Source organism: Mesorhizobium sp. M0437 (assembly GCF_040321335.1).
Classification (GTDB): Bacteria; Pseudomonadota; Alphaproteobacteria; order Rhizobiales; family Rhizobiaceae; genus Mesorhizobium.
Genome location: NZ_JAMYRK010000048.1, coordinates 1 through 45321 on the forward strand (window position 1 = coordinate 1; position 45321 = coordinate 45321).

The following is a 45321-nucleotide window of genomic DNA, read 5'->3' on the forward strand; positions in this document are numbered from 1 at the left end:
CGCGCCTTCTCTTCCGGCGCCGCATCGATCTGGTCGTAGCGCTTGTATTCGCCAAAATACTTGGTGATCGCCGCCGTCAGCGACGTCTTGCCATGATCGACGTGACCAATCGTGCCAATGTTCACATGAGGCTTAGTGCGCTCGAATTTACCTTTTGCCATAGTCTCTTTCCTTGGACGGCCTGGGGACGGCCTGGACCTTCAGTTCAGTCGAATGCGGGGCGATTAGCGACTAAGGCCGAAAAACACAAGTGCCTTGTCGCCGAGCGCGCTCGCCCGCCCGAACGCGTGATCCGGTTTCGGAGAATGTGGCGCGGATATAGGAACGAACAAGGGCAAATGGAATGGTTGCGGCTGCGGCTGACGGCTTTGACGGATTTACAGCCGGATCTGGCCCATTGCCGCCCTGGCGCCGGTCTGATTTCGTAGGCCGATGCATTTCATCCCGACTGCCATACGAGGCCCGCTGTTCATGGTCGTTTCGACCGGGTCCTACATCGTCAACGACACGATGATGAAACTCGCAACCGCGGGACTGCCGCCCTATGAGGTGCTGTTCCTGCGCGGCGCTGCGGCAACATTGTGGGGCTTTCCGCTGCTGTTCATGCTGGGCTATGGCAAGCAGATCCCGCTGATCCTCGACGCCAAGGTTTTGCGCAGGAACATGCTCGAACTGGGTGCGATCCTTTGCTACGTGGTGGCGCTCGCCAACATGCAGATCGCCGATTCGACCGCGCTCGGACAGATCACGCCCTTGCTGATGCTGGTCGGCTCCTCGATGCTGTTTGGCGAACGGATCGGCGGGGTGCGCCTGGCGCTGATCGGGCTCGGCTTTATCGGCGCGGTGATGGTTGCACAACCGACGATGCAGGGGATTTCGGTCTACGCGCTGCTGGCGCTAGGCAACGCAGCTCTGTCCGCCGCGCGCGATCTGGCCGGACGCAAGGTCGCCGCCGACGTGCCGGGGATGATCGTCGCTATTTCCGCGGTGATTGTGGTGCTCGCTGGCGCCGGCGTTGCGCATCTGGTTTCCGAGCAGTGGGTGGTGCCTGAAATCCGTCACCTGCTGCTGATGGGCGGCGCCGGACTGTTCCTGATCTTCGGCCACTTCTTTATCTTCATGGCCTATCGCGTCGGGCCGACCAGCGTGGTGGCGCCGTTCTACTATTGCTTTACCGTCTGGGCGGTGATTTCAGGCTTGGTGGTTTTCCGGCAGCTCCCGAATGCGCTGGCCATCGGCGGCATCCTGCTGGTGGTGGCCAGCGGGTTGACCATCGTCTCGCTCGACGAGCGCAAGCGCCGGTTGACCGTCGTCGCTTGAAACTGAAATCAGCCTGCATAATGGGAGGAGCGCGTGGCAAGCCCGGATGACAACCAGAATTCACGCAACCGCAGGCTTATCGGAAAGTGCCTGTGCGGCGCCGTTCAGTACGCGGTGGCGGACGCGTTCGTCTATGCCGCGAACTGCCACTGCTCGAACTGCCGGCGCACCACCGGCTCGGCCTTCAAGCCATTCGCCGGCATCGAGCGCGACAGGCTGAGCCTGACCAAGGGCGAGGATAATCTCATGATCTTCGGCGACGAAACCGGCCATGACGCGCACTGCCGGACTTGCGGCTCGTTGCTCTATTCGGTGGTCCGCGACGGTGCCTTCGTGCATGTCGCCATGGGAAGCCTCGTCGACGAGCCGACCATCCGCCCGACGCAGCACATTTTCGTCGGCTCGAAGGCGAAGTGGTTCACGATCACCGACGATCTGCCGCAATACAGAGAACACGCGGTCGCCGGAGATGCCGGCGAATAGCTGACCGTTAGAAAACGCTCAACCAAATTATCGTTTCGTTTTCGCGTCCGCCGCCAAGGAAACTATACTGTGCTCCGTCACTGAACTTATGTCGCGGGGATTTCTGTGGCATTGCCGCCCGACTGGTTGCCCAATGTTGCGATGAAGCGCGTCATTTGCCACTGGACGGCCGGCTCGCATTCGGCCGGCGATACCGACAGGGATGCGTATCACATACTGGTCGAGGGGAATGGCCGCCTGGTCAGGGGCCGGCCTTCGATCGCGCTCAATTCAGGCCGGGTAAAACCGGGATATGCCGCGCACACGCTCAACTGCAACGGCGGCTCGATCGGGGTTTCGCTCTGCTGCATGGCCGGGGCGGAGGAAAGGCCGTTCGATGCCGGCGGCTATCCGATGACCAGGGCGCAGTGGGACGCGATGACCGCCGTTGTCGCCGAACTCTGCAAATACTACCGCATCAAGGTCACGCCCAAAACGGTGCTGTCGCATGCCGAAGTCGAGAGCAATCTCGGCATCGAGCAGCGCGGAAAATGGGATTTCACCCGGCTGCCCTTCGATCCGACGATCAGCGGCGCAAGCGCCTGTGGCGAGCGGCTGCGCCGCGACGTGACGGCGGCAATGGGCGCGATGCCAAATCTGCCGGTGAGGATTGGGCGCGATGCCGCATGGCAGCGACTGCTCGAGGAATTATGGCCGATCATGGTGAGAGGGCTGGAAGCCGGCCTCAACACGCTGATCCGCGAAATCCTCAAAAGGATCAGATAGGCGGTCGGCATTCGGGTGAATGCCGACGCAACTGCCGGACGACTTCTAGAGTGCCCTCTTGCCGCTGAACTGATGATAGGCCCACAGGACCACCACGGCACCGACCACGGCGACGATCAGGCTATAGATGTTGAGCCCGGTAACGCCCGACGCGCCAAAGGCGCTGAAGATGAGCCCGCCGACGATGGCACCGACAATCCCGAGCACGATGTCGAGCACAAGGCCTTGCCCGCTTTTATTGACGATCTTGCTGCCTATGAAGCCGGCGATGACGCCGAGAATAATCCAGCTTAATATTGACATTTTTCCTCTCCGTTCCCCGCACCCGATTACTTCCACATTATTAAGCAAAGCTCAAGCCAACTTGAAAATCATGATTACGGAAAGCTCAAACCGGCTTGAAATTCGCCATGGATGCGTCATTGTTGGAAACGGACGGGCAATTTGACATGGAGATCCACAATGGGACTGTTTGACAATGCCGTTCCCGGCGGCAACGTCGCCAAGCCGCTGATGATCGCGCTCGGCGCACTTTTGGTGGGAAAAATGCTGAGCGGTGGAAGTTCCGCCCAGACGGAGGCAGCGCAAAGCCCTGCCCCCATCCCGCCCGATACAACCACATCCGCCGATGGCGGCCTGCTCGGCGGTCTGGGCGGCCTGCTCGACAAACTGAAGGACGCCGGCCACGGCAACGTTGCCAATTCGTGGGTCGGTACCGGTCAGAACCAGCCGATCAACCCCAGCGATCTGGGCAGTGCTCTCGGGCCACAAATCATCCAGGAGATCGCGCAAAGGACGGGCCTGAACCAGCAGGACCTGCTCAAGCAGCTATCCGCAGCCTTGCCAGGGCTTGTCGACCAGTTGACGCCGAACGGGCAAGTGCCGCAGCAGAACCAGCTCGCGTCCATATTCAGCAAATTCGCGAGCTGACGCCTGTCGCCCAACGCCGCCTGCGGTTCGGGACAACGATAACACAGATTAAGATGCGCGTCCGTCTGGACGCGCAACGAATACTTTGAATTATCGGCAAAGCGCTTCGCTTGGGGCTGCCTTCGGCATCGTGCGCGAGGTGCGCCGCGGCTGGGGGGAAATCTGGAGCGGGTAGCGGGAATCGAACCCGCATATTCAGCTTGGAAGGCTGCTGCTCTACCACTGAGCTATACCCGCGCCTTTCAGTCAAGCATCGGATCCGCTCCGACGCTCGCTCTGCGTTTCAGGGCTTCCGGGCCGGCAGTGGTGGAGAGGGTTGGATTTGAACCAACGTAGGCATAGCCAACGGATTTACAGTCCGTCCCCTTTAACCACTCGGGCACCTCTCCAGTCTGCCGCCGGAGCCATGCAACGAGGCATCGACGCGTCGCGGCTGCCTGAGCAGCCCTTCCGCGAAGCGCCTTATGGCGGCAGCGCCCAAAACTGTCAACCGCAACAGTCCGGCAAAAAGCGCTGAATTTCGCACCTCGCCCGACAAGCAGCTTCTGCGGCTGTATCCATGGCCGGACGACACGGCTATAGAAGCCGGCCATGAGCAACGATAACAAATCGAAGACCCCTAAAGACACCCACTACGCCAAGCTGCGCCGCGCGCATCGCGACGAGAAGAGCGGTGGCGCGCCTGCATTCAGGCCACGCCAGCCGGTGCCGCCCGGCGAGAACCCGGCGGATGGGCTGGTGCGGCTCTACGGGCTGCACACGGTGCGGGCCGCACTCGACAATCCGCGCCGAAAAATCAAGAAGATGCTGGTGACGCGCAACGCTGCCGAGCGGCTGGCAATCGCCGACCTTGGCGCTTTGCCCTTCAAGGCGGAGTTGGTCGAACCCAGGGACATCGACAAGGTCACCGGCTCGGATGCCGTTCACCAGGGCGTGCTGATCGAGGCCGAGCCGCTGAAACCGAAGCGGCTCGATGCGCTTGGCGACGCCAGGCTGGTGCTGGTGCTCGACCAGATCACCGATCCGCACAATGTCGGCGCGATCCTGCGCTCGGCGGCCGCCTTCGGTGCCGGCGCACTGATCACCACGGCGCGCCACAGCCCGCAGGAATCCGGCGTACTGGCGAAGTCGGCCTCCGGCGCGCTCGAACACATCGATCAGATCGAGGTGAAGAACCTCGCCGATGCGCTGGAGCAGTTGCACGAGGCCGGTTTCCAGACGATCGGCCTGGATTCGGACGGGCCGGCGGAACTTGAAACCAGCTTTGCCGGCGACAAGATCGCTCTGGTGCTCGGCGCCGAGGGAAAAGGCCTGCGCCAGAAAACGCGCGAAACGGTGACGACGCTCGCCCGCCTCGACATGCCCGGTGCCATCCGCTCGCTCAACGTGTCGAATGCCGCGGCGGTGGCGCTTTATGCGGCGCGAAAATTTTTGAAAGAGTGAATGGTGAATGGTGAATGGTGAATGGTGAATGGTGAATGGTGAGACTGTGCGTAAGTCGTGACCAATTTACTACCAACTACTCACCTATCTGCAACTGACTACCTATTCACTATTCACTATTCACTATTCACTATTCACCCACTTCACATCCCGCCATCCGCTCCAGCGCCCGAACCAGCGCCGAATGATCTTCCTTAGCGCCGCCATTCGCCGCGCAAGAGTTGAACAATTGCTGCGTCGTTGAAGTGTTGGGCAGGGCGACGCCGAGCGCTTTCGCGCCTTCCAGCGCCAGATTGAGATCCTTCTGGTGGAGTTCGATGCGGAAGCCGGGCGCGAAAGTGCGCTTGATCATGCGCTCGCCATGCACTTCCAGGATGCGCGAGTTTGCGAGCCCGCCCATCAGCGCCTGCCGGACCTTGGCCGGGTCGGCGCCGGCTTTTGAAGCAAAAACAAGCGCTTCGGCGACGGCCTCAATGGTCAGCGCGACGACGATCTGGTTGGCGACCTTGGTGGTCTGTCCGACGCCGTTCGGTCCGACCAGAGTGATGTTCTTGCCTATCTTCTCGAAGATAGGCCTGGCGCGTTCGAAGGCTTTTTCCTCACCGCCGACCATGATGGTCAGCGAAGCCGCCTTGGCGCCGACCTCGCCGCCCGACACCGGCGCATCGAGATAGTCGCAGCCGACATCGTTGATCTTTCTTGCGAATTCCTTGGTTTCGATCGGCGAGATCGAGCTCATGTCGATGACCAGCTTGCCTTTAGTGAGGCCTGACGCGACGCCATTCTCAGCGAACAGCACGTCGGCGACCTGCGGCGTATCCGGAACCATGGTGATGACGATGTCGGCGGCACGCGCGACGGCATCATGGCCGGTGACGACCTTCAGGCCCTTGGCGACGAGGTCGGCCGGCGGTTTCGAGCGGTGGTCGCTGGCGACGACCTGATAACCGGCGTCTAGCAGATGCCCCGCCATCGGCGCGCCCATAATGCCGAGGCCGATGAAGCCGATGGTGTCCATGTTTTTCTCCGTTTCTTGTTAAGGGGGCGTTTCCTGCGCGCCCCCTCTGGCCTGCCGGCCATCTCCCCCACGAGTGGGGAGATCGGCAGTTCCCGCGCCGGCCCTTAAACGTTCCCGACCTCGAAAATTGGCGAAAGCGGCGGTGATATCCAATCTCCCTCCTTGTGGGGGAGATGCCAGGTTTTGGCAAAGAGGGCAGGCCAGAGGGGCGCGCGCAGGAACGCGACGTGCGATACGTAGCGTCTACGCCGCCGCGCTCCCCTTCCCGGCCAGGTCCCTGAACCACCCAAGCCCGGTTTCCGTTCCGCCCTTAGGCTTGTACTCCGCACCGACCCAGCCGGAATAGCCGATGCGGTCGATGTGGTTGTACAGGAAGGGAAAATTGATCTCGCCCGTCCCCGGCTCATGACGGCCGGGATTGTCCGCAAGCTGGATATGAGCGATGCGGCTGAGGTTTGCCTCAATGGTACGGGCGAGATCCCCCTCCATGATCTGCATGTGGTAGATGTCGTATTGCAGGAACAGGTTCTTCGAGCCGACGCGGTCGATCAGGGCCAGAGCCTGGTCCGAGTAATTCAGGAAGAAGCCCGGAATGTCGCGGGTGTTGATCGGCTCGATCAGCAGCCTGATGCCGGCCTGCTCCAGCTTTTCGGCCGCGAAAGCCAGATTTTCGGCGAAGACGTCTTCCAGCACGGAGCGATCGACGCCTTGCGGCGCGATGCCGGCGAGGCAGTTGACCTGCTCGCAGGCGAGCGCATGGGCATAGGTGACGACCTTGGCAATGCCCTGCCGGAACTCCGGGATGCGGTCGGGCAGGATCGCGATGCCGCGCTCGCCCTTGGCCCAGTCGCCGGCAGGCAGGTTGAACAGGACCTGCGTCAGCCCGTTCTTCTTCAACCTGGCCGCGACGACATCCGGCGCATGGTCGTAGGGGCCGATATACTCGACGCCCTTGAAGCCGGCGCGGGCGGCGGCATCGAAGCGGTCGAGGAAGTCATGCTCGCCAAAGAGCATCGAAAGATTGGCTGAGAACCGTGGCATGGCAGTAGTTCCTCATATGCGGCTTAATCGAGCATGACGATCGCCGTGGGGGCATCTTCATGGCGTTCGGCAAGCTCCTCGAATTCGGTGATCTTGTCGATTTCGGTACCCATCGAAACGTTGGTGACGCGCTCGAGGATGAATTCGAGCACCACCGGAACCTGGTGCTCGTCCATCAGGCGCTTTGCCTCTTCGAAGGCACCGGCGAATTCCTCCGGCCGGCGCACCCTGACGGCCTTGCAGCCCATCGCCTCGGCAACGGCGACGTGGTCGACGCCGTAGCCCGCCTCTGGATCGCCCTGTCGATTGACGTTCTCGAAGGCGAGGCTGACTTCGAAATCCATCGAAAAGCCGCGCTGCGCCTGGCGGATCAGGCCGAGATAGGCATTGTTCACGACGACATGGATGTAGGGCAATTTGTGCTGTGCGCCGGCCGCCAGTTCCTCGATCATGAACTGGAAATCATAGTCGCCGGACAATGCCACAATTGTGCGGTCCGGATCGGCGGCGCGAACACCGAGGGCTGCCGGCAATGTCCAGCCGAGCGGGCCGGCCTGGCCGCAATTGATCCAGTTGCGTGGCTTGTAGACGTGCAGGAATTGCGCCCCGGCGATCTGGGACAGGCCGATCGTGGTGACATAGGTGGTGTCGCGGCCGAACGCCTTGTTCATCTCCTCGTAGACGCGCTGCGGCTTCAGCGGCACCTGGTCGAAATGGGTCTTGCGCTTCATCGTCTTCTTGCGCTGCCGGCATTCGCCGGCCCAGCCCGACCAGTCGCGCAATTTTCCGGCCGTCCTCCACTCGGTGGCGACGTCGAGCAGCATCTTAAGCGCCGCACCGGCGTCCGAGACGACGCCGAGGTCCGGCGCGAAGACCCGGCCGATCTGCGTCGGCTCGATATCGACGTGGATGAATTTCTTGCCCTTGGTATAGACGTCGATCGAACCGGTGTGGCGGTTGGCCCAGCGGTTGCCGATGCCGAAAACGAAATCGGCTTCGAGCATCGTGGCATTGCCATAGCGGTGCGAGGTCTGCAGCCCGCACATGCCGGCCATCAGGCGGTGGTCGTCGGGGATCGCGCCCCAGCCCATCAGCATCGGAATGACAGGCACGCCGGCGACCTCGGCGAACTCGATCAGCAGATCGGACGCATCGGCGTTGATGATGCCGCCGCCGGCGACGATGACAGGCTTTTCCGCCGCATTCAGCATCGTCAACGCCTTCTCGGCCTGGGCGCGCGACATTGCCGGCTTGAACGGCACCAGCGGCTCGTAGGCATCGATGTCGAACTCGATCTCGGTCAGTTGCACATCGACAGGCAAATCGATCAGCACCGGCCCCGGCCGCGACGAGCGCATCAGATGGAACGCTTTCTGCAGCGCCATCGGCACCAGATAGGGTTCCATGACGGTGACCGCCCATTTGGCGACGGGTGCAGCGATCGCCGCAATGTCGACGGCCTGAAAATCCTCCTTGTTGAGACGCGCGCGCGGCGCCTGCCCGGTGATGCAGAGGATGGGAATTGAATCGGCAGCGGCCGAATAGAGGCCGGTGATCATGTCGGTGCCGGCAGGACCCGAGGTGCCGATGCACAGACCGATATTGCCCGATCTGGCGCGGGTAAACCCTTCGGCCATATGCGAGGCCGCCTCGACGTGACGCGCAAGGATGTGGCGGATACTGCCCCTCGCCTTCAGTGCCGAATAGAGCGGGTTGATCGCAGCACCCGGCACGCCGAAGGCACAGGAGATGCCTTCCTTTTCGAGAACGAGAACCGCTGCGTCGACTGCGCGCATCCTGGCCATGTCAGCCTCCACGGAATTGTTGATAGCCGATGATGCCAGCGCACCAATGATTTTTCAATTTTTTCAGAATATTTTTCCATTTCTAGAAAACAGCTCTTGTTGGTTGAATTGATTGGCCTTTTTGTTTTCCATGAATTCGCTTCGTAAATCACTGGAAAACTTTTTCATTGCCTGTTTGGGCGAACAGGGCGAAGAATGGCCCGATGGAAACCACCGAAAAACGCCAGCGCGGCCGGCCGCGCGCCTTCAACGGGCCGTCCGAGGCCGCCTCGGTGCAGTCGCTGGACCGGGCGCTGCGGATCCTGGCAATCGTCGCCGATGGCAGTGGCCTGTCGCTGAGCGAGATCGCCGCCAGTTCCGGTCTGCCGGCATCCACCGCCTACCGCATGCTGACGACGCTGGAAAACCACGGCATGGTCGAGTTCGACGGCCCTGACCAACTGTGGTCGATCGGCGTCGAGACCTATCGCATGGGGGCGGCGTTCCTGCGCCGCCGCAAGCTGGTCGACCGCGCCCGTATCGTCATGCAGGAATTGATGGAGAAGACCGGCGAGACCGCCAATCTCGGCGTCGCCGAGGACGATTGCGTCGTCTTCGTCAGTCAGGTCGAGACGCACCAGGCGATCCGCGCCTTTTTCCGGCCGGGCACGCGCAGCTCTTTCCATGCATCGGGCATCGGCAAGGCGGTGCTGGCGTATCTCGAGCCGGAGCGCGTCGCCACCATCCTGCGCCGGGCCGGGCTGGAGCGCTTCACCGAAAACACGCTGTCCGATATCTCGGCTCTCGCCCGCGACCTGGTGACGATCAAGCTGCGCGGCTGGTCGGTTGACGACGAGGAGCGGCATCCGGGCATGCGCTGCGTTGCCGCCGCCATCTTCAATGAATTCGGCGAGCCGATCGGCGGCGTTTCGGTCTCCGGGCCGACAGTACGGGTCACGCCGGAACGGCTGGCCGAGATCGGGCCGCTGGTGCACGATGCGGCGGCGGAGGTGACGAGGATGATCGGCGGACTGCCGACCCCTCCCGGCCTTGGCAGCGAGCCGAGCGCATAGCAGCGCTGACCAGCGCGGAATGGTGCGACATCTGCCAGGATGGCCAGAGCTAGGCCCCGGGCACCGCGCTCTTGGTCGATAGGTCGTAGAAATCAAGCAGCATCGCCAGCCCAACTCCGCAGGCGGTGAAGATGAGGCCGGCAATGAAGATACGATTGGCGCGTTCATAAACGCGCCGTTGTAGAGACGTTATGTCGAGCAGCAACCGCAGCGCTCGTATCTGCAGGGCAATGCCGATCAAAATCGGCACGACGGCGGCCAGGTGATAGATTTCCCATGGTATCGGGTTGGCGGCCCAATGCGTGATGAAGCCCAGCGAGAACGCCAGCAGGATGCCGACTGTGGTGATTGTGCCGTTGCGGAAAACCGTCTCGATCGGCTCTTCGTTCGGATCGTGCTCGCCCAAGCGCCCTCTCCCTGTTTCGCTATCGGTGCAGACTAGGCTGTTGGGAAATCGCTGTATACTGCCGGGTTCCTGGTGAAATCGGAGACAAATGATAGCTAAATTGCTTGGAGACTGAAGCTGGCGCTGCCCCTCATTGCCCTGCCGGGCATTTCTCCCCGTATAGTGACGGGGAGAAAGAAGCTGACCGCGACCTTGGCGCCCTCTTGCAGCGCTGGAGACTGCCGAAGTCATCGCCGAGAGCGTCCCTTCTCCCCATCACTATACGGGGAGAAGATGCCGGCAGGCAGATGAGGGGCAGCGCCGACACTGATAGTCAGTCGATTTCGACAGGAAGCCTATCGCCGAACAACAGAAAAAGGGCCAGTGGGGCGCCCTTCCGGTTGCATGAAACGGTCACGTCCTCCCAAGCTGGCATCGTGGCCCTCAAAGCCAGCAGCGATGGCGATAGCCGTCGTAGCCGACATAGGTGTCCGAGTACGGGTCGTAGCTCTGGTAGCGATTGAGGCAGCGCCGGACGTGCCACGAGCCGCCGTCTTCCTCGATATAGACGGTGCGCGGCTGGGCCAGCGCGCTGCCGAGCAGGAAGCCGCCGACACCTGCGGCAATGCCGATGCCGAGGTGCTTGTGCTTGTGATGGGCGGCCGACGGCTGAACGGTGCCGACCAGCATGGCGGCGGCGACAGTGGTGGCGACGAGGCCGGAAATGATGGTGCGCTTGAACATGACGATCTCCTTGTTGTGGGAGGCGATCCAACCGCCTCTTGACCATCAGTCGTTGCGGCGGAGAAAAAGGTTCAAACATTTTTCGGGTCTCTTCGGCCGACGGCAACGATCCTGGCTCATGACGCAAAAAGGGCGGCCGAAGCCACCCTTTCGCCAAGTGGATCATCTAATCAAAGGAAGATGATCACCTTCCATGGTGATGATGATGGTGGTGCCACCACCACCAGTGATGCCAATGGTGATGATGATGATGCGTGCCGTGGGCCGACGACGACAGGCGGTGCCGGCTAGGGCGCCAGTGGCGATGGAGACGGTCGCGCGTCGCGGCCAAGTCCCCACTCGGCGAGGCTTTGGCCTACATCGCCAAATACCGGGATGGCCTGAAGCTCTTCCTGATCGCCGGCCGCGTCGAAATCGATAATAACAGCGTCGAGCGAACCATCGGACCGATAGCCCTCAATCGCAAGAACGCACTCTTCGCAGGGCACGACGCTGGGGCCGAGAACTGGGCGACCATCGCCTCGCTCATTGAAACTTGCAAACTCAATACTTTTGATCCGCTGTCCTATCTGACGAGCACACTCACCGCCATCGTCAGCGGCCATAAACAATGCCGGATCGATGAGCTGCTTCCTTGGAAATATCCCGCCTTACAAAGGAATTCCTACCCATGACAGTCGGCCCGAACCAGTCATTGCACAAATGCCTTGCCTCGGATCGGGTTTACTGGCCCATTTGATTTGACGGCCCAAAGTTGCCTCCTCTCCGGTGCTCGCGAAGCGGGTTATGAGGTCGGACGTCGATCCTGCGATCACCGTGGTAAGCCTTGCCGAGATCAGACACGATTTCAACCTCGCAAAGAGCATTCGTCGGACCCACCATGGAAAATCTGATGTAGGCATCCGCAAACCAGCTATGCGGCATCTCATTCGCATCCATAAGCCGCAACACCGCTCCTTGATAGTAGGTAGCCGAGGCGCTGAATTTGGAGCACTCAGACAACGTTGATCCCCTCTGCAGCCGTAGCCGCAACTCCCGTTGACCGGATTCCGTCAGAAAGGTTGCGTATTGCCCCAAAGCCCAGTAGCCATCCAGGTCGTTGTATCTACTGACAAAGCTTTCAAGAATATCGTGGCAAATTCCCTTAAATTGCTTTCTTCTCGGCATTGAAAATCCAACACAGGCGCTGCGCGACAATCTTATGGCTTGAAGGGAAGCATATCGAAATGTTTCGCAGTATCAACGGCCTCAAATCGTCGCCACTGACTGGTAGTGACGCAGGTTGCCATAAGGTTCAGCGGCCAATGGCATCTGACACCGAGCGGCCGAATTATCCGAGCAATGTGTGAGGAGCACATCGCTTACAGTAAAACTGCGCTTGGACATGATGATCTCCTCGATCTTTGAATGAGGCGATCATTCGCCTCTGGAGATCGGTCGCGGCGCGGCAGCGAAAGGTTCGGAGGTTCTGAGAATTCTTAGTGAGCGGTTCTTAGTGATTTCGTTTTGATTGGTGAGTAGTGAGAATTCGCGGTTTCACTACTCACTCTCTCGCTCACCCCATGCCGGTGATATGGCGAAGCCAGAAGGCGAGCGCGATGAAGCCGATGATGGTGGTGACGCCGGTCCAGTCGATATTGGCGTGCTTCAGGTCCTTGATGAGCTTCACCAGGAGAACCCAAGCCACGACGACGAGCGGGAGAATGATGACAAACCTGATCATGCGACTGCCTCGCTGATGCGATTGCACCTTCGATCAATATAGGAAGCGAATTGGCCGTTTTCAGGACGCCCTGGCGGCAGAACCGGCGCGTTCGCCGGGAACCGAAAAACGGAGTTTTGTCTTTACTGGCGCATCAAATATGGTAACCGAAGCGCCGTGCCCTTGTAGCTCAGCCGGTAGAGCAGCGGTTTTGTAAACCGAAGGTCGGCGGTTCGATCCCGTCCGGGGGCACCAGCAAGCAAGGATTGCTTGCGAGGACTTCCCAACGCGCATCGATATCTACTCATCCCCGATTTCCACAGGGTCGGGCCGTCAAGAGCGGTGGCACATCAATTCAAACGCATATAACTGCATCGGAAACCATGGGAGTTTCCGTTGGAGCAGAAACGCACGACCGCCCCCTTCATCAACGGGATGTTTGGCGGCCTTATCGTCTTCGCCTTCGCGTTCGGTTTTCGTTTGCTGACAAGTCCCGACCCCGATCCAACATCAAGAGCAACGACAAGCCTTTCGGTACTGGCCTTCGCCATTTGTTTCGGCGCAGCCTTCCTGCGCGAGCACCGGCGCCAGATTGCCGCCGCCAGAGAATATCTTAGCCGCCCAAGAACGTTTTAGGGCCACGCGTTCCGTCCCCGTCGGGGAACCACAAACGTCGCGTGAACTTGCCGGCTTAATCTGAGGCCAGATTGCGCTTTGGCATCTCATACCAAGAGACGGAGACGCCCATTAGTGCCTGGCCCTTACAGCCATCATTTCGGCCCCTCTCCGGCTCAGGGCCATTTAACAGCATTCGATTAAATTGCCCCTGTGTATATTAGCACTCGCTCAATTAAGCGCGCCGACAATGCCCCGTGTGGCGGGCCAAACCAACGGGTGTTGTCATGCGAAGCGATTTCGCCGCGGCGCGCGAGCTTTTGGAGTGCGCACAAAACCGCCTCTGCGGCGCAGATGAAACGAGCCGACGCGTCAACGAGGTCCTCGACGCGCTGATTGAAGAAATAGCCATCGCGGAATTCCGCAAGGCGCCACTGACGGTCGTGCCGTTTCCGCGTGCGCGGCCGCCCAAGCATGTTCGGTAGAGCGCTGGTCGCCCGCGTTGACGAAGAGCCGGCAACTGGTGTTTCCGCAATCGCCCGTTGGAGCGTCGTTGAACGACCAAGCCTTTGACGATAGAGTTGCCGGGCAGTGGTGCTCTGAAACTCCGGAGCCGATCCATGTCACGCTGTGGAGATGTCTACGAGAACAAGGTGACCGGCGAATATGCGGTCATCCTGCGCGGCACCGAAGACCGCGGCCAGGGACCTGGCATCGCTCATCTGACCGCCCGGCCGGGAGCCGCAGTGGTGGGCGAGCACTTCCACCCGAATCTGACGGAACGGTTTACCGTCCTCCGTGGCCGTCTCGACGCTTGCATCGCCGGGAAGACTTTGGCCCTGGGGCCTGGCCAATCCGCCACGGTCGAAGCAGGCGTCGCACATGATTGGTGGAACAGCAGCAAAACCGAAGAAGCGCATGTCCTGGTCGAAGTCGACCGGGCGCCAGCTGCGGACAATGTCGACCCGAACCGTTTCGAGCTGCTGATCGGCATGCTCTTCGGCCTGGCCAATGCCGGCAAGGTGGACAGAAAAGGTAGACCTTCGCCGCTTCAGGCAGCAGTCATCGCCAGAGAATTTGCCGACGTGATCGTCTTCACGCACCCGCCACCTGCGATTCAGCGAGTGGCGCTGGCGATCCTGGCGCCACTCGGCCATCTGCTCGGCTATCGCGCGATCGACCCGGACTACTGCAAGCCGCACGGGCATGTCATGCCGGCTCCTGAAATCCTCGCTCGAGCAGGCCTAGTAGCCGGATGATCCGGGTCCATATTGGGCGCCCGGCATTTTTGTCGGCAGCCATACGCAGGACTCGCGGCAAGCTCTATGAAGCACTCGCGACCTGACCGGATATGGCGGCCCTGTCGAACGTGTTTCTCACCCTGACCGACTTGTAGACGTAGGCGACCCAGATCCCGGTCAGTACAAAAGAAACTGCGGGCATTACCAGCCCATCCGCTGTAAGCACGAAGCTCACAGGAGCGCTCATAACCGCTGAGATCCACACCGTGTCCAGAATAAATACGGTTGGTATTGCAAACCACTGATACAGGAATAGCTGCTTGAAGCGGTAACTCCGCAGCAGCATCGCAAAGAGCACAACCACCTGGAACACCACAAACGCCAGCAAGAGGGCAATCTCTCCGTAGATCGCCAAAGTGCCATTCGGGAGCGTCATGAGCTGTCGGTAGCCTTCACTCGATGAGCCTAATGAGACGAGCGTGCGTAGCGGGGAGAAAGCCTGAAGGATCGCCAGCAGCATAAGCCAGCCTCCGAAACCTACGAGAGCCGAAGTATCCTGCAATGGCTTTGCGGCTGACCGAATGGCAAAGAAAACAGGCACGCCGATCAGCAGCGGCACTATAGCCCAATGCCAGATGGAAATCTGCATCCAATCCCTCCCCTGATACCCTTTTAGGTTGTATCAGATTTCAACCTCAACTCAAGAGGCAACATCGAAAGGAAGCGCTGCTTGCAAGACCCGTCAACACTATATTTCTGGCACGATGCTATTTCCGGCAGGATGCTGCCATGTCGCGAACTCTGATCGTCGTTGGTCTCAGCATAGTTGCCGTAGGCCTGCTGTGGCCTTGGTTGGCCCGGACCGGCCTTGGCAGGCTGCCCGGCGATATCGTGATCGAGCGTGAGAACTTCAGGCTTTATGTCCCTATCACCACGGGGATACTGGTCAGCATCGTGCTCTCGGCCATTCTATGGCTGATCAGCCGGTAGGCGATGCTCCGGCTGCGGCGATTTGTGTTGCAGGCCCAACTCGCCCTTGATCTTCTTACACTCCGATCGCCGCCACCAATATCCTGTTCTGCCTGCGTATCGCCGTGCGCAGTTCGGCAATCCTCGCCTCCTCGCGCTTCACGAATTCGATGAACATCATGTTCATGTTGTTGAAGATGAGTTCGCCGAGTGCCGGCCCGTCGATGTCGCGACGCACCAGGCCGAGCGCCTGCAGGCGGACGATCAGTGCGCGGATCTGCTCGGTCAGCGCGCGGTCCAGCCCGGTATAGGCCTGGCCGAACGGGCTGTCGGGCAGCTGCGTCGAGATTGCCATCGCCTGCCGCCACATCTCCTTGCTGAGATAATGCAGCGAGTGCTCGATATAGATGCCGAGCAGCGTATCGAGAGCGTCGCCGACGTTGGCCGGCGGGTTGGCGACGACGCCGCGCCCGGCATTGAGCACCTCGTTGACCTCCATCGAGACGATGGCGCCGAGGATATCACCCTTGTTCTGGTAGTAATTGTAGATGGTACCGACCGAGACTTCGGCCTGCGCGGCGATGGTCTCGATCTTGGCGCCTTCATAACCCGCATCGCGGAAAAGCGCCGCCGCCGCCTCGATGATGCGGCGGTGCCGATCCGCCTTCTGCCTTGCCCGCAATCCGCTCATAGCGGCTGTTTGCCACAAAAACAGAATTGACTCAATTTTAGAATTGGTTCAATTTTTTCCTACAAGCCAAAAAGGCATGGGAGAACACTCGATGTCCATCAATCCAAAGACCCCCAATCCAACCGTCAGGAATCCGCTTTCCGTTCTGAAGAGCCATCTCCAAGGCGCCTGTGCCGCGGCAGCACTGCTGCTGGCGGCGGGCAGCCTCGCTCAGGCGCAGGATCTCAACGCGCTGATCTGGTGCGATCACGCCGATCCGGCGCTGCTGCAGCCGTTCGAGGAAGCGAACGGCGTCAAGGTCAATGTCAAGGAGTTTGAAGGCACGGGCGCCGGCCTGGCCATCGTCGAACAATCGCAGCCCGGCGACTGGGACGTGATGGTGATCGACAGCATCGACGTACCGCGCGGCGTCGAAAAAGGCCTGTTCGAGCCGCTGCCGGAAGACAAGCTGCCGCTGGCCGACCTGTTTCCGCAGGTGAAGATGGACAGCTCCACCGTCGTTGACGGCAAGCGTTACGGCATCACCGAAAAGTTCGGCTACAACACGATCGGCTACAACAAGACCAAGGTCGACCCGGCCGACATGCAGTCGCTTGCCGCGCTGACCGGCGACAAATACAAGGGCAAGATCGCCATCTACGATTATTACCTGCCGGTCATCGGCATGGCCGCACTGGCGATCGGCAAGAAGACGGCGGACCTGACCGAAGCCGACCTTCCCGCCATCAAGGAAGAGCTGCTCAAAATGAAGGCCAACGCCAAGCTGGTCGGCGAAGTGACCGCCAGCCAGACGGCGCTGGCGACCGGCGAGGTCGACATTCTGGTCGGCGGCGGCGAATGGGTGACGGCGGGGCTGGCCAAGGAAAACCCTGCCCTGGACTTCTCTATCCCGAACGAAGGCGCCGTGCTGTGGTCGCAGTCGCTGGCAATGTTCAAGGATTCCAAGAACAAGGAGCTGGCGCTTAAATTCATCCAGTACATTATGAGCCCCGAAGGCCAGGCGCGGCTCGCCACCTCGTCCTGCTATTGGGGCATGCCGGCCAACAGCAAGGCGGCGTTGAGCGACGAGCAGAAGAAGATCCTGCGCTTTGACGAGCAGCCGGAATTCCTCGCCCGCGCCCAGTCCTATCCTGCGCCGAACGCCGACCTCGACAAGAAGATGCAGGACGTCTGGACCGAAATGCTGCAGGCGCAATGACCGGCAGCCGGTCGTGAACGCCGTCAACAGCGGGCGTGCCCTGCCCTGGGCGCTGGTCACGCCGGCGCTCGGCTGGACGTTGCTGTTCTTCGTGCTGCCCTTCGTCGCCATGGCGGTATCCAGCCTGACGGCACATGAAGGCGGCGGCTTCACGCTGTCCAACTACAGCCAGTTCTTTGCCAATCCGTCCTACTGGCAGGCGATGGTGAACTCGCTGCAGGTCACAGCGATCGTCACCGTGATCTCCGTGCTGCTCGCCTATCCTTTTGCCTGGATCCTGGCCGAGCAGGTGCCGGAGCGCTGGCAGCGGCTGGCGCTGATGCTGGCAGTGCTGCCGTTCTGGACCTCCTATGTCGTGCGCTCCTATTCGTGGCTGCTGGTGCTGGCGCAGAACGGCGTCGTCAACCATGCGTTGACCGGCTCCGGCCTGTTCAGCGAGCCGCTGCAGCTCGCCAATACGCGGCTGGCCACCGTCATCGGCTTCGTGCATTTCTTCGTCATGCTGTTGACGCTGACGATCTTCGCCAATCTGAAGCAGCTCAGCCCCAGCTATCGCAAGGCCGCCGCCGACCTCGGCGCCGGGCCGGTTCGGACTTTCCTGCATGTCGTTCTGCCGCTGACGCTCCCCGGTATCATGGTCGGCGCCTTCCTCACCTTCGTGCTGTGCATCGGCGACTACATCACGCCGCAGATCCTCGGCGGCAACAACGAGCTGTTGATGCCGCAACTCGTCATGATGCAGATCGGCCGGCGCGGCGACTTTCCGCTCGCCTCGGCGCTGTCGATCATCCTGATGGCGGTGGTCACCGTTGCCTATCTCGCCTGCTCCCGCTGGCTGAAGATCGAGCGGGCCTGACCATGCGCGCGCTCATCCGCCTCGTCTCCGGCCTTTACGCCATCGCAATCTACGGCTTCATCTTTCTACCGGTCATCGTTCTGGTGCTGTTTTCGCTGCAGGCAACCTCGTTTCCGATCCCGCCCTTCACCGGGCCTTCGCTGCGCTGGTACGAGGCCGTGCTCGCCGACACGCGGCTGACTTCGGCTCTGGTCAATTCGCTGCTGGTGGCGGTCGTCTCCTCGGCTGCCGCCGTCACGTTGGGCTTTCTCTCCGCCTGGGGTTTTGCGCGCTTCGCTTTGCCGGGCTCGGGCCTGATGCGCGGGCTGATCACCTTGCCCTTGACCGTCAGCTATCTCATCATCGGCATGGGGCTGCTGGTGCTGTTCAACTGGGCCGGCGTGCCGAAGTCGCTCACTGCCGCCGGCATCGGCCACGTCGTGATCAACCTGCCGCTCTGCTTTGCCATCGTCTACAGCCAGATGGGCGACCACCAGATCAACATCGAGCGCGCCGCGCGCGACCTCGGCGCGCCCGAATGGACGGTGCTGCTGCTGATCACCGTGCCTGTCATGGCACCGGCGATCTTCGCCGGTTTCTTTCTGTCGATGACCTTCTCCTGGGACGAATTCGTCATCTCGTTCCTATTGACGCGCTTCGATACGACGCTGCCGGTCGAGATCTGGAACCTGCTGCGCTCCGGCCTCAATCCCAAGACCAACGCCGTCGGCTCGCTGGTCTTCGCCGTCTCCATCGTGCTGGTGGTATTGTTCGAGCTGATGCTGTTGCGGAGGAAGCCGGCATGAGTGCGCCACTGGTCGATATAAGCTCCGTCTCGCATCGCTTCGGCCAGCATACCGTGCTGAAGAACGTCTCGCTGACGATCGAGCCTGGCAGCTACACGATCCTGCTCGGGCCGTCCGGGTCCGGCAAGACGACGCTTCTGTCCATCCTCGGCGGCTTCGTCACGCCGAGCGAAGGCAAGGTGCTGATCCGCGGCGAGGACTGCACTGCCGTGCCACCGGCGAAGCGGCCGACGACGACCGTGTTCCAGGACTACGCGCTGTTTCCGCATATGAGCGTCGGCAGCAATGTCGGCTTCGGCCTGCGCATGCGGGGTGTCGATGCCGCAACCCGGGCAGCAAGGGCGCGCGAGGCGCTGGCGCTGGTTGGGCTGGCCACTGCCTTCGACAAGAAGCCGCACCAGCTTTCCGGCGGTCAGCGGCAGCGCGTGGCACTGGCGCGCGCCCTGGTGGTCGAGCCGGCGGTGCTGCTGCTCGACGAGCCGCTCGGCGCGCTCGACCTGAAATTGCGCCGGCAGATGCAGGACGAGTTGAAGGCGATCCAGAAACGCGTCGGCACCGCCTTCATCCACGTCACTCACGATCAGGAAGAGGCGATGGCGCTGGCCGATCATTGCGTGGTGATGAATGACGGGCGCATCGAGGACGAAGGACCGCCCGAGCGCGTCTATGCCCGGCCAGCGACGCGCTTTTCCGCGACTTTCATGGGCGAAAGCACGCTGATATCGGGAACGGTGACCGAGGCGAAGAGCGGCAAAATCGCCGTCACCACGAAGCTTGGGTCGCTCTCGCTGCCCGGCACATTGCCGCCCGGCTTGGCCGTTGCGCTGGCCATCCGCCCGGAGCATCTTGTTCTCGGCGCTGCAGGCGGTGCTGTGGCGCTTGGCATGGTCAAGGTCAGCGACGTCGTCTTCCAGGGCAGCTTCAAGCGTGTGCTGGGGACCTCCACGACCGACCCGGCGCTGCACTTCATCGCCAAGGTCGCGGCCGCATCGGCCGTCCAGCCGGGCGACGTTGTCGCGGTATCGTGCGATGCTGGCGACATCATCCTGCTTGCGGACCAAACATGAGCACGCTTCCAATCATCGACGCTCCTGACTGGTACGAAACTATCCGCATGGGCGATGGCGTGACGCTGATCCACGAGCCGTGGATCAAGCCGTTCTTCCGCTGCAACATCTGGCATGTGCGCGGCCGCGACCGCGATCTTCTGTTCGATACCGGCCTCGGCCATTTCAGCCTGCGCCGCCACGTGCCGCTGGTCACGGAGCGCAAGCTCACCTGCGTGGCCAGTCACACCCATTTCGATCATATCGGCTGCCATCACGAATTTCCCGACCGCTGCGTGCACCCGGCCGAGGCCGAAATCCTCGCCGATCCACGCAACGAATGGACGGTTGCCGACCGCTATGCCACCGACGAGATGTTCGACGGCATGCCGCAAGGCTGGGACACGAAGCGCTACCGGATCCTGCCCGCACCAGCCGGCCGGTTGCTCGAGCAAGGCGACATCGTCGATCTCGGCGACCGTGCCTTCGAGGTCATCCACACGCCCGGCCATTCACCCGGCGGCATTGCGCTCTACGAAAACAGGACGGGCATCCTGTTTTCCGGCGACATCATCTATGACGGCCCGCTGATCGACGACGTCTATCACTCCGATATCGACGATTATGTCGAAACGCTGCTGCGCATGCGCGATCTCGATGTCTCGGTCGTGCACGGCGGCCATTTCCCGAGTTTCGGCAAAGTTCGCTATCGCCAGCTTATCGACGAGTATCTGGCGCAAAAGCGCCAGGCTGGCTGCCATCTGTTGCAAGCCCCATAATCACTGGCGCTGTGGCGTCAAAGCGCCCTTTGCGGACAGGGTGTCCCCGCCGCGTCGCCGCAGCGCGAGGCCGTGGGCTCGGGTCTAAAGCTCTTTTCCTCCGCCTGGCGCACCAGTTCCGCGAAAGCCAGGGCAAAACTTGCCAGCATCAGGAAGACAATAATCAAGCGTGCCAGCGGCAATAGATCGGCCTCGACTGGTTAGCCCCCCACGCCGCCCGTCCGCTGCCGGCTAACATGATCGATATGGCTTTACGAGAGTTTAAGGCGAGTCTTAACCATCACATCATTTTGTCCTCCGACATGATGCGCGAGTGCGGCTTGTTTGGTCGCCATCTCCAGGCACCTCCCTCCCTTTGCAGAAATGCCCACCCATGCTAACCCGGCGCTGGCGCGGCCCAGCAACCGGTCGCCGCCAATCGGTCGCCAGACGGTCATCGCCAATCGGTTGTCGTTGAGAGCCATGAGCAAAACCGCCAGCCGTTTCGCCTTCGTCTCATCCGGTACAGCCGACGCCAATGCGGCGCTTGAAAGCCTTTCTGCGCGTTACGGCCAGGCATCCGTCGAAGAAGCCGGGATCGTCGTGGCGCTCGGCGGCGACGGCTTTTTGCTGCAGACCCTGCGTGAGACGATGAGCACGGGAAAGAAGGTCTACGGCATGAACCGTGGCACCATCGGTTTCCTGATGAACGAATACCGCGCCAGCGGCTTGACCGGGCGCATCGCGGCGGCCGTTGCCGAAACGATCCGTCCGCTGGAGATGCAGGCGGTGACGGCCGAAGGCGAGACGATTTCGGCGCTCGCGATCAACGAGGTTGCGCTTTGGCGCCAGTCGTACCAGACGGCCAAGATCCGCATCACCGTGGATGGGCAAGAGCGGCTGGAGGAATTGCACTGCGACGGCGTGATGATTGCGACGCCGGCCGGCTCGACCGCATATAATCTGTCGGCGCACGGGCCGATCCTGCCGCTCGACGCTCCGCTGTTGGCGCTGACCCCGGTCAGCCCGTTGCGTCCGCGCCGCGGGCGCGGCGCGCTGCTCTCCAACAAGGCGATCGTGCGTTTCGACATTCTGGAGCCGGAAAAGCGGCCGGTGAACGCCGCCGCCGACCACACCGAGGTCAAGGCGGTGACGACGGTCACGGTGAGGGAATCGCCGACGGCAACGGCGACGCTGCTGTTCGATCCCAACCATTCGTGGAACGAGCGCATTCTCGCCGAACAGTTCCGCTACTGAGCCGGCGCGGCGGCCGCTGCGCAAATTAAGCATCGCGATTAAGCTTACGGCTTCACAATCGCACCAATGCCGCCCGTTTGTGTTGACAAATCGTGGGCTTGCGCCTACCTGCAATACCAATCTTGCAGGCGCGCGGCGCTTGCCGCGACTGCATATGTTGCGCCCCCGAACCAGCCAAAGACAGCCAAACTTGTCCTCAGACACCCAGATCGCTCAAGAAGCGTTGACCTTCGCAGACCTCGGCCTGTCGCCGAAGGTCCTTTCCGCAGTTACCGATGCCGGCTACACCGAGCCGACGCCGATCCAGGCTGGTGCTATCCCGCACGCCTTGCTCGGCAAGGACGTGCTGGGCATTGCCCAGACCGGCACCGGCAAGACGGCGTCCTTCGTCCTGCCGATGCTTACCCGGCTGGAAAAGGGCCGCGCCCGCGCGCGCATGCCGCGCACGCTGATCCTCGAGCCGACGCGCGAGCTCGCCGCGCAGGTCGAGGAAAACTTCGTCAAATACGGCAAGAACCACAAGCTCAATATCGCACTGCTGATCGGCGGCGTGTCCTTCGACGAGCAGGACAAGAAGCTCGAGCGCGGCGCCGATGTGCTGATCGCGACCCCCGGCCGCCTGCTCGACCATCGCGAGCGCGGCAAGCTCCTGCTCAACGGCGTCGAGATCCTCGTCATCGACGAGGCCGACCGCATGCTCGACATGGGCTTTATCCCCGACATCGAGCGTATCTGCGAGATGATCCCGTTCACCAGGCAGACGCTGTTCTTCTCGGCGACGATGCCGCCGGAAATCACCAAGCTCACCGAGAAATTCCTGCACGCACCGGTGCGCGTCGAAGTGTCGAAGGCAGCATCGGCCGCCACCAACATCACCCAGCGGCTGGTGAAATCCGGCCCGAAACCCTGGGACAAGCGCGAGACGCTGCGCAATCTGATGAAAGCCGAGGATGCCGAGCTGAAGAACGCCATCATCTTCTGCAACCGCAAGATCGAGGTATCGGAGCTGTTCCGCTCGCTGCTGAAATATGATTTCGACGCCGGCGCCCTGCACGGCGACATGGACCAGCGCGCGCGCATGCAGATGCTGGCCAATTTCCGTGACGGCAAGCTGCGCTACCTCGTTGCTTCGGATGTCGCGGCGCGCGGCCTCGACATTCCCGATGTCAGCCATGTCTTCAATTACGACGTGCCGATCCACGCGGAGGATTACGTCCACCGCATCGGCCGTACCGGCCGCGCCGGGCGCTCGGGCAAATCCTTCACCATCGCGACCAAGTCGGACACCAAATACATCGACGCCATCGAGCGGCTGATCGGCACGAAGATCGAGTGGCATGACGGCGATTTGTCGACGGTCGTTGCCAGCGAAGGCGGCGAGGATGAGGCCCCGCGCCGTGGCCGCGGTGCGCCACGCCGTGCCGGCCGCAAGGACGACGCCAAGGACAGGGGCGAGCGCAAACCGCGTGAACGCCACGCCAGGCGCAGCGAAGAAGCAGCGCCGGAAGCAGTTAGCGAGGAACAGCCGGTCGTGGCCGAAGCCACCATCGCCGACATCGACGAGCGGCGTACCCGCAAAGAGGCGATCCGCTCGGAAAACAGCGAGCGCCAGGCTTCACCTGAACGCAAGGCTTCGCCCGATCGCAACGAACGGCGCGCGCCGGAACGGGGCGACACCAGGCCGCAGCGCGAGCGCCCTGCCCGCCAGCGCCAGGAAGACAATGACGCGACCGTCGGCTTCGGCGACGACATGCCGGCCTTCATGCGGATCGTCGCCAAGGTCTGACACGGCTCGCGCGCGGCCCCGCCGACGCGCGAAGCACCCTCTTTTGAGAAGTACTGCTCTCGGTAATCTTGTGGCGTTGCTGCGAGGCGGTCGATTTTGGTGCTGCCGGCGATCCGTATGCCGCTAGGCTCGCTATATAGCTAAAGATCCCTGAGCTCCAGGCGGGATGCCAGCAGGTCCAGAAAAGCGCGAACTTTGGCTGAGGACGACCTGCCTTCCGGCCACACGGCGTGTATCGGCACCGGCACCGGCTCGAATTCGGTTAGAACCAGTTCCAGGCGGCCATCGTCCACCAGGTGCTTTACCTGCCAAAGCGGCGAGTAGCCCAGACCCAATCCGTGAACCGCGGCCGCATAGATCGATATCATCAAATTCGACCGGAAGGTACCCGCGACCTTCACCGGCCGGGGCTTGCCTTCAATCTGAAACATCCATTCGCCTGGGCGGCCGTCGACGGTTCGTACGATGCATTGATGCTCACGCAATTCGAGCGGATGGGCCGGTCGGCCGTGTTGCTGGAAGTAGGCAGGTGCGCCGAACACCACGCGCCGCAGCGCGCCCAGGCGCTTCGCACGTAAATTGGAATCCGGCAAATTGCCGATTCGGACAGCCAAATCGAGGCGCTCGGCATCGAGATCGACAAATTCATCGGAAAGCTGGAGGTCAACCTCGACCCGGGGATATGTCCGCATATAATCGGCGATGACCGGCACGAGGAAGTCCGGGCCGAACAGAACCGGGGCACTGACACGCAGGATGCCCCATGGCTCCGACCGTCGATTGGCCGCCTGAAGCCTGGCTTCGTTAATTTCCTCGACGGCGGGTTTGATGCGCTGGAAAAAGGCCGCTCCGGCTTCGCTCGGCGTCGAGCGGCGTGTCGTCCTGTGCAGAAGCTCGACCCCGATTGATTCCTCCAATGTCGCCAGGGACCGGCTGACCGACTGCAGTGAGCGGTTCAGCCGGCGTGCGGCAGCCGTCAGACTGCCATGCTCGACAATGGCAATGAAGGCTTCGAAATCATCTATCCGGCTCATCGCTCATCGCTCCTTTCTACCGAAAATCGGGAGAACCTATCGCAAAATCGATCAATTGTAACGAAGTTCGCTAGATTTTATCTTCCCTGCACAGGCCGAAAGGCAGACTCAAAGGAAGGAGATCGTCATGCGAACACCCAGTCCAACGGTCCTGGTCGTAGGCGCCGCAGGCCGCGTTGCCGGTTTGGTGGTGCCTGAACTCGTCCGCCGCAATGCCAGGGTTCGAGCGCTTGTTCGTGACGCCGCGAGTGCCGAAAAAGCCCGGAAAGGCGGCGCATCCGAGATCGCGATCGGAGATCTGCGCAACCATCGGAGCCTTGAGCAGGCCGTGAAAGGTGTCGACGGTGTCTTTCACATCGGACCGGCCTTTGCTCCCGACGAAGCCGCCATGGGGGTTGCCATGGTTGAGGCGGCGGCGCGAGCAGGCGTTCGAAAGTTCGTCTTTTCGTCGGTGATCCAGCCGACCAATACGAGGCTGGAAAACCATGCAAGCAAGGTACCCGTTGAAGCTGCCCTCTATTCGACGAACATGGAGTACACCATTCTGCACCCGGCCAATTTCATGCAAAATATCGCGCCGGCCTGGCCGTCCGTCGTCGAGCACGGCGTTTTCGCCGAGCCGTTTCCAAGGACGGCGAAGCTCGCCCGCGTCGACTATCGCGATGTGGCTGAAGTGGCGGCAATCGCACTGACCGAAGCGCGCTTGTCCTATGCGACCCTCGAGCTGTGCGCCGACGGTATGCACAGCCGCGAAGAGGTCGTCGCCATGATGAGCGAAGCGCTTGGCCGGCCGGTTTCGGCGGGCGAGCCGACATTTCAGGACTGGGCGGCGAAGGCCCGCCTTCCCTATACCGACCGGCAGTTGCAGATGCTGGCCAAAGTACACAGCCACTACGCCAAATACGGCCTCGGCGGAAACAGCCTGACGTTGCGTGCCGTGCTTGGCCGCGAGCCGCGTTCGCTGCGAAGCTTCATTCAGGAATTGGCGCTGCAGACGGCATATGCCGCCTGATCGTCCTCACAATAACGCCTACGCAAATTTTTTTGATTAGGAAGATTTCGATGCAAGCATCACCGGACCGAGCCTTCAAATTGAGAAAGCTGCCGCCCTCCTACGGCGCGGTGGTGATGCCGTTGGTTCTTTCGATTCTGATGTCCTCGATTGTCTCGGCGGTTTCGACGGCAATCGGCGCAGGCTGGACGAACGGGTTCATAGCGGCCTGGAGCTATGCATGGGGCGCTTCATGGCTTGTCGCGTTTCCCAGTCTGCTGATTGTGCTTCCGATCGTGCGCCGGATCGTTGCCGCGACTGTCGATCAGCCGGCCCGGTCCTGACATCACGAACGAAGGATGCCGGCGGACGGAGGGCCGACATAGCCATTAGAGCGGCCCCTTGCGGGGCCGCGGCCGGTTCGTGCGCTTGCCTCAGGTAAGCGGCGACAGCTGGATCTCGACGCGGCGGTTCTGAGCCCGGCCGGCAGCGGTCGCGTTGGAGGCGATCGGACGTGTCTTGCCGAAGCCGGTGACGGCGAAGCGGCGGGAATCGACGCCCTGTCCGGACAGATAGTTGGCGACCGCCAAAGCACGGCGCTGCGACAGGTCGAAATTGTGCTCGTCGCTGCCGGTCGAGTCGGTGTGGCCGAACACGTCGACGGTGGTCTGGCGGAACTTTTTCAGCACAAGGGCCACCGAATTCAGCACCGGATAGAAACCGGCCTTCACCGCGTCCTGGTCGACGTTGAAGGTGATGTCGGACGGCATATTGAGGATGATCTGATCGCCGGTGCGGGTGACGCTGACGCCTGTGCCCTGAAGCTGTCGGCGCAGTTCGGCCTCGTTCTGGTCCATGGTGGCACCGATGGCACCGCCGGCAAGCGCGCCGATGCCCGCGCCGATCAGCGCGTTGCGGCGGTCGTTACCGCCGGCAAGCATGCCGAGCCCGGCACCCGCCAAAGCACCGAGACCGGCGCCGGCAGCGGTGTTGGAAACCTTCTGTTCCCCGGTGTAGGGATCGGTGGTGCATGCGCTCACGAGCACAGCCGTCGCCACGACGGCGAGCACAATCTTGTTCATATGGTGGTCCCTCTCCATTCCACGGCCGCGCAACGGCGCACCGCATCAGCCCTTCCAGCGACTTGTAACATGAAATGCGGCGAAAAGCGGACCAGCAAAAGCCGCTGCCGCGGCTTTCCCCGGCTCAATTCCACACGCCTGCAGCGGCTCGCGCGACCACCGCAATTCGACCGGCTACCAGAGATTCTTGCCGTCGATGACCACCACTTCGACCTTGTCGAGATCGAAATCGTCGAACAGCCGCGAGTTCACGCTGATCTTCGGATTGTCGAAATTCGGCTCGCCTGTCGACCAGTCCGGCGTCTCGGTGAAGGTGCCACAGCCGCAGGTGGCGCAAAAGCCGTGTTTTATGGTTTTCGATCCCCACTGGTAGAACGAAACATTCTCCGGCGGGCTGGTGAGCCTGAATTGCGATGGGGTGTAATAGGCCCACAACGAACCGCGTTTCGAACAGAAGGAACAGGTGCATCGCGTCACTGTCTGCGGCGCTTGCGAGACCTCGAACGTCGTCGCCTTGCAGTGGCAGCTTGCCTTGATGGTCATGAATTGGTCCCTCACAATGCCGCCGCCCCGTACGGCAAAGGCAGCATAAAGAAACGCTCCTGACAACTGCCGGTCAGCAGGCTTGTGAGCCTGCGATGCACAGATCGAAGGCCCATCGATCCAAAACCGCTGCACACGCTCGGGTCAGCCCGTGGGCAAGCTTTTGGGCGTCATGCGCTAGTAGGACGATGGCGGCACGAACAGGCAGATGGTCTTTCCGTCATTGGCACCGGCAACGGAGCACCAATGATATTCGCCGTCGGGCGAATTCTTGATCCGCTTGTCGCTATAGGCCACGACTTCCCCGGTTCCTTTGATGACATAGCCCTCGGGACGTTCGCTGATCGATGTCTGAGAGACCTCGCGGCAATCATAGCCCGAGCAGCAGGAGAAGGGATAGCTCCAGCCTTGCGGCATGGCCGCGGTCGGCTTGGCATCATGCGCCAGAGCAGGCGCCGCAAATGGAATGGCGGCAGCTATCAAAACCACTGCCGCGACAAGTGAATTCAGGAGTCGGCGCGCCGTGCGGGCGACTGGGGCCGGTCTGGTTGTGAGAGCAGGCATGAGCGCAGTTCCTATCAACGGTTGTCAAGCATTTCGCTTGCCCGTTCCCGGAACGTGTCTTCCCAGTGGCCGGATCGTCAGGTCGCAGATACGCCGCGTCCGGCCATAAATGCTTTTTTCCTCCCCAGCGCATGAATGCTGGGCTGATTCCTTGGTCGGCGCAAGCAATTGCTGTCGCAACCGAACGCCGACCTCTGCAGCCGGAACCAACCTGCCGTCCTGATTGACGAAACCTGGTCAACCCCGGCAGCGGGATCGCCAATAACGGGATTTGGCTCGCGCTGGTTCCAGGCTTGGCACCGGCGGCCCGCGGCATCCGAGTCAAAAGCGGAAATCGATTTTTGAAAAATCCGATGAAAAACAAAGTTGTAGAACGACAGGTAAGTGCAAATTGAGAGCTCGTCACTCTCGCGCGATGGCCGTAACTCTCGCGTGATGAACCCACATTCCTGCCGGATTGGTGCCCGGCGGCCTCAGTCGATATCGGCCACCGTTTCGCCGGCGCCACCTTCGATCCGCTGCGACAGCGAGGCTTCCATGAAATCGTCGAGGTCGCCGTCGAGCACGCTCGACGGGCTGGTGCTCTCGACACCGGTGCGCAGATCTTTCACCAGCTGATAGGGCTGCAGCACGTAGGACCGTATCTGGTGGCCCCAGCCAATATCGCTCTTCGACGCTTCGGTGGCGTTCGCCACCGCTTCGCGCTTCTTCAGCTCTTCCTCGTAAAGCCGCGAGCGCAGCATTTCCCAGGCCTTGGCCTTGTTCTTGTGCTGGGAGCGCTCGGCCTGGCAGGCAACCGCGATGCCGGTGGCGAGATGGGTTATGCGCACCGCCGAATCGGTGGTGTTGACGTGCTGGCCGCCCGATCCCGACGACCGATAGGTGTCGATACGGACGTCGGATTCGGAAACGTCGATGTCGATCGTATCGTCGATGACGGGATAGACCCAGACGCTGGCGAAGGAGGTGTGGCGGCGCGCATTGCTGTCATAGGGCGAAATCCGCACGAGACGATGCACGCCCGATTCCGTCTTCAGCCAGCCATAGGCGTTGTGGCCCTTGATCAGCAGCGTGGCGGACTTGATGCCGGCTTCTTCGCCGTCATGCACTTCAAGCACCTCGACCTTGAAGCGCCGGCGCTCGGCCCAGCGCGTATACATGCGCAGAAGCATCGAGGCCCAGTCCTGGCTTTCGGTGCCGCCGGCGCCGGCATGGACTTCCAGATAGCTATCGTTGGCGTCAGCCTCGCCCGACAGCAGCGTTTCGATCTGGCGCGCCTTGGCCTCGCCGCGCATCGAGCGGATCGCCGCTTCGGCCTCCGCGATGACGCCCTCGTCGCCCTCTTCCTCGCCAAGTTCGATCAGGCCGATATTGTCTTCCAGGGCCTGGGTGAGGCCTTTGACCGCGGCAATGCCTTCCTCGAGGCCCTGACGCTCGCGCATCAGCTTTTGTGCTTCCAGCGGCTCGTTCCAGAGGCTCGAATCCTCGGCACGGACGTTCAGGTACTCAAGCCGCTTTATGGCTTGGTCCCAGTCAAAGATGCCTCCTCAGCAGGGTGATTGCCTGCCTGATCTCGTCGACAATGTTTTGCGTTTCCGCGCGCATGGCTGGCTGTTCTGTCCTGTTGCTGGATGGCGGTTTGGTGGCGCGATACATAGGGACGGCACGGTCTCCTGTAAAGCGCCGGCCCCTGTAATGTACCGGCCCCTGTAAAGCGGAATGGACCGGCTCGACCATCATCGTCAAGCCGGCCCGACCCGATGTAGCGATTGTCAGTAGAGCCCGCCGCCGCCCGACTGGATGGCCTGGTTGGCCTGCGGCGACAGCGCCCCGCCGGTGGCGTTGGAGCCGTCCGCACCCATGCCGATCACCCAGTAGCTGTCGGCGGGACCGGTACCCGGCTTGAAGGCTTCGATGATGGTTCCGGCGTCACCCGCGTTGGCTCGCATGCCGGTCTTGCGATTGATCGCAATCAGCTTCATGCCGTCCGGAACCTTGAAGTCGACATTGGGCGTGCCGTCCAGTGCCACGCGCATGAAATCCTTGAAGATCGGCGCGGCAAGGCCGCCGCCGGTCGCGCCCTTGCCAAGGCCTTTCGGCTGATCGTAGCCCATATAAAGGCCGACAACGAGGTTCGGCGTATAGCCGATGAACCAGGCATCCTTTTCGTCGTTGGTCGTTCCGGTCTTGCCGGCGATGTGACGGCCGAGCTCGTTGATGGTGGCGCCGGTGCCGCGTTGCACGACGCCCTCCATCATCGATGTGATCTGGTAGGCGGTCATCGGATCGAGCACCTGCTCGGAGTTGTCGACCAGCTCCGGCTCTGGCTGGTTCTGCCACTCGGCGGCGTTGCAGTTCGAGCAGCCGCGTTCGTCCTGCCTGAAGACGGTCTTGCCGTAGCGGTCCTGGATGCGGTCGATCAGCGACGGCTTGATCGACTTGCCGCCATTGGCCATGATCGAATAGGCCGACACCATGCGCATCACCGTCGTCTCGCCGGATCCCAGTGCCATCGGCAGATACGGCGCCAGGTGGTCGTAGACACCGAAACGCTCGGCATATTCCACGACCAGCTTCATGCCCATGTCGTTGGCAAGCCGCACCGTCATCAGGTTGCGCGATTTCTCGATGCCGGACCGCAAGGTCGCCGGGCCGGCCACCGTTCCGTCGTAGTTCTTGGGCGTCCAGGTCGTGTTACCGCTCTGGATGGTGATCGGCCCGTCCATGATCACGGAGGCGGGCGTATAGCCATTGTCGAGGGCGGCCGAATAGACGATCGGCTTGAACGACGACCCCGGCTGGCGCATGGCCTGCGTCGCCCGGTTGAACTCCGACTGCGCGTAGGAGAAACCGCCGACCATGGCCAGGACGCGTCCGGTATGCGGGTCCATGGCGATCAGGCCGCCTTCCACTTCGGGAACCTGGCGCAAGCTGTAGCTGTTGTCCGAGCCGTCGTTCTTCTGCACGAAAATCACGTCGCCCGGCTTCAGCACGTCGGCGGGCGACTTCGCCTTGACGGTCCTGCCGTCGACGACGTGGCGCATGGCGAAGCTCATGTCTTCCTTGCTGACGGTGCCTTCGACGCGGTCCTTGACGATTTCGCCGGAGATCTGGCGCGTCGGCTGCAGGCCGATGGACAGGCCGGTGGCCGAGCTGTCGAGCACGACGGCGAGCGACCATTCCGGCACGTCCTCCAACCGCTTGACGTTGCCCAGCGGCACACCCCAGTCGCCGGCAACGTCGATGCTCGTGACCGGCCCGCGGTAGCCGCGCAGCGTGTCGAACTTCATAAGTCCGTTCTGCATGGCCTTGCGGGCAATCAGCTGCATCTTCGGATCGAGCGTCGTGCGGACGGAAAGGCCGCCTTCGTAGAGCGCATTCTCGCCGTAGCGCGCGATGATCTGGCGACGCACTTCCTCGGTGAAATACTCCCCGGCGAAGAGATAGTTGCCGGTGCGGCGCGGCGTGACGCCGAGCGGCTCGGCCTTGGCCTTCTCGCCTTCTTCATGCGTGACGTAGCCGTTCTCGACCATCTGGTCGATCACCCAGTTGCGGCGCTCCAAGGCGCGATCGGCATGCTTGAAGGGATGGTAGTTGTTCGGCCCCTTCGGCAGGGAGGCGAGATAGGCGGCTTCGGCCACGGTGAGCTCGTTCACCGATTTGTCGAAATAGGTGAGTGCAGCACCGGCGACGCCATAGGCGCCGAAGCCGAAGAAAATCTCGTTGAGATAGAGTTCGAGAATGCGATCCTTCGAGTAGGCCTGCTCGATGCGGAAGGCGAGGATCATCTCCTTGATCTTGCGCTCGTAGGTCTGGTCTGAAGACAACAGGAAGTTCTTCGCCACCTGCTGGGTAATCGTCGAGGCGCCGACCTGGCGCTTTCCCGAACCAACATTCTGCAGGTTGACGACAATGGCCCGGCCAAGGCCGGTCACGTCGATGCCGGGGTGATTGTAAAAATTCTTGTCCTCGGCCGACAGGAAGGCCGCCTTGACACGATCCGGGATCGCCTGAATCGGCAGATAAAGCCGCCGCTCACGCGCATATTCGGCCATCAGCGCGCCATCCGACGCGTGGATGCGGGTCGTCACCGGCGGCTCGTATTTGGCCAGCACCTCGTAATCGGGCAGGTCCTTCGACAAATGGCCGATATAGATCGCCACGCCCGCCGCGACCAAAAGGGCCAGCGTCGTGCCGATGCCGAAGAAATAGCCAATGAGACGAATCATACCCGCTCCAGTCCTTGGTTCGGGAATTTCCTAAACGAAGCCGCCCTTCACGCAAGCTTTCGGGACGATCCCAAACCGTAATCGCAAAATCCATGTCGCGACCATGTGGGCAAAATACGGCAGCGCGGGATTTCGGTTTCGAATGCCGGAAATAAAAGCACAGGGTGTTGTCGCCGTGCAACGCTGCTTCAGGTTGTGGGCGCCGGCGGACATTTCAGCCTCCGGCCCCCGTTCCGCTCTTGGCCGAAGCAAACAGGGCAACGGCGTTGGTTATGCTCTGGGTCGCCTTGTTGCGCCAATCGGCGCTGAGCAACTGCGCTTCGTCCTTGGCGTTCGACAGATAGCCGAGTTCGACCAGCACGGATGGAACGTCCGGCGCCTTCAGCACCTTGAAGCCGGCAGAACGCTGCGGGTTGTTGATCAGACCGACGCTGGTGGAAAGCTGGCCGACGAGAGTATGGGCGAAGCTCATCGAAAAATTATGCGTCTCGCGGCGGATCAGGTCGATCAGGATATCGGTCACTTCCTTGCTGTCGTCCTTGATCTCCATGCCGGCGAACTGGTCGGAAAGATTTTCACGGTCGGCAAGCGCCTGCGCCTCGGGATCGGAAGCCTTGTCGGACACGGTGTAGACGGTTGCGCCGCGAATGCCCTTGAGGCTGATCGTGTCCGCATGGATCGAGATGAGCAGGTCGGCCTCATGCTGTCGGGCAATGCGCACGCGGTCGTCGAGCCGCAGGAACTCGTCCGTTTCGCGCGTCAGGAACACGTCGTATTTGCCGCTGGCGGCGAGCTTGTCGCGCAGTTCCATGGCAAAGGCGAGCGTCACGTTCTTTTCGACCGTACCGTTCAGGCCCTCGGCACCGCCGTCGATGCCGCCATGGCCGGGATCGACGACGACGGTGAAACGATGGCCCGGATTGGAGACCGGCCCGGTACCGACCCTGCCGGCCTTGTCGGCGGAGACCGTCGAACCGGTGGTCAGCGCCTGATTGGCGAGCGCTGCGTCGAATTCCCGCTGCGAGGCCGCCGACATGTCGATGGCGATCCGGTAGCCGTTGCCGTCACCGTTCTTGAGCACGTCGAGATTGTCGACGGCGAACGGTCCCTTGCCGGTGAGAATCAGCCGCGATTTCCCCTCGCCGAGCTCGCCGTAACGCACCGTGCGGACAAGGCCGCGCGGCTTTACATCCCTGGCATTGAGGGCAAATCTGGTGGCCGGCAGATCGATGACCAGGCGATTGGGGCCGCGCAGCAGGAACCATTTGATGTCGGGTTCGCGGTCGAAATTGATGACGATGCGCATCTTGGTGGCATCGCCGGCCATCTTGTAGCTTGTGGCGCCGAGCGGTACGTCGGCAGCACGCGAAAGCGGCGAAAAGACCAGGCAAGCCAGGATCAGCGACAGCAGGCAGGCGGTGCGGAACAACCAGCCTCCATGATGACGGCCCTTGTCTGCGAAGCCTGCCAGTCCCATCTTTCTACCAATCGCTCCCGTTGGCGTCATGCCCGATCGCTTGTCGAAGTGCCCTATTGCTTGTCAAAGTGCTGGCAGGCCGCGAACTCGATTAACGATTGGTATCCAGAGAAGGTTAACCAAGCCTTTTCATGGAAGGCTTGGAACCTGGGCTTCCGCTGCGGAACGGCTTTTTGCCGGCATCGGGAATCGGGGTTGCCTTCCAACCCGCCAAATCATAAAAGCGATGGTGGATCACTGCAATCCTGGAACCGTCCTCCTCCGCAGCTTCCTGCTACAGGTCAGACGCAAGACGGCTCCTTTCGCTTCAGGCGAAGAAGGCATCGGTGATCGCGACGATTTTCGCAGGCGTGCTCCCGTGGCGGGGGAATCGCCTGCGTGAGCAAAACGGCCGGGATTGTCCCGTGCCGGCTCTGTATGAGCAAACAAGCTGGTCCGGTTTTTTCCGGGCTTTGGTTCAAAAGGTTCTGCTGGTGACGATGGCTTCAAGCGCAATCATGGAAAGGTCCGCAACAAACCGCGCCACTACGGCTGCGGGCGGCACCGCCATGGCGCTCAGGCAGCGGCCGGCGGACGTTCAATTGTCCGGCACCCATGTTCCAGGTCCACGGCAGCGGGCATTGCCTCGCAAGCTGCGGCCGACGGCTGCCGGGAGGAAACGAAATAATGCCCAACAAAATGCTGATAGACGCCTCCCACCCGGAGGAAACACGCGTTGTCGTCGTTCGCGGTAACCGTATTGAAGAATTCGACTTTGAATCCCAGGACAAGAAGCAGCTCAAAGGAAACATCTATCTCGCCCGCGTAACGCGCGTCGAACCTTCTCTTCAGGCAGCCTTTGTCGAATATGGCGGCAACCGTCACGGTTTCCTCGCCTTCAGTGAAATACACCCCGACTACTACCAGATTCCGGTCGCCGACCGTCAGGCGCTGCTGCGTGCGGAAGCACAGGAAGCCCAGGACGAAGAGGACGAGGAAGCCGCCGAAGGCGAGGACCGCCAGAGCCGCGACCGTGGCAAGCGCGGACGCCGGCGCGGCGGCAAAAGCCGCGACCGCGGCGAGCACAGGCGCGAGGCAGGCGCGGCTGACGGCGAGAATGGCGAGAACGGCGAAGATGCCGTCGCAGAAAAGCTGGATGCCGTTGACGACAACACCATGTCCGACATTGCCGGACAGAGCGAGGGTGCCGCCGGGCAGAGCGATGAAGCCGCCGATCGCGGTGAGACCGAGCCGTCCGAAGGCGGTTCGAGTTCCATCGCTGCCAACGTCGATGCCGACGTAATCTCGGAAGCCGTCCCACAAGTCGAGGTAAGCGGGCCCGAGACAAGCGGGGCCGAGACAAGCGGCGAAGCAACCTCCGAAGACAACGATCGCGGCATGCTGGAAGAGGTGCAATCCTCGCATCCGGACGATCACGAGGTCGAATCGGTCGGCGCCGAGGACGCGCTGGAAGAAGTGCGCAACCGCCGCAAGCCGGTCCGTCGCCAGTACAAGATCCAGGAGGTGATCAAGCGCCGGCAGATCCTGCTGGTGCAGGTCGTCAAGGAAGAGCGCGGCAACAAGGGTGCAGCGCTGACCACCTACCTGTCGTTGGCCGGCCGCTATTCGGTGCTGATGCCGAACACGGCCCGCGGCGGCGGTATTTCGCGCAAGATCACCAATGCGCAGGACCGCAAGCGGCTGAAGGAAGTGGTCGCCGATCTCGAAGTGCCGCAAGGCATGGGTGTCATCCTGCGTACGGCAGGCGAAAGCCGCACCAAGGCAGAGATCAAGCGCGACTACGAATATTTGATGCGGCTTTGGGAAAACGTCCGCAATCTGACGCTGCAATCCACGGCCCCTGCCCTGGTTTACGAGGAAGGCAGCCTGATCAAGCGCTCGGTGCGCGACCTTTACAACAAGGATATCGACGAGATCCTGGTTTCCGGCGAAGAAGGCTACCGCGAGGCCAAGGACTTCATGCGCATGCTGATGCCGAGCCACGCCAAGGTGGTTCAGCCGTTCCGCGACACGACGCCGATCTTTGTGCGCAACGGCATCGAAGCGCAGCTCGACCGCATGCTGCAGCCGCAGGTGACGCTGAAGAGCGGCGGCTACATCATCATCAACCAGACGGAAGCGCTGGTCGCCATCGACGTCAATTCGGGCCGTTCCACCAAGGAGCACTCGATCGAGGACACCGCACTTCACACCAATCTGGAAGCCGCCGAGGAAGTCGCCCGGCAATTGAGGCTGCGCGATCTCGCCGGCCTCATCGTCATCGACTTCATCGATATGGAGGAGAACCGCAACAACCGCTCCGTCGAGAAGCGGCTGAAGGATCACCTCAAGAACGATCGTGCCCGCATCCAGGTCGGCCGCATCTCGCATTTCGGCCTGATGGAGATGTCGCGCCAGCGCATCCGCGCCAGCGTGCTGGAATCGACCATGAAGCCTTGCCCGCATTGCGGCGGCACCGGCCATGTGCGCTCCGATTCGTCGGTCGCGCTGATGGTGGTGCGGGCAATCGAGGAATTCCTGCTCAAGGATTCGCGCAGCCACATCACGGTGCGGACGCCGGCGGCGACCGCGCTCTATGTGCTCAATCACAAGCGCGGCACGCTGGTGGAATTCGAGCATCGCTTCGGCGTGACCATCACCATCGAAGCCGATGACGCGGTCGGTGCACAACACTATGCCATCTTCCGCGGCGCGCTGGCCGAAAAGCCGGAAGGCTTTGTCGAGGCGCGCACGTTCCCGGCCTATGTCGAGCCGGAAGAACCCGAGGACGAGATCGTCATCGAAGAGGAAGACGAGGAACCGGTGCAGGCCGAGCAGCCACGCCCTGCCCAGCAGCCGCAGCAGCCAAGGTCCGGCGAGGACGGCGAAGGCCGCGATCGCAAGCGCCGCAAGCGCCGCAGACGGCGCGGCGGCAAGGATCGTGAACACGGGGATCGTGAACACGGGGATCGTGAACACGCGGACCGCGAACATGGCGCTGCTGTGGAAGGTGCTTCCGTTTCGGCGCCGACGGACGACGCCTTCGTAGCCGCGGGCGACCAAGGCGCCGAAGCGGAACGTGAAGCGCCGGCCGGTGTTGCCGAAACGGCGGAAGCGGCGGACGACGGTCACGGCAAGAAGCGCCGGCGCGGCAAGCGCGGCGGCAAGCGCAATCGCCGCGAAGAGGGCGAAGGCGAGATCGAAGCCAGCGCCGGCGAGCCGGCCGCCATGACGGAAGGTGCGGTGTCGGAAGCAGAGCCCGTGACCGGCGAGCCGGAAGGCGCGCCGCCGGCCGAAGAGCTTGCGGTGCGTGCTCCGGCGAACGACGACATGCCGAGCGCCGAAAAGCCGAAGAAGCCGCGCCGCGCCGCCAAGCCGAAGAAGGTTGCGGCGGAAGCAGTTGCCGAGATTGCGGGCGCCGAGACATCGGCTGCCGAGGCCGCCTCCGTGGCTTCCGGCGAGACCCCCGCGCCGGTGCCGCAGGAGACCGAAGTGGCGGCTGCCGAGGAAACGCCGAAGGTCCGGCCGTCGCGGCGCAAGCCCGTACCGGTGGATGCTCCGGTCGTGCCGGTCGTCTCCTCGATCGTCCCGGACGAGGCAAAGGCCGACGAGGCAAAGACCGAGGAAGCAAAGACCGAGGACAAGCCGAAGCGTGCCGGCTGGTGGCAACGGAAGGGCTTTTTCTAAGCTTTTCCGCGCATTAGCCAGACTTTCTGAAAAAAAATCCCGCGCTGCCGATCGGCTGCGCGGGATTTTTTGCTCCAATTCAGGCGACGACACTATGGCGCGAAGATCGACCAGTTCATCATCTTCGCCAGTTTTTCCAGCGCGATCGAACCCAGCCTGGAATTGCCGTTGGCGTTGAGGCCTGGCGACCATACGGCAAGCGAGGCGACCCCCGGCACGATCCCCAATATGCCGCCGCCAACGCCGCTCTTGCCGGGAATGCCGACGCGGAAAGCGAAGTCGCCGGAGCCGTCATAGTGGCCGCAGGTCAGCATCATCGCGCCGATGCGGCGGGCGCGCTCGGCCGACACGACGGAATGCCCGGTCGCCGGGTTCTTGCCGGCATTGGCAAGGAAGCGGCCGGCCAGGGCCAGTTGCCGGCAGCTCATGGCGATAGCGCAATGGTGGAAATAGACGCCCAGCGCCAGTTCCGGCGCATGGTGGAGATTGCCGAACGATTTCATGTAATTGGCAAGCGCGAAATTGCGAAAGCCGGTGGCGCGTTCGGACGCCGCGACCTCGCGGTCGATGACGATTGTGTCGTCATCGGCCAGGAACTGGATGAAGCGCAGGATCTCGCCGATCGCCTCGCGCGGCTGATGGCCGGCAAGCAGGATGTCCGAGACGACGATGGCGCCGGCATTGATGAATGGATTGCGCGGAATGCCGTTCTCGTGCTCGAGCTGGACGATCGAGTTGAACGGATTGCCCGAAGGTTCGCGCCCAACCCGCTGCCACAGCGCGTCGCCGACATTGCCGAGCGCCAGCGTCAGCGTGAACACCTTTGAGATGCTCTGGATCGAAAACGCCTCGTCGGCATCGCCCGCGGTCAGCACGCGGCCGTCATTGGTCACCGCGGCAATGCCGAATTTTTTCGAATCGATCTTGCCGAGCTGGGGAATATAGCTGGCGACGTCGCCGCGATCGGTACGCTCCGCCATTTCGGCGGCGACCTCGCGCAACGCCTGTTCAAGTTGAGGCGCCTGTTCGAGCTCCGGCATCGTCGCCCCCGCTACTTCAGCCAGCGTTCGATACGCGCCATCGCCTCGACCATGTCGTCGTGGCTGCCGGCATAGGAAAAGCGCATCGTGCGATGGCCTTGCAGCGGGTCGAAATCGCGGCCCGGCGTCGCCGCCACATGCGCCTCGGCAAGCATCCGGCGCGCAAACGTCATGCTTTCATTGGTGTGCCTGGTGACGTCGCAGAAGGCGTAGAACGCGCCGTCCATAGGCGCGGCCAAAGCAAAGCCGAGCTCCGGCAGGCGTTGCATCAGGAGCTCGCGGTTCCAGGCATAGCGCGCCTTCACCGCTTCCAGCTCTGGCGTCGCCTTGAACGCCTCGATCGCGGCAATCTGGGACAGTTCGGGCGGCGAGATGTAGAGGCTCTGGGCGATGCGCTCGACCGGCCGCACCAGTTCCTGCGGCAGCACCATCCAGCCGATGCGCCAGCCGGTCATGCAATAATATTTCGAGAAGGAATTGATCACCGTCACATCCGCGCCGAAAGCAAGCGCCGTCGTGTCGGGCGCCGCATAGGCCAGCCGGTGATAGATTTCGTCCGAGATGACGGCGATGCCGAGCTCTTGCGCCGTTTTGACCAGCGCCTCGAGATCGCCGGCGGGAATGACCGCGCCGGTCGGGTTGGCCGGGCTGGCGAACAGCACGCCCTTCAGCGGTTTTTCGCGGTGCGCGGCTTGCAGGTGCTCGGCATGCAGATAGGCGGCGCCGTCCAACTCGATCTCGGCGATGTCGATGCCGAGCGCGGCCATGATGTTGCGATAGGCAGGATAGCCGGGCGCAGCGATGGCGACGCGGTCGCCTGGATCGAACATTGCCAGGAAAGCGAGGTTGAAGGCAGCCGACGATCCGGTGGTGACGGCTATCCGCTCGGGCGAAACGTCAAGCCCGTAATGCTCGCCATAATGCGCCGCGATCGCCTTGCGCAGGCCGGCGAGGCCCAGCGCGTCGGTATAGCCGATGCGGCCTGTCTTCAAGGCATTGGCCGCCGCTTCGCGAACCCCGGCCGGCGCCGGATCGGAAGGCTGGCCGACGGCCATAGAAACGACCGGCAGGCCCTTGGCTTTCAGCCGATTCGCCTCGGCCAGGATGTCCATGGCATGGAACGGTTCGACCGCGCCGCGGCGCGAAAGCGAAACAACCATTTTTCAATCCACCACACTTGTCCACACGTGCCGGCCATGCTGGCCGCGCCGCACAAATGCCCGATTGGTGTGGGGATCACAAGTTCGGTAAGTTTAGGCTGCCGACTTTTCATCCTTCGCCCACTCGTCTACCAGTGGACCTGCCATGTTGAGCCGACCCAAATCGACGATCGCCAGGACAGCGCGCGCCCTCGCGATGCTTTCGCTTGCCGTGGTGGTCGCCATAGCCGGCTCGGTCAATGCCTTTGCGCAGAATGTGCCGGTTGTGCGCGATGCCGAGATCGAGGCGCTGGTGCGCGATTACGCGCGGCCGATCTTCAAGGCGGCGGGCTTGTCGGGCGACGCCATCAACATCGTGCTGGTCAACGACCAGAGCTTCAACGCCTTTGTTGCCGGCCGCCGGCTGTTCATCAACACCGGCGCGCTGATGACGGCCGAAACGCCCAACGAGATCATTGGCGTCATTGCCCACGAGGCCGGCCATATCGCCGGCGGACACCAGCAGAAATTGCGAGAACAGCTCGAGCGCGCCAAGACGATGGCGATCCTGGCGACGCTGCTTGGCGCCGGCGCCATGGTGGCCGGCGCCACCAGCAACAGCCGCGGTCTCGCCGGCGCCGGCAGGGGCGTGGTGGCCGGCGGCGGCGAGATGGCGCAACGCAGTATCCTCGCTTATCAGCGCACCGAAGAGATGACCGCCGACCGTTCGGCGATCACCTATCTCAATGCAACCGGCCAGTCCGGCATGGGCATGCTGAAGACGTTTGGCCGCTTCCAGAACGCATTGTCGCTCTCGGGCGCGCAAGTCGATCCCTACAGGATCAGCCATCCGATGCCGCAGGAGCGTATCGCCAATCTCGAAGTGCTGGTGAAGCAGAGCCCTTACGTCGACAAGGTCGACCCTCCGGCACTGCAGCAGCGCCACGACATGATGCGCATCAAGATCGCCGCCTACATGCAGGGCCAGGCGGCGGCGTCGCGATTGATGCGCAAGAACCCCGGCAGCCTCGCCTCACGCTATGGCGACGCGCAGATGACCTATCTGTTCGGCAATCTGGCGTCGGCGCTCACCAAGACCAACGCGTTGATCAAGGAACAGCCGAAAAATCCCTATTTCCAGGAATTGCGCGGCGACATCCTGATGAAGGCGAACCGGCCGAAGGATGCGGCGGACGCCTATGCCAAGTCGGTCAGCCTCGATCCGGCGCGATCGGGGCTGCTGCCGGTCTCGTACGGCCAGGCGCTGATGGCGATCGGCACGCAGGATTCGCTGAAGAAGGCGGTGGCGCAGATCAACACCGGCCTCGGACGGGATCGCGAAAACGCCGCCGGATACCGCTATCTGGCACAGGCTTACGGGGAACTCGGCAACATCCCGGCCGCCGAGCTTGCAACCGCCGAAGGGCATTTCTATTCCGGCGACTACAAGAATGCGAAAATCTTCGCCATGCGGGCGCAGCAGAGCATGAAGCGGGGCGAGCCGGGCTGGCTTCGCGCGCAGGACATTATAAACTACGCACCATCAGGTAAGAAGAAGTGAACCTTTCGGACGCAGGCTGCGACACAGCCAAACCGGGCGGACCCGAACACAGGCAAGAGGATCGAGGATCATGACAAAGGCAATTCTGCTGGGCACTACCGGAGTGGCAGCGGCTCTCGCCATGCTGGCGTTCGGCTTCGTCGCCGGCAATCCGCAGACGGCGAAGGCCGGCATGGCACAGCTTGCCCAGACGACGTCCTCAGGTACCAAGCTCGACCGTGCCGAAGTCGAAGGCATCGTCCGCGACTATCTCCTGAAGAACCCGGAAGTGCTTCTGGAGGCCCAGCAGGCACTCGAGGCCAAGCAGAAGGAAGAACAGCGCGTCGCCAGTCTCGGTGTCATCAAAGACGCCAAGGACCAGATCTTCAATTCCTCATTCGACGGTGTTGTCGGCAATCCGAACGGCAAGGTCACCATCGTCGAATTCTATGATTATAATTGCGGCTACTGCAAACGCGCCATCGACGACATGCGCGCGCTGACCAAGGCCGATCCGGACCTGCGCTTCGTGCTCAAGGAGTTCCCCATCCTCGGCCCGGATTCGCAGAAGGCGAGCGTCGTCTCGATGGCCTTCCATTTGATGAAGCCGGAGAAATACGGCGAATTCCACAATGCCCTGCTCGGCGGCCAGGGGCGCGCCACCGAGGCGGCGGCGATCAAGGTGGCGCTGTCGCTCGGCGCCGACGAGGCGGCGCTGCGCGAAAAGATGAAGGACCCGAGCATCACCGAGGCCTTCTCCAAGACCTATGACCTCGCCACCAAGCTCGCCATCACCGGAACGCCGTCCTATGTCGTCGGCAACGAGGTGGTGTTCGGCGCGCTTGGCCAGGAAGTGCTGGCCGAAAAGATCGAGGCGGCGAAGGCCGCGCTCTGATCAGCATTCGGGTTTCGATTAGGCTGCGGGTTTCTGGCACGGGCCGTTTTCCGGCTGTTGTGGACGGCGAAAGAACGCACTTGCGCTCTTTTCGCCAGCGTCTATGCCCATTATAGAGGGTCCGGCGCGCCGGCTTAGCCGCGCCGGGAAAGGTCGGCATTTTTTGAAAACGGTTTTCGTCCTGAACGGCCCCAATCTCAACGCGCTCGGCAAGCGCGAGCCGGGCATCTATGGCGGCAAGACGCTTGCCGCGATCGCCGACGACTGCCAGCAGGCAGGTGCCGCACTTGGGCTGGAGATCGATTTCCGCCAGTCGAACCATGAGGGCGACCTCGTCGACTGGATCCACGAGGCCGCCGACAAGGCCGCCGCAATCGTCATCAATCCGGGCGCCTACGGCCATACCTCGATCGCCATTCACGATGCCATCCGCGCCGTCGCGCCGCTGCCGGTCGCTGAGGTGCATCTCTCCAACATCCACGCGCGGGAACCATTCCGCCACGTCTCCATGGTCGCGCCGGTCGCCGTCGGCATGATCTGCGGGTTCGGGCCGCTCGGCTACACGCTGGCGCTGCAGGCGCTGGCTGCACGCCTATGACCGGCCAACAAACAGAAGGCTCGAAAATGTCGATAAAGAAGAACGGTGTTGACCAGCAGCTGATCCGCGATCTGGCGGGCATACTGAACGACACCAACCTGACCGAGATCGAGGTCGAGCTGGGCGATCTGAAGGTGCGCGTCTCGCGGCAGGCCCCGGCCGTCCATGCCGTCGCCGCAGCTCAGCCGGCCTATGCCCCGGCAGCCGCGCAGCCTGCGGCAGCGGCCGCGCCGGCGACGCCCGACGTGTCGAAGAACGCCGTTGCCTCGCCGATGGTCGGCACCGCCTATCTGGCACCGTCGCCCGACGCCAGGCCGTTCATCGAAATCGGCCAGAAGGTCAAGGAAGGCCAGACGCTGCTGATCATCGAAGCAATGAAGACGATGAACCAGATCCCCTCGCCGCGCGCCGGCACGGTGACGGCGATCCTGTTTGAAGATGCGCAGCCGGTCGAATATGGCATGCCGCTCGTCGTGATCGAGTAGAGCCGGGAACAGGCGAAAGATGTTCCAGAAAATCCTCATCGCCAATCGCGGCGAAATCGCCCTCAGGGTGCTGCGCGCCTGCAAGGAGCTCGGCATCCAGACGGTGGTGGTGCATTCGACCGCCGACGCCGACGCCATGCATGTGCGTCTCGCCGACGAGAGCGTCTGCATCGGCCCGCCGCCGTCGCGCGACAGCTATCTCAACATCCACCAGATCGTCGCCGCCTGCGAGATCACCGGCGCCGACGCGGTGCATCCCGGCTACGGTTTTCTGTCGGAGAACGCCAAGTTCGCCGACATCCTCGCCGCGCACAACATCACCTTCATCGGCCCGACCGGCGACCATATCCGCATCATGGGTGACAAGATCGAGGCCAAGCGTACCGCAAAACGCCTCGGCATTCCCGTGGTGCCCGGCTCCGACGGCGCGGTCACCGAGGACAAGGAAGCCAAGCGCATTGCCGCCGCGATCGGCTACCCCGTGATCATCAAGGCATCGGCCGGCGGCGGCGGGCGCGGCATGAAAGTGGCGCGTAGCGAGGCCGATCTCGAGGTGGCGCTGCAGACGGCACGCTCGGAGGCGGGTGCGGCCTTCGGCGACGACGCAGTCTATATCGAGAAATATCTGCAGAAGCCGCGCCATATCGAAGTGCAGGTGTTCGGCGACGGCGCCGGGCGCGGCGTGCATTTCGGCGAGCGCGACTGCTCGCTGCAGCGCCGCCACCAGAAGGTCTGGGAAGAAGCGCCCTCGCCGGCGCTCAATGCCGAGGAGCGCGCGCATATTGGCGGCGTCTGCGCCAGGGCGATCGCCGATCTCGGCTATTCCGGCGCCGGCACCATCGAATTCCTCTATGAGGACGGCGAGTTCTATTTCATCGAGATGAATACGCGCCTGCAGGTCGAACATCCGGTGACCGAGGCGATCACCGGCATCGACCTCGTGCACGAGCAGATCCGCGTCGCCTCGGGCGGCGGGCTTTCGGTGCGCCAGGAGGATATCCGCTTCCACGGCCATGCCATCGAATGCCGCATCAATGCCGAGGATCCGCGCACCTTCACCCCCTCGCCGGGCACCATCACCCATTTCCACACGCCGGGCGGCCTCGGCATCCGCGTCGATTCCGGCGTCTATTCGGGCTACAAGATCCCGCCCTACTACGACAGCCTGATCGGCAAGCTGATCGTGCATGGCCGCAACCGCGTCGAATGCATGATGCGGCTGCGGCGCGCGCTCGACGAATTCGTCGTCGACGGCATCAAGACGACGCTGCCACTGTTTCGCGACCTCGTTGGCAACGCCGACATCGCCAATGGCGACTACGACATCCATTGGCTGGAAAAATACCTGGCCGAAGGCGAGTGATACAGGGGCGAAGCGATGACCCGTCCCTACGCACCCGGTTATCGCATCCCGACCGACCTTTTGCTCAAAGCCTATGCCTCCGGCGTCTTCCCGATGGCCGAAAGCGCCAATGACCCCGAAGTATTCTGGGTGCGGCCGGAGACGCGCGGCATCATTCCGCTCGACGGGTTCCACATACCGAAAAGCCTGAGAAAGACGATCCGCAAGAACCTGTTCGAGTTCCGCATCGATTTCGACTTCGAGGCAACGATCGAGGCCTGCGCTGAAAAGCGCGAGGAACGTCGGTCGACCTGGATCAACGCGCCGATCCGCGAAGCCTATATCGAGCTGCATCGGATGGGCCATTGCCATTCGGTCGAGGCCTGGCACAACGACCGACTGGTCGGGGGGCTCTACGGCGTATCGCTCGGCCGCGTGTTCTTCGGCGAGAGCATGTTCGCCAGGGAGACCGACGCGTCAAAGGCCTGCCTGGTTCACCTCGTCGAACGCCTGAAGGCGCGTGGCTTTGCACTGCTCGATACGCAGTTCACCACCGAGCATCTCAAACGCTTCGGTGCAATCGACGTGCCGCGCGGCAAGTACGAGAAGATGCTGGCCGAGGCGCTGAAGGGCGAGGCCGTGTTTTTTCCATAACCTGGAATGGCTCATCGTTTCACAGGAACGCAATTCCGGACGGAAAGCCGTTCACACTTCCTGGAATTGCTTGTCTTATGACTTTCGCTGCCGAATGGGTCAGAAAGGAACGCTGAGAGAGGGTAGCCGCCCTCCCTCAGCGGCGAGGGTCG

The 45321-nt window shown here is 62.1% G+C and carries 48 protein-coding genes, 3 tRNA genes and 1 pseudogene; 28 read left to right on the forward strand and 24 right to left on the reverse strand.

Annotated elements, in window-relative coordinates; translation table 11 throughout:
• On the reverse strand, positions 1-161 hold a 161-nt coding region (locus tag NKI72_RS24485), incomplete at its 3' end, for a GTP-binding protein (protein WP_352851071.1).
• A gap of 271 nt (positions 162-432) precedes the next feature.
• Between NKI72_RS24485 and NKI72_RS24490 the strand changes: the two genes are divergently transcribed.
• From NKI72_RS24490 to NKI72_RS24500, 3 genes are all read left to right on the forward strand, one after another.
• On the forward strand, positions 433-1320 hold the full coding sequence (locus tag NKI72_RS24490; protein WP_352851062.1) for a DMT family transporter: 888 nt from the start codon (positions 433-435) through the stop codon (positions 1318-1320).
• Between the two features lie 33 nt (positions 1321-1353).
• Entirely contained in the window at positions 1354-1803 is a 450-nt protein-coding gene (locus NKI72_RS24495; RefSeq protein WP_352835897.1) for a GFA family protein, read from the forward strand.
• 105 nt (positions 1804-1908) lie between these two features.
• Entirely contained in the window at positions 1909-2568 is a 660-nt protein-coding gene (locus NKI72_RS24500) for a peptidoglycan recognition protein family protein (RefSeq protein ID WP_352509813.1), read from the forward strand.
• Between the two features lie 45 nt (positions 2569-2613).
• On the opposite strand, the gene NKI72_RS24505 is transcribed toward NKI72_RS24500, so the two are convergent.
• The gene (locus NKI72_RS24505) at positions 2614-2871 is read right to left on the reverse strand and encodes a GlsB/YeaQ/YmgE family stress response membrane protein (protein ID WP_023717513.1); all 258 of its coding nucleotides are present in this window, start codon (positions 2869-2871) and stop codon (positions 2614-2616) included.
• A gap of 159 nt (positions 2872-3030) precedes the next feature.
• Between NKI72_RS24505 and NKI72_RS24510 the strand changes: the two genes are divergently transcribed.
• Complete coding sequence (locus tag NKI72_RS24510; protein ID WP_352746804.1) at positions 3031-3498, forward strand: YidB family protein; 468 nt, start codon at positions 3031-3033, stop codon at positions 3496-3498.
• Between the two features lie 163 nt (positions 3499-3661).
• Here NKI72_RS24510 and NKI72_RS24515 read toward each other — a convergent pair.
• Positions 3662-3735: transfer RNA gene (locus NKI72_RS24515), tRNA-Gly, on the reverse strand.
• Between the two features lie 67 nt (positions 3736-3802).
• A tRNA-Tyr gene (locus NKI72_RS24520) sits at positions 3803-3887 on the reverse strand.
• Positions 3888-4089: 202 nt separating this feature from the next.
• On the opposite strand from NKI72_RS24520, the gene NKI72_RS24525 reads away from it, so the two are divergent.
• Positions 4090-4941: a TrmH family RNA methyltransferase gene (locus tag NKI72_RS24525; protein ID WP_352835901.1), complete on the forward strand. Its 852-nt coding sequence runs from the start codon at positions 4090-4092 to the stop codon at positions 4939-4941.
• A gap of 130 nt (positions 4942-5071) precedes the next feature.
• On the opposite strand, the gene NKI72_RS24530 is transcribed toward NKI72_RS24525, so the two are convergent.
• The 3 genes from NKI72_RS24530 to gcl all read right to left on the reverse strand — a co-directional run bounded on the left by NKI72_RS24530 (position 5072) and on the right by gcl (position 8805).
• The gene (locus NKI72_RS24530) at positions 5072-5959 is read right to left on the reverse strand and encodes a 2-hydroxy-3-oxopropionate reductase (RefSeq protein ID WP_352851063.1); all 888 of its coding nucleotides are present in this window, start codon (positions 5957-5959) and stop codon (positions 5072-5074) included.
• Between the two features lie 243 nt (positions 5960-6202).
• Positions 6203-7000 (reverse strand): hydroxypyruvate isomerase, encoded by a 798-nt coding sequence (gene hyi, locus NKI72_RS24535; protein ID WP_352835907.1) that lies wholly within the window; start codon positions 6998-7000, stop codon positions 6203-6205.
• A gap of 23 nt (positions 7001-7023) precedes the next feature.
• A complete protein-coding gene (gcl, locus tag NKI72_RS24540) occupies positions 7024-8805 on the reverse strand; it encodes a glyoxylate carboligase (RefSeq protein WP_352851065.1) in 1782 nt (593 codons plus the stop codon).
• A 203-nt stretch (positions 8806-9008) separates the two neighbouring features.
• Between gcl and bhcR the strand changes: the two genes are divergently transcribed.
• A complete protein-coding gene (bhcR, locus tag NKI72_RS24545; RefSeq protein WP_352702330.1) occupies positions 9009-9857 on the forward strand; it encodes an HTH-type transcriptional regulator BhcR in 849 nt (282 codons plus the stop codon).
• A 49-nt stretch (positions 9858-9906) separates the two neighbouring features.
• On the opposite strand, the gene NKI72_RS24550 is transcribed toward bhcR, so the two are convergent.
• Both NKI72_RS24550 and NKI72_RS24555 read right to left on the reverse strand, forming a co-directional pair.
• Positions 9907-10263 carry a hypothetical protein gene (locus NKI72_RS24550; protein ID WP_352451067.1) on the reverse strand — a complete coding sequence of 119 codons (357 nt, stop codon included), beginning with the start codon at positions 10261-10263 and terminating at the stop codon, positions 9907-9909.
• Positions 10264-10686: 423 nt separating this feature from the next.
• Positions 10687-10986 carry a BA14K family protein gene (locus NKI72_RS24555; RefSeq protein WP_352766692.1) on the reverse strand — a complete coding sequence of 100 codons (300 nt, stop codon included), beginning with the start codon at positions 10984-10986 and terminating at the stop codon, positions 10687-10689.
• 311 nt (positions 10987-11297) lie between these two features.
• Here NKI72_RS24555 and NKI72_RS24560 point away from each other — a divergent pair.
• Positions 11298-11660, forward strand: a pseudogene (locus NKI72_RS24560) (IS66 family transposase); the annotation flags it as partial.
• A 49-nt stretch (positions 11661-11709) separates the two neighbouring features.
• On the opposite strand, the gene NKI72_RS24565 reads toward NKI72_RS24560, so the two are convergent.
• Together NKI72_RS24565 and NKI72_RS24570 are read right to left on the reverse strand one after the other, a co-directional pair.
• Complete coding sequence (locus NKI72_RS24565; RefSeq protein ID WP_352684810.1) at positions 11710-12153, reverse strand: hypothetical protein; 444 nt, start codon at positions 12151-12153, stop codon at positions 11710-11712.
• Between the two features lie 388 nt (positions 12154-12541).
• Positions 12542-12709: a hypothetical protein gene (locus NKI72_RS24570; RefSeq protein WP_352451069.1), complete on the reverse strand. Its 168-nt coding sequence runs from the start codon at positions 12707-12709 to the stop codon at positions 12542-12544.
• Positions 12710-12867: 158 nt separating this feature from the next.
• On the opposite strand from NKI72_RS24570, the gene NKI72_RS24575 reads away from it, so the two are divergent.
• The 4 genes from NKI72_RS24575 (at position 12868) to NKI72_RS24590 (ending at position 14562) form a co-directional block, all read left to right on the forward strand.
• A tRNA-Thr gene (locus tag NKI72_RS24575) sits at positions 12868-12943 on the forward strand.
• 141 nt (positions 12944-13084) lie between these two features.
• On the forward strand, positions 13085-13324 hold the full coding sequence (locus tag NKI72_RS24580; protein ID WP_352541361.1) for a hypothetical protein: 240 nt from the start codon (positions 13085-13087) through the stop codon (positions 13322-13324).
• 266 nt (positions 13325-13590) lie between these two features.
• Positions 13591-13788, forward strand: coding sequence for a hypothetical protein (locus NKI72_RS24585; RefSeq protein ID WP_352541362.1), 198 nt, complete (start codon positions 13591-13593; stop codon positions 13786-13788).
• Positions 13789-13923: 135 nt separating this feature from the next.
• Positions 13924-14562 carry a cupin domain-containing protein gene (locus NKI72_RS24590; RefSeq protein WP_352835913.1) on the forward strand — a complete coding sequence of 213 codons (639 nt, stop codon included), beginning with the start codon at positions 13924-13926 and terminating at the stop codon, positions 14560-14562.
• A gap of 64 nt (positions 14563-14626) precedes the next feature.
• Here the strand turns inward: NKI72_RS24590 and NKI72_RS24595 are convergent, their stop codons facing one another.
• A complete protein-coding gene (locus NKI72_RS24595) occupies positions 14627-15193 on the reverse strand; it encodes a DUF2569 family protein (RefSeq protein ID WP_352835916.1) in 567 nt (188 codons plus the stop codon).
• A gap of 140 nt (positions 15194-15333) precedes the next feature.
• On the opposite strand from NKI72_RS24595, the gene NKI72_RS24600 reads away from it, so the two are divergent.
• On the forward strand, positions 15334-15534 hold the full coding sequence (locus NKI72_RS24600; protein ID WP_352835919.1) for a DUF2905 domain-containing protein: 201 nt from the start codon (positions 15334-15336) through the stop codon (positions 15532-15534).
• Between the two features lie 55 nt (positions 15535-15589).
• Here NKI72_RS24600 and NKI72_RS24605 read toward each other — a convergent pair whose 3' ends face one another.
• The gene (locus NKI72_RS24605) at positions 15590-16204 is read right to left on the reverse strand and encodes a TetR/AcrR family transcriptional regulator (RefSeq protein ID WP_352472778.1); all 615 of its coding nucleotides are present in this window, start codon (positions 16202-16204) and stop codon (positions 15590-15592) included.
• Positions 16205-16295: 91 nt separating this feature from the next.
• Between NKI72_RS24605 and NKI72_RS24610 the strand changes: the two genes are divergently transcribed.
• From NKI72_RS24610 to NKI72_RS24630, 5 genes are read left to right on the forward strand one after another with little or no spacing between them, the layout of a single operon-like run.
• The gene (locus tag NKI72_RS24610) at positions 16296-17402 is read left to right on the forward strand and encodes a polyamine ABC transporter substrate-binding protein (RefSeq protein ID WP_352851066.1); all 1107 of its coding nucleotides are present in this window, start codon (positions 16296-16298) and stop codon (positions 17400-17402) included.
• 13 nt (positions 17403-17415) lie between these two features.
• Positions 17416-18258, forward strand: coding sequence for an ABC transporter permease (locus tag NKI72_RS24615; RefSeq protein WP_352835925.1), 843 nt, complete (start codon positions 17416-17418; stop codon positions 18256-18258).
• Positions 18259-18260: 2 nt separating this feature from the next.
• Positions 18261-19043, forward strand: a complete 783-nt coding sequence (locus tag NKI72_RS24620) for an ABC transporter permease (protein WP_352835927.1) — start codon at positions 18261-18263, stop codon at positions 19041-19043.
• A complete protein-coding gene (locus tag NKI72_RS24625) occupies positions 19040-20110 on the forward strand; it encodes an ABC transporter ATP-binding protein (RefSeq protein WP_352835930.1) in 1071 nt (356 codons plus the stop codon). The genes NKI72_RS24620 and NKI72_RS24625 overlap by 4 nt, the downstream gene beginning before the upstream one ends.
• Entirely contained in the window at positions 20107-20868 is a 762-nt protein-coding gene (locus tag NKI72_RS24630) for an MBL fold metallo-hydrolase (protein ID WP_352851067.1), read from the forward strand. Before NKI72_RS24625 ends, NKI72_RS24630 begins: the two co-directional genes overlap by 4 nt.
• Before the next feature lie 17 nt (positions 20869-20885).
• Here NKI72_RS24630 and NKI72_RS24635 read toward each other — a convergent pair whose 3' ends face one another.
• A complete protein-coding gene (locus NKI72_RS24635) occupies positions 20886-21050 on the reverse strand; it encodes a hypothetical protein (RefSeq protein ID WP_352835934.1) in 165 nt (54 codons plus the stop codon).
• A 280-nt stretch (positions 21051-21330) separates the two neighbouring features.
• Between NKI72_RS24635 and NKI72_RS24640 the strand changes: the two genes are divergently transcribed.
• Both NKI72_RS24640 and NKI72_RS24645 read left to right on the forward strand, forming a co-directional pair.
• Positions 21331-22104 (forward strand): NAD kinase, encoded by a 774-nt coding sequence (locus NKI72_RS24640; protein ID WP_352851068.1) that lies wholly within the window; start codon positions 21331-21333, stop codon positions 22102-22104.
• A gap of 190 nt (positions 22105-22294) precedes the next feature.
• Positions 22295-23890, forward strand: a complete 1596-nt coding sequence (locus NKI72_RS24645) for a DEAD/DEAH box helicase (protein ID WP_352766704.1) — start codon at positions 22295-22297, stop codon at positions 23888-23890.
• Positions 23891-24030: 140 nt separating this feature from the next.
• On the opposite strand, the gene NKI72_RS24650 is transcribed toward NKI72_RS24645, so the two are convergent.
• A complete protein-coding gene (locus NKI72_RS24650) occupies positions 24031-24924 on the reverse strand; it encodes a LysR family transcriptional regulator (RefSeq protein ID WP_352472770.1) in 894 nt (297 codons plus the stop codon).
• A 127-nt stretch (positions 24925-25051) separates the two neighbouring features.
• Here NKI72_RS24650 and NKI72_RS24655 point away from each other — a divergent pair, with 127 nt between their 5' ends.
• Both NKI72_RS24655 and NKI72_RS24660 read left to right on the forward strand, forming a co-directional pair.
• Positions 25052-25936 carry an NmrA/HSCARG family protein gene (locus NKI72_RS24655; protein WP_352835937.1) on the forward strand — a complete coding sequence of 295 codons (885 nt, stop codon included), beginning with the start codon at positions 25052-25054 and terminating at the stop codon, positions 25934-25936.
• 50 nt (positions 25937-25986) lie between these two features.
• A complete protein-coding gene (locus NKI72_RS24660) occupies positions 25987-26259 on the forward strand; it encodes a DUF2798 domain-containing protein (RefSeq protein WP_352835940.1) in 273 nt (90 codons plus the stop codon).
• A gap of 90 nt (positions 26260-26349) precedes the next feature.
• Here the strand turns inward: NKI72_RS24660 and NKI72_RS24665 are convergent, their stop codons facing one another.
• The 7 genes from NKI72_RS24665 to NKI72_RS24695 all read right to left on the reverse strand — a co-directional run bounded on the left by NKI72_RS24665 (position 26350) and on the right by NKI72_RS24695 (position 33810).
• Positions 26350-26997, reverse strand: a complete 648-nt coding sequence (locus NKI72_RS24665; RefSeq protein WP_352835943.1) for a YiaD family glycine zipper/OmpA-like lipoprotein — start codon at positions 26995-26997, stop codon at positions 26350-26352.
• Between the two features lie 174 nt (positions 26998-27171).
• Positions 27172-27540: a GFA family protein gene (locus NKI72_RS24670; RefSeq protein WP_023679923.1), complete on the reverse strand. Its 369-nt coding sequence runs from the start codon at positions 27538-27540 to the stop codon at positions 27172-27174.
• A gap of 177 nt (positions 27541-27717) precedes the next feature.
• The gene (locus NKI72_RS24675; RefSeq protein WP_031212810.1) at positions 27718-28104 is read right to left on the reverse strand and encodes a hypothetical protein; all 387 of its coding nucleotides are present in this window, start codon (positions 28102-28104) and stop codon (positions 27718-27720) included.
• Between the two features lie 473 nt (positions 28105-28577).
• Positions 28578-29709, reverse strand: a protein-coding gene (prfB, locus tag NKI72_RS24680) for a peptide chain release factor 2 (RefSeq protein ID WP_352451084.1) whose coding sequence is annotated in 2 segments (ribosomal slippage) — positions 28578-29642 and positions 29644-29709 — 1131 coding nt in all. Because the reading frame shifts where the segments join, the coding sequence is not laid out codon by codon here.
• Between the two features lie 167 nt (positions 29710-29876).
• Complete coding sequence (locus NKI72_RS24685) at positions 29877-32333, reverse strand: penicillin-binding protein 1A (protein WP_352835946.1); 2457 nt, start codon at positions 32331-32333, stop codon at positions 29877-29879.
• Between the two features lie 30 nt (positions 32334-32363).
• On the reverse strand, positions 32364-32546 hold the full coding sequence (locus NKI72_RS24690) for a hypothetical protein (RefSeq protein WP_352457449.1): 183 nt from the start codon (positions 32544-32546) through the stop codon (positions 32364-32366).
• A 1-nt stretch (position 32547) separates the two neighbouring features.
• Entirely contained in the window at positions 32548-33810 is a 1263-nt protein-coding gene (locus NKI72_RS24695) for an N-acetylmuramoyl-L-alanine amidase (protein ID WP_352835949.1), read from the reverse strand.
• 666 nt (positions 33811-34476) lie between these two features.
• On the opposite strand from NKI72_RS24695, the gene NKI72_RS24700 reads away from it, so the two are divergent.
• Entirely contained in the window at positions 34477-37476 is a 3000-nt protein-coding gene (locus tag NKI72_RS24700; RefSeq protein ID WP_352835951.1) for an Rne/Rng family ribonuclease, read from the forward strand.
• A gap of 92 nt (positions 37477-37568) precedes the next feature.
• Here the strand turns inward: NKI72_RS24700 and NKI72_RS24705 are convergent, their stop codons facing one another.
• Both NKI72_RS24705 and NKI72_RS24710 read right to left on the reverse strand, forming a co-directional pair.
• A complete protein-coding gene (locus NKI72_RS24705) occupies positions 37569-38516 on the reverse strand; it encodes a glutaminase (protein ID WP_352835954.1) in 948 nt (315 codons plus the stop codon).
• 11 nt (positions 38517-38527) lie between these two features.
• Positions 38528-39676 carry a pyridoxal phosphate-dependent aminotransferase gene (locus NKI72_RS24710; RefSeq protein WP_352835957.1) on the reverse strand — a complete coding sequence of 383 codons (1149 nt, stop codon included), beginning with the start codon at positions 39674-39676 and terminating at the stop codon, positions 38528-38530.
• 145 nt (positions 39677-39821) lie between these two features.
• On the opposite strand from NKI72_RS24710, the gene NKI72_RS24715 reads away from it, so the two are divergent.
• The 6 genes from NKI72_RS24715 (at position 39822) to aat (ending at position 45169) form a co-directional block, all read left to right on the forward strand.
• Entirely contained in the window at positions 39822-41216 is a 1395-nt protein-coding gene (locus NKI72_RS24715) for a M48 family metalloprotease (RefSeq protein ID WP_352851069.1), read from the forward strand.
• A gap of 70 nt (positions 41217-41286) precedes the next feature.
• Entirely contained in the window at positions 41287-42090 is an 804-nt protein-coding gene (locus tag NKI72_RS24720; protein ID WP_352835962.1) for a DsbA family protein, read from the forward strand.
• A gap of 163 nt (positions 42091-42253) precedes the next feature.
• Positions 42254-42688, forward strand: coding sequence for a type II 3-dehydroquinate dehydratase (gene aroQ / locus NKI72_RS24725; RefSeq protein ID WP_352835964.1), 435 nt, complete (start codon positions 42254-42256; stop codon positions 42686-42688).
• A gap of 26 nt (positions 42689-42714) precedes the next feature.
• Positions 42715-43173 carry an acetyl-CoA carboxylase biotin carboxyl carrier protein gene (accB, locus tag NKI72_RS24730; RefSeq protein WP_292662508.1) on the forward strand — a complete coding sequence of 153 codons (459 nt, stop codon included), beginning with the start codon at positions 42715-42717 and terminating at the stop codon, positions 43171-43173.
• A 19-nt stretch (positions 43174-43192) separates the two neighbouring features.
• A complete protein-coding gene (gene accC, locus NKI72_RS24735) occupies positions 43193-44536 on the forward strand; it encodes an acetyl-CoA carboxylase biotin carboxylase subunit (protein WP_023674822.1) in 1344 nt (447 codons plus the stop codon).
• Between the two features lie 15 nt (positions 44537-44551).
• Positions 44552-45169 carry a leucyl/phenylalanyl-tRNA--protein transferase gene (aat, locus tag NKI72_RS24740; RefSeq protein WP_352835967.1) on the forward strand — a complete coding sequence of 206 codons (618 nt, stop codon included), beginning with the start codon at positions 44552-44554 and terminating at the stop codon, positions 45167-45169.
• Positions 45170-45321 lie beyond the last annotated feature (152 nt).

What these genes read in the sequence shown, in the direction of transcription:
- NKI72_RS24690 (WP_352457449.1), bottom strand. Translation starts at nt 32,546, where the DNA reads ATGTCCGCCGGCGCCCACAACCTGAAGCAGCGTTGCACGGCGACAACA.
- gcl (WP_352851065.1), bottom strand. Translation starts at nt 8,805, where the DNA reads ATGGCCAGGATGCGCGCAGTCGACGCAGCGGTTCTCGTTCTCGAAAAG.
- NKI72_RS24715 (WP_352851069.1), top strand. Translation starts at nt 39,822, where the DNA reads ATGTTGAGCCGACCCAAATCGACGATCGCCAGGACAGCGCGCGCCCTC.
- NKI72_RS24490 (WP_352851062.1), top strand. Translation starts at nt 433, where the DNA reads ATGCATTTCATCCCGACTGCCATACGAGGCCCGCTGTTCATGGTCGTT.
- NKI72_RS24625 (WP_352835930.1), top strand. Translation starts at nt 19,040, where the DNA reads ATGAGTGCGCCACTGGTCGATATAAGCTCCGTCTCGCATCGCTTCGGC.
- NKI72_RS24695 (WP_352835949.1), bottom strand. Translation starts at nt 33,810, where the DNA reads ATGGGACTGGCAGGCTTCGCAGACAAGGGCCGTCATCATGGAGGCTGG.
- NKI72_RS24640 (WP_352851068.1), top strand. Translation starts at nt 21,331, where the DNA reads ATGAGCAAAACCGCCAGCCGTTTCGCCTTCGTCTCATCCGGTACAGCC.
- NKI72_RS24565 (WP_352684810.1), bottom strand. Translation starts at nt 12,153, where the DNA reads ATGCCGAGAAGAAAGCAATTTAAGGGAATTTGCCACGATATTCTTGAA.
- bhcR (WP_352702330.1), top strand. Translation starts at nt 9,009, where the DNA reads ATGGAAACCACCGAAAAACGCCAGCGCGGCCGGCCGCGCGCCTTCAAC.
- hyi (WP_352835907.1), bottom strand. Translation starts at nt 7,000, where the DNA reads ATGCCACGGTTCTCAGCCAATCTTTCGATGCTCTTTGGCGAGCATGAC.
- NKI72_RS24585 (WP_352541362.1), top strand. Translation starts at nt 13,591, where the DNA reads ATGCGAAGCGATTTCGCCGCGGCGCGCGAGCTTTTGGAGTGCGCACAA.
- NKI72_RS24525 (WP_352835901.1), top strand. Translation starts at nt 4,090, where the DNA reads ATGAGCAACGATAACAAATCGAAGACCCCTAAAGACACCCACTACGCC.
- NKI72_RS24505 (WP_023717513.1), bottom strand. Translation starts at nt 2,871, where the DNA reads ATGTCAATATTAAGCTGGATTATTCTCGGCGTCATCGCCGGCTTCATA.
- NKI72_RS24720 (WP_352835962.1), top strand. Translation starts at nt 41,287, where the DNA reads ATGACAAAGGCAATTCTGCTGGGCACTACCGGAGTGGCAGCGGCTCTC.
- NKI72_RS24630 (WP_352851067.1), top strand. Translation starts at nt 20,107, where the DNA reads ATGAGCACGCTTCCAATCATCGACGCTCCTGACTGGTACGAAACTATC.
- NKI72_RS24590 (WP_352835913.1), top strand. Translation starts at nt 13,924, where the DNA reads ATGTCACGCTGTGGAGATGTCTACGAGAACAAGGTGACCGGCGAATAT.
- NKI72_RS24670 (WP_023679923.1), bottom strand. Translation starts at nt 27,540, where the DNA reads ATGACCATCAAGGCAAGCTGCCACTGCAAGGCGACGACGTTCGAGGTC.
- accC (WP_023674822.1), top strand. Translation starts at nt 43,193, where the DNA reads ATGTTCCAGAAAATCCTCATCGCCAATCGCGGCGAAATCGCCCTCAGG.
- NKI72_RS24530 (WP_352851063.1), bottom strand. Translation starts at nt 5,959, where the DNA reads ATGGACACCATCGGCTTCATCGGCCTCGGCATTATGGGCGCGCCGATG.
- NKI72_RS24660 (WP_352835940.1), top strand. Translation starts at nt 25,987, where the DNA reads ATGCAAGCATCACCGGACCGAGCCTTCAAATTGAGAAAGCTGCCGCCC.
- NKI72_RS24650 (WP_352472770.1), bottom strand. Translation starts at nt 24,924, where the DNA reads ATGAGCCGGATAGATGATTTCGAAGCCTTCATTGCCATTGTCGAGCAT.
- aat (WP_352835967.1), top strand. Translation starts at nt 44,552, where the DNA reads ATGACCCGTCCCTACGCACCCGGTTATCGCATCCCGACCGACCTTTTG.
- NKI72_RS24675 (WP_031212810.1), bottom strand. Translation starts at nt 28,104, where the DNA reads ATGCCTGCTCTCACAACCAGACCGGCCCCAGTCGCCCGCACGGCGCGC.
- NKI72_RS24710 (WP_352835957.1), bottom strand. Translation starts at nt 39,676, where the DNA reads ATGGTTGTTTCGCTTTCGCGCCGCGGCGCGGTCGAACCGTTCCATGCC.
- NKI72_RS24605 (WP_352472778.1), bottom strand. Translation starts at nt 16,204, where the DNA reads ATGAGCGGATTGCGGGCAAGGCAGAAGGCGGATCGGCACCGCCGCATC.
- NKI72_RS24510 (WP_352746804.1), top strand. Translation starts at nt 3,031, where the DNA reads ATGGGACTGTTTGACAATGCCGTTCCCGGCGGCAACGTCGCCAAGCCG.
- NKI72_RS24700 (WP_352835951.1), top strand. Translation starts at nt 34,477, where the DNA reads ATGCCCAACAAAATGCTGATAGACGCCTCCCACCCGGAGGAAACACGC.
- NKI72_RS24610 (WP_352851066.1), top strand. Translation starts at nt 16,296, where the DNA reads ATGTCCATCAATCCAAAGACCCCCAATCCAACCGTCAGGAATCCGCTT.
- NKI72_RS24595 (WP_352835916.1), bottom strand. Translation starts at nt 15,193, where the DNA reads ATGCAGATTTCCATCTGGCATTGGGCTATAGTGCCGCTGCTGATCGGC.
- NKI72_RS24705 (WP_352835954.1), bottom strand. Translation starts at nt 38,516, where the DNA reads ATGCCGGAGCTCGAACAGGCGCCTCAACTTGAACAGGCGTTGCGCGAG.
- NKI72_RS24620 (WP_352835927.1), top strand. Translation starts at nt 18,261, where the DNA reads ATGCGCGCGCTCATCCGCCTCGTCTCCGGCCTTTACGCCATCGCAATC.
- NKI72_RS24665 (WP_352835943.1), bottom strand. Translation starts at nt 26,997, where the DNA reads ATGAACAAGATTGTGCTCGCCGTCGTGGCGACGGCTGTGCTCGTGAGC.
- NKI72_RS24655 (WP_352835937.1), top strand. Translation starts at nt 25,052, where the DNA reads ATGCGAACACCCAGTCCAACGGTCCTGGTCGTAGGCGCCGCAGGCCGC.
- NKI72_RS24570 (WP_352451069.1), bottom strand. Translation starts at nt 12,709, where the DNA reads ATGATCAGGTTTGTCATCATTCTCCCGCTCGTCGTCGTGGCTTGGGTT.
- NKI72_RS24555 (WP_352766692.1), bottom strand. Translation starts at nt 10,986, where the DNA reads ATGTTCAAGCGCACCATCATTTCCGGCCTCGTCGCCACCACTGTCGCC.
- accB (WP_292662508.1), top strand. Translation starts at nt 42,715, where the DNA reads ATGTCGATAAAGAAGAACGGTGTTGACCAGCAGCTGATCCGCGATCTG.
- NKI72_RS24600 (WP_352835919.1), top strand. Translation starts at nt 15,334, where the DNA reads ATGTCGCGAACTCTGATCGTCGTTGGTCTCAGCATAGTTGCCGTAGGC.
- NKI72_RS24685 (WP_352835946.1), bottom strand. Translation starts at nt 32,333, where the DNA reads ATGATTCGTCTCATTGGCTATTTCTTCGGCATCGGCACGACGCTGGCC.